The sequence below is a fragment of the Caballeronia arationis genome, assembly GCF_001544975.2.
Lineage (GTDB): Bacteria > Pseudomonadota > Gammaproteobacteria > Burkholderiales > Burkholderiaceae > Caballeronia > Caballeronia arationis.
The window spans coordinates 1-44,156 of record NZ_FCOG02000052.1 but is presented as its reverse complement, the minus strand read 5'-3'; the positions used below and the strand labels follow the sequence as shown (position 1 = coordinate 44,156).

Genomic DNA, 44,156 nt, shown 5'->3' with positions numbered 1-44,156 from the left:
TGGATTCCCGCACTCGACGGTGTCGAAGCGCTCCTCAAGGGGCACGGCGCGAAAGTCGCCGACGTCGGCTGCGGCCAAGGCGCATCCACGATTCTGCTGGTGGAGGCCTATCCCGATGCGACATTCGTCGGCTTTGACTATCATGAGCCGTCCATCCAGAGAGCGCGAGAATTGGCCCATGAAGCAGACGTCGGCGATTCGCGTCACGTTCGAAGTGGCCAGCGCACAGCAATACCCCGGCACCGACTACGACCTCGTCGCGTTCTTCGATTGCCTTCATGACATGGGTGACCCGACGGGCGCTGCTGCACACGTATTGCACTCGCTAAAACCCGATGGCTCGTGGATGATCGTCGAGCCGTTCGCGCACGACCGGCTGGAAGACAATCTGAATCCTGTCGGGCGCGTGTTTTACTCGGCGTCCACGATGATCTGCACGGGAGCATCGTTGTCGCAAGAAGGCGGGAGGGCGTTGGGTGCGCAAGCCGGCGAAGCACGGCTCAGGGAAGTAGTGACCGCGGGTGGCTTCACCCGTTTCAGGCGCGCAACGCAGACGCCGTTCAATCTGGTTTTTCAGGCGCAGGCCTGACCGGCGGCGCCAACTCTGGACGGCCATCGCTGATGGATGGACGAGGCCCGCAGACGTACTTATCACTGCGGCCGGCTCAACCAGACCCGTTCCTGCCTCTCACAAACATCATGCGGCCGTCTCAAGTCGGTCTTGAAGCAGCCGTTCGGAAATTGCACCGAACGTTCGTGGGCGCAAATGGTCGTGAATTATGCCGAACGTCTTTTTGGCGACACCGTGTGCGATAGCGAAGCCGTTGCACTTGCACGGCTTTCAATCGCCGCCCGCGTGCGTTGTGAAGTTCGCGCCGCGGCCTCCCGTAGCGATTCGACGAGACGCTCCAGATTAGCGAACTCGAGACGTTGAGTCGGGACGATCAACGCAAGCGATCCGACCGCTTCACCGGAGTCGTCGGTGAACAGCGGCGACGCGAGTGCCGAAACCCCGTGTTCCAGTTCGTCTCTTGAGAGATAGAAACCCGCGCGTCGGATTTTGAGGAGCGAAGCACGAAACTCTTCGAGCGTCGTCCCGAGGCCGCTTTGTGCAATATCCTCAGGATACTGTTCGAACAGTATCGCGAGCTTGGCCTTCGGGAAGGTGGAAAGGATCGCCTTCGGGGCGGCGCCGAGAAACAGGGGTCTCGGTCGGCCCCGGCCGTATCGGAGATCGAGAGTGGTGTCGTGAGTCTCCCGATGCGTGTCGACAAGCTCGTTTCCATACCAGCGCGACATCACTACATCGAAGCCGGAATGCTCGCTTAACTCGTGCATGATCGGCTGGCCAACAACAAGCAGTGGATCCGAAGCACGCAGGTGGTAATCCAGTCTGATGATGCGAGGACCGAGACCGTAATCTCCGCCTATGAACCGGACGAGCAAGCCCGCATCCACGAGCTCACGCACGTAGCGATAAGCCGTCGGCGCCGAACAATCGAGTTCAGCAGCAACGTCTTCGGCGGACAAGAATGGCTTTGCCTCCGAAAACAGTTCCAGTATGGATAAAAGCCGGGTGATGCTCGACATCTGGGCGCTGAGCTCCTTCTATGTGAGCGGATTATGCCACTAGCGCGCTCTCCCGCCGGTCTTCTCGGCTCACGGCAAACGGTTGGGTGCGAGGCTGCCAACCTGTTTTGCGCAGGGTACCGCCTTTGTGCTTGCCCGACGCACAGCCGATCGGGCAAGCACCACGTTAGACAAGACCCATGCGCACGGCCATCTCGGCCTGCCAATCGGTTCGTGGCCTGAATCCCGGCAGTGTGCTCGCGTGGTGCTCAACGGCCGCCATCAGGTCTGCGTCAGGCAAATCAAAGTCGACCGGTACTCGCATCGGCTGATCGACGTACCAAGGCGTGTCGATGAAGATCTCCAGCCGGTTACCCTCAGGATCGCGCGCATAAATCGAAATCGCGTTGCCATGTGTGACGGGATTGATCTCTTCCAAACCTTCCGAGACAAAGCGGGCGTAAAACTGCCTGAGCGTGTCAAGACTGTCCGCTTCGAACGAAATCTGATTGATCGGATTAAACGCCAGGTGCTCAGGCCGACCGCTCGCAAGCACGACCTGGTGATGAACCGCGGGATCACGACTCAAGAACACCAGCCGCACTTCGCCGTGCGGCGTCTGCAGCGTCCCACGATCCGTCACAGTGAACTCCAGCACCCGCGAATAAAAGTCTTCCACCCGTGCCATATCGCTCACGTAGAAGCCCATATGGCTCAGCGACAGTCCGCGTCGCGCTTTTTTCATCCCTTCCATGCTCGTCTCCAGTAGTGATAAACCCTAACTAAAAACACGTTGTGCTAACGATTAAATATAGCTTATTCTCAAATAACGATAAATGCACGACTTTTATCGAGTCTTTCGCGTCGATCTACCCTGATTTTTATCTGCCTGGAGCGTCAATGAAACTCGTCAGCTTTTCTACCCATCAAGGCCTTTCCTTCGGCGTCGTTAGCGACGACAGCATCGTTGACCTGGGCAAGCGCCTGGACGGTCGTTATGCCGACCTGAAAGCACTGATCGCCGCCGACGCGCTTGGTGAGGCCGCCCAAGCGGCCCAAAGCGCTCAGGGCGACTACCCGTTGTCGGAAGTGACCCTTCTGCCGGTAATTCCCAACCCGGAGCAGATCTTCTGTGTGGGACTCAACTACGCGGAGCATGTCAAGGAAACCAATCGCGAAACCACTGAGCAGCCCGTGATCTTCATGCGGCTCCCAGCTTCGCAAGTGGGCCATGAGCAGCCGATGCTGCGTCCGCCCGAGTCCCAGCAGTTCGACTACGAGGGCGAAATCGCGGTGATCATCGGGCGGGCTGGGCGGCGCATCGCTGAAGCCGACGCCTGGAATCACATCGCAGGGTATGCCTGTTACAACGATGGCTCTGTGCGCGACTGGCAGCGTCACACCACCCAATGGGGACCGGGCAAGAACTTTTATCGCACCGGCGCGTTCGGGCCGTGGATGGTGACGAGCGACGAAATCGAACCGAACGCCCTCATGACGCTCATCACTCGTCTGAACGGGCAGGAAGTGCAGCGCGCAACCACGCAGATGTTGATTCACGGCATCGCCAAGCAGATCGCCTACCTGTCGACCTTCACGCCGCTCGCTCCGGGCGACGTCATCGTCACCGGCACGCCCGGCGGCGTCGGTGCAAAGCGTAATCCGCCGCTGTTCATGAAGCCTGGCGACCGGGTCGAAGTGGAAGTCGACCGAATCGGCGTGCTCTCCAATCCGATTGCCGACGAAGCGTAAAGATCGTTGCCGGACGCGTCCCCCGTGCGTCCGGCGTCTTGAACGGACTCAGACATGTCACAAAAAACCATTTCGACGCACGCGTGTGACTACGACGTGGCTGTCATCGGGCTCGGGCCTACCGGTGCGACGCTGGCGAACCTGCTGGCGATTGAAGGCTTGCGGGTACTCGTGCTGGAGAGAGACAAGGACATTTTCGCGCTGCCCCGCGCGGTGCACTTTGACGGCGAATGCATGCGGGTGTTCCAGACCATCGGCATCGCCGACACGTTGCTTCCCAAGTTGTTTGTCGGTCCCGGCATGAAGTTCGTGAATGCGGCGGGCAAGCTTCTTATCGACTGGCAGCGTCCTACCTGTATCGGACCGAACGGCTGGTGCGCGAGCTACAAATTTCATCAGCCTGATCTCGAGAATGCGCTGCGCGAGCGTGTGGCACTGCAAAAGAGCATCGACGTGCGTTTGCGGCATGAAGTATTCGCGCTTGACGAGACGGGCGAAGGCGTTCAGTTGCGGTTCGAAGATACCAGCTGCGGCAAGCTCGGGCGCGCCACGGCCCGCTACGTCGTCGGCTGCGATGGCGCGCGCTCGATCGCCCGACGCTTCATGGGTACCGAACTCACGGATTTGAAATCGCATGAACGCTGGGTCGTGGTCGACGTCATGCTCGATGGTCCGCGGCCCGATCTCGGTGATTTCTCGATTCAATATTGCGATCCGGCGCGCCCGACGACTTACACGCGTGGCCCAGGAAATCGTCGCCGCTGGGAAATCATGGTGATGCCCGGCGATGATGCGACGCAGCTCGCATCCCCTGAATGGCTGTGGGACAAGCTTGCTCGCTGGATCTCGCCGGCTGATGCGCGACTCGAGCGTTCCGCTATCTACACCTTTCACTCGGTCGTGGCCAACGGCTGGCGCCGTGGACGACTGCTGCTTGCCGGAGATGCCGCGCACCAGACACCGCCCTTTATGGGCCAGGGAATGGCGGCCGGAATCCGGGACGCGTCGAACCTCGCATGGAAGCTCGGCGCAGTCATTCGCGAAGAAGCGCCCGATAGCCTGCTTGATACCTACGAATCCGAGCGTTCACCCCATGTGCGGGAGTTCATCGAAACCGCGGTGCACCTCGGTTCGATCATTCAGACCACCCGTCCAGAGGCTGCCAACAGCCGCGACTGCGAAATGAGCGACGCGATCCGCAATTTTGTCACTCCACAGCCGCGGCTCGGTCCGGGAGCCTGTCTCGATGAATCATCGGCGATGGTTGGACACATCGCACCACAGCCCCGCCTGGCAGACGGACGCCTGCTGGATGACGTGGTCGGCTATCGGTTTGCACTCCTCGTGTTACCCGAGTTGCTCGCCGGATCTGACAACATCGCCGGTCACGCTGCCCGGGCGGGCGTCCAGATCGTCCCCAGCGAAGACGCTGTCCGTGAGTGGCTAGCGTCAAGCGGCGCCGCCGCAGTGCTGGTGCGTCCTGACCGGTATGTGTATGGCGTCGCCAACGACACTGCATCGTTGCGCGGCCTGCTGGATCACGCGTTCCCTAGCGTGCTAACAGCAAGCGCGTGACCGGTAAGTCCGCAATCGCGTTGCAACGCGAAATACGTTGCCAACAACGCACGCAAATCATTGGACAAAGAAGCCAACAATCCTTGGAGGAGTCATGGAAATGTCACGCCATCCGATCGATGCTCTCGATCATCCGCAGTTACCCGGCTTATCACGGTCGCAGTGGAAGATGATTCTCATCGCGAGCCTTGGCGGCTCGCTGGAATTTTACGATTTCATCGTCTACGGCTTTTTTGCACATCACATCGCTGCCCAGTTCTTTCCGAACGTTTCGTCGCTAATCAGCATGCTGGCGGCTTTCTCTGTTCTGGCGATTGGATACGTCATCCGACCGCTCGGCGGTATTGTCCTTAGCAGCTGGGGGGACCGTTACGGCCGGCGCCCCGTCTTCCTTGGCTCAATCGTCGTGGTCACGACGGCTACCATCTGTCTGGGCCTGCTGCCGAATTTCCAGAGCTGGGGGATCACGGCTTCCATTCTGCTGATTTTGCTGCGCATGCTTCAAGGTTTCTGCGTCGGTGGTGAAATGCCCGGGGCCATCACTTACGCGGTCGAGGCGGCGCCACATCGCGCGGGACTCGCTGCAGGCATCATAATCTGTGCGGTCAATGTGGGCGTGTTGCTCGCTACATTCGTTAATCTCGGCATCCAGAGCTATCTTTCCAGCGCGGATGCGGCGACGTATGGCTGGCGGATCGCGTTTCTGTTCGGCGGGGCGTGCGGGATAGTGTCCTACTGGATGCGTCGCAATCTGGATGAATCGCCTGAGTTCAAGGAGATGCACGGCGCGGTCGTCAAGCAACCGTTTCGCGAGACGCTGCGACATCATGGCAAGGCTGTCGTGGCAGGAGCGCTCACGATCGCGGTGATGGCCGGTGTCAACGGTATCCTTTACGGTCACATGCCTGCCTATCTGGTCCAACAACTGCACTATGCCCCCCGGACGGCGGCGGTCGCTCAGAACGCTTATCTGATCGTCAGCTCTTTCGGCTTGCTCGCTGCGGGCTGGCTCGGCGACAAGATTGCGCGCCGATACCTGCTACGCACGTCTGCGGTGCTGCTGATTGTATTCAGCTACCCGTTCTACTGGGCGCTCGCGAATCACACTGTCGACCCTGTCGTGCTGTTTGTCCTCGCGGGCGTCGCCTTTTCTCTGGCGAGCGGTACGTGGGCTTCCGTCCTCGCCGACCAGTTCCCTGTTCGGATCAGATTCAGCGGGATCGCCCTCGCTTACAACATCGCCGTCGTCGTGTTCAGCGGATTTGCTCCATTGCTCGCAACCATGCTGATTCGCGAGACTGGATCCTTGGCTGCGCCAGCTTACTACGTTATTGGGGCATGCGCGGTGGCGCTGGTTGCGAGCTTCGTATTGCCGAAGGCTGCGTCTACGGTGGAGCATAGCTCGCAGGGAAGTCGACTGAATGGCGAAGCATCTTCTTAGCGATGGAACCAGCTTGTCGCTGAACAGTCACGACGCTTCAATCTCCTATACGACGACCCCCCGCGTTGACTTTTGCTGCCGGGTATATCAATACAAGCCGCCGGTACGGCGGCCTGACGCCAACCCGCACTGGAACGGCGCTCAGTGCAGCCTCGACTACAGCCTTTCCAAGCGCACCGAAGTATATGTCTTCGACACGTTTCAGCGGAAGTCGGGATCTCATGCTGTTGCCGACGTCTATCTGTATGCACCGTCAACCAGCAGCAATCAAAATGTCCTGGTTGCCGGAATTCGTCACCGCTTCTAGTGCCTACTGATGTCCCACGTGTGCAACTACAAGCGACTTCTAGGATGGATGCCAGGCTACGAACTTTTTTTCCAAGAGTTCGCGCCCCGCCCTTGAGGAACCAACGGGACGGGACCCGTGTCATGGCCCTCCCGCCCCAGTGCCTCCATCAGCACCAACGGTTCAACTGACAACGACACCAGATCATGAAAGACAACAATCGCCTCCCCCTTTTCGACCGATCGACAGCGACGAACGAGCAGGCGGCCGTTCTGGATGAAATCCTAAGTGGCCCTCGCGGCAATCTCGACGGTCCATTCCTAAGCTGGGTCTATAGCCCTGAGTTTGCACAACGCGCGCAGCGGCTAGGCGCATTTTGTCGCTTTGACACGGGGTTGCCGCTACGCCTGTCGGAACTGGCGATTCTGGTGACCGCCGCGCATTGGCGCTCGCAGGCAGAGTGGCACATTCACCATCCCATTGCGTTACAAGCCGGAGTTCCTGCCCATGTCGCCGGATCAATTCGATGCAACGAGACTCCAGTGTTTGACGATCCGGATGATCGCCTGATCTACGACTTCGCCACGCAGCTGAATGAGACCCGCCGGGTCTCGAACGAGACGTACGAGCAAGCGTTGAATCGATTCGGCCATGTAGTCATGGTCAATCTGACGGGTTTGCTCGGGTACTACACGTTGGTCGCAATGACATTGAACGTGTTTGAGACTCGCGCAGCTCTTCAGGTTGAACTGCCCTTTCCAGAGTGACCAAGCCTCAAGTCCGATAGTGCCGTGTCCGATAGTGCCGTGTCCGATAACCGGGGCGCATGCCGCGTTTCGAGGAGAGTCTAGATGAACAACGCTTCCGTGAAATCCGCTGTCGATGTGCTCGAGCAACGGCGCTGCGATGCTACCGTATCAGAAGATCTGCTCACGCTCGCCTCCTTACTGGACGAAGATCTGACCTTCGTTCACTCGTCTGGCTACATTCAAGACAAATCGAAATATCTGGCGTTCCTCAGCGACAAGATCAAGACACATAAAATCGTGCGTGCTCAGCCTCTCGCGTACAAGCTCCTGCCCGAGTTCGTAATCACGACGGGCCAGCTTGAACAATGGTTGCAGCGCCGCAGTGACGGCTCGGAGGTAAACATCCGTGCTCTCGTCACCCAGGTTTGGATCAAACGCGAGACCGGTTGGAAGTTGCTACACCTTCATTCAGGGCGCCTACCAGACTGAGCGTATTTGGTTCATGCCTCCGCTCTCGGAATTGCAGCGTACCGCGCTCTCAATAGGCTCGCCGTCTACGAAGGTCCGTTCGGCGCCGGAAAGTGGCCACTCGGCAGACGCTTTCGACCGTCCCTTGATGGCCGAACCCGCTCTGACACGCGAACTTTCGTACTCGCACACGCCCAGAAAGCTGACCTTCGTCCGCAGGGGGTGTCTTAGTCGGGTCATCGGCCCACTACAGGCCGTTCGCAATGTTCACGAAGCGTGAAAATACCGCCAATCGTCCGGCGTCTTCAACGCGACGTTAAGGTCGAACTCGAATGATCGGCAGGTTCAACCTGGTCTGAGAAACCCTCAACCGGATATGTCCGCTTATGCTCAACATAGTCCGGAGACTTCATCAGATGCCGGGCTTTCCCACTGAAAAGAATTGCGTTCGTCGACGTCACTCGCTCCCCGCGTAGCGGGGCGAGACGGAATCAGAATTCAGCGGAACTTACCTATCGCCGGTCGAGCACTGGTGCGCTTCCTAGCTGCAGCCTCTTTTGGCGCTGGAGGCGAGTTCGCCGCCTTTGCCTTAGCGGCAATGACGTTGCCCGATGTTGACTTACACGGCCCGGTAGATGGCTTGATGGCCAACCTCTTGGCTACCACTCTGTTGTCCGACGCAGTCTTCGCGGTCGCGGGTGGCTTCCGAGTTGTCGAAGCAGCCGGCGTGGCCGTCTTCTTCGCTGTCACCTTAGCGGCCGATGACTTGTTACGCCCGGCAGCAGGCTTCGTCGGTGGGGAAGCTTCGGCCATCTCGAGGCCAAACACATCGGCCACCAGCGCGTCGTCGAGCACCTTGCCGGTAGTCGGGCGTTTTCTCGATTTAGGCAGGCCAGCACCGACCTGACTGACGAGATCATTGGCATTGACCCGGCGAAGGGCGAAGAGGAATTCCGGCTGTTGGTCGAGCCGTGCGCCGATACCGTAGAGCACGGCAGCAACGTGCTTGCACATCGAAGCCCAGTCCGGGCAGCTGCAATTGAACTTGATTTCCTTCGGCGCCGGGAAAAGACCGGTGCCAGGTTTGCAGATGCGCTCCATCACGGCTGTTGAGAGCTTGCCCTGCAAGAGTTCCACGATCGAATCGATCGACCCCGCGCAATCGGCTCCGATCGCTCGCCATTGCTTTTCAGGACACGTCGTCACGGTCACAGCAACCGTATAGAGGCTCGAACCCATTACCTGCGCGCGGACTTCGCCGGCCGTAATCTGAAGGTCGATCACGGAACCGTTGCGCACATAGGTACGGCCTCGCGGCAGGCGGTTGGCATAGTCGCTGTAGCTCTCCAGATTGTCGCACCATGCCTTGCCCCAGAACGTCTTGGCGATGGCACCGCGATACGACGCGATTGGCGACAGGACCGCACCGGCCTTATTAGCCTTCGCGGCGGCCAGTTCAGCCTTTTTTCTGCGCTCGGCGACCGAGACATAGGGCTTCCATCCCCCGTAACTCATTGCGCTTCCTCTTGACGATCAATTTTCTTGCGCGGCATGAACGTCGAGCTTCACGAGATCGAGCAATTCACGATCACTCAACTCGGTGAGCAGGAGTTCCGCCCCGCCCTCCAGCACGTCATTCACTAACTGCTGCTTCGCTTCGATCAACTGGTCGATACGCTCCTCGATCGTGCCACGGCAGATGAACTTATGCACCAGAACGTTCCTCTGCTGGCCGATACGAAACGCACGATCAGTCGCCTGATTTTCCACGGCCGGGTTCCACCACCGGTCATAGTGGATCACATGCGAAGCGGCGGTGAGATTCAGACCCGCCCCGCCGGTCTTGAGCGACAGCACGAAGAAGGGCGTCAGCTCATCTTCCTGAAATTGCTTGACCAATGCGCGGCGCTTTGCTACCGGGGTGCCACCATGGAGCACCAGACCTTCGCGACCAAAGATTGAACCCAGGAATGCCGCGAGCGGCTCAGTGGTCTCGCGGAACTGGGTGAATACCAGCACCTTTTCCTGCTTGGCGGCAATGACTTCGGCCAGTTGGCGCAGGCGGGCGAACTTGCCGCTGTCTTCCGCCTTCCACGCCGCGTCGCCCAACCATTGCGACGGATGGTTGCATATCTGTTTGAAGCGCATCAGGAAACTCAACACTACACCCTTGCGACCGATGCCTTCGGCGTCTTCAAGCGCGGCGGCCAGATCCTTCACCGCACGCTGATAAAGTGCTGCCTGGCTCGGGCTCAGGTGGCACCAGGCCTTGAGTTCCGTCTTGTCCGGAAGGTCGTCGATCACCCGCCTGTCGGTCTTCAGGCGGCGCAGGATGTAGGGCCGCACGAGCGTTCGCAGCGGACCGAAGTGGTCGGCCTTCGCCAGTCGCCGGGTAAAATTGGCAAAGACTTTGTCTGAGCCCAGCAAACCGGGGTGGGTGAAATCGAAAATGGACCACAGGTCAGACAGGCGGTTTTCGACGGGGGTTCCGGTCAGCGCGATGCGCGATTGTGCCTGGAGCTGCTTGACCTGTCGCGTTTGCTTGGCGCTCGGATTCTTGATCGCCTGCGCTTCGTCGACGACGGCAACGCGCCATTGGATGGTCCCCAATACCGGTTGGCGAAGAAGCGAGCCAAAGCTGGTGATGACGAGATCGATGTCCGCAAGCCACGTGGCGTCCAGCGCACGCAAATCAGCCGCCGGCATGACCGACGGATGGGCGATCAGCAGGCGCAAACCGGGGGCAAAGCGCTCGGCCTCCGCCGCCCAGTTGGACAGCAGCGATGCGGGTGCGACCAGCAGACTGGGGCGCGCCTCGGCGCTTTCGCGCTTCAAAACAAGCAGCAGCGAGAGTACCTGCATGGTCTTGCCCAGGCCCATATCGTCCGCCAGGCACGCGCCCAGTCCGAGCCGCGTGAGAAGGTACAACCATCGCACGCCGGCCTGTTGGTAGGGCCGCAGGCTGGCCTTGAGTTCCGGTCCTGGGCTGATCTGCGCCAGCCCCTCCGGCTGACGCAACTCATGCAAGATGTCGGTCAGCCAAGGCCCTGCAACAAGCTGCGACCAGTCGCGGTCAGCGGGGTCGCCGCTATCGTCGAGCGAGACACCCGCCAGAAGGCGTAGGGCCTCATTAAATGGCAGACCGGCTTCCGCCGCCTTTTCCATGGCCTCGAATTGCTTCAGGAGGCGACTGAGCTTTTTGTTGTCCACCTCGACCCAGCGACCACGGATGAGTTGCAAGCCGTCGGCGCCTTTGAGCAGATCCCTGACCTCGGAGGCGCTAAGACGCTCGCCGTCGAGGGAGACCTCCATGCTGAAATCGAGCAACGCGTCCTTGCCCAGGAGCGAAGGCGGTCGTGCTCCGACGCTGGCTCTCACAAGGGGACGAGCAGGACGGCCCGACTGCCAGACGCTCGGCGCGCGAACGACAATGCCTGCGGTTTCGAGTTTGGGCAGGTCAGAGAGAAAGCGGTGCGCATCAAGCGGCGTCCAGCGCAGCGGATGGTATATCTCGCCTGTATCCACCATTTCGCGAAGCCAATCGCAGTGTTCGGCGGCGCGCTGCACCGGCAGCAGCAGCGATAAGAGCTGCGCCTTGCTCCTGGCTCCCGAAAATTCCGCCAAGGCTTGCGACAGTGGTTGATGCTGCGCCTTGCCATGGGCCGACAAGCGCGAGGTGTAAGTCGCAAGGAAGGCGAACGGTGCCTCCGGGTCCTTGCGGTTCTCAGCGAGATTGAAATGCACCCGGCCGACGAGGTTCCAGGCCGGGTGGCGCGACTTGAGGAAATCCTGCAGTGAGACTTTTGCGCTCGCCAGTTCTTGGTGCAAAGCGGTATTGATCGCGTCCCACAACGTGGCCAGCACATCTGGCGTCAGATACTCCCCGCCCGTCATCGGCGGCGCATCAGCAATCAGGGCATCGAAATCCCTGGTAGCAGGCGCGACCGCGATTTCGCCGCTTTCGGGCGTGGCGCACAAGGCGGTGACATAGCGCGCGGCAAAATCACGCCACCAGGCCCAGGCGGGCGGGAGAATGCGGCCGATTTCCGCCGTTCCGAGATGCAGTAGGCCATGCCCCGCGCCAAGCGCAAAATAACTGCCTAGTCGCGACCGTATTTCCTCCGCCAAGAGTGGCGCGTCGTCCTCCGGCACCGCAAGCAAGTGACCACCGGGCGTCAGGTGTGGCGCGAGCATCTGAGCAGTCAAAAGCGCCCGTCCTGTCGCAGCAAGCGCTGAAGCCGGGTGTTTTCACGGAAAGCGGCGTCGGAATTAACCAGCGCGCCCACCGGCCAAGTGCGGGCTAGGCGAAGCTCCGTTTGTGCCTGATCCGATCGAGTTGCGGGGTGGACCAAACGTCCGGTGTATGCGTGGCCGCGGCGTTGTGCATGTCTTGCCAACTGTCTTCTCATCTGCTGTAGGACAACCTGACTGTTACGTTTCTACTCACAGAAGTTCGCCCCCGCCTCTGCCGCCGGCCAACCGACCTTCAACCTTCGCGGCGGTCCCGGTGAATTTCCGAATTCTGCCAAGAAAGAAAAGATTCACGATCACAGGGTACCAAAACCTGAATCATACGAGACGGTATGCCGATGACGGCGCCGGCCCGAGCGGCGAAAATCAGCTGGCGCGTTTGTTACAAGCGACTAAATGGCAAAGTGTCTCCTTTGGCCTGATCCGACGTCAACGCTACGGAAGGGCCATTAGGTCTGTGTGGTCGTTATCTAAGAAGGGTAAACGCTTGGCTTTTTGTCGCGCAACTGATCGTCTTCGATTGCGAGAAGCGCGGTTTGGGCCAGGTCCGTCTGTGCGCAGCAGCCTTTGACGTGACGCTAATGTTCTGATTTCGTTGGAGTTTCTTAGTTAAAAGCCGCGTCAGTTCCCTGAGGAGAGGTCAACGTTCGATGAATTTCGGCAAGTCTCTCGTCCATTCCCTCCTTGAAATTGTCAAACCTCGTCCATATAATTGGCACTCACCGCACGAGAGTGCTAACAAGTTTGCCGTCCGGTGGCTCCAAGCCCGCCGGTACGGGTTTTCCCGCGTTTCTTCAGTCTCAATCAAGAGAGGAGTGTGTATGAACCTTCGTCCTTTGCACGATCGCGTCATCGTCAAACGTCTGGATCAGGAAACCAAGACTGCCTCGGGCCTCATCATCCCCGACGCGGCAGCCGAAAAGCCGGATCAAGGCGAAATCCTGGCCGTCGGCCCGGGCAAGCGCGATGACAAGGGTACGCAGAACGCCCTCGACGTCAAAGTGGGCGACCGCGTGCTGTTCGGTAAGTACGCTGGCCAGACCGTCAAGGTCGACGGGCAGGAACTGCTCGTGATGCGCGAAGAAGACATCATGGCCGTTCTGGTCAAGTAATCATCCATTAGTACGTTCGGCACGGAGCGCCGGCGATCGATCCCGGATCTCGCCGCGAAAGGTGCAAAAGCCCGCTCCCGCCGATAAAACCGAAACGAATCAAGGAGTTTGAATATGGCAGCTAAAGAAGTCGTATTTGGCGATTCCGCTCGCGCCAAGATGGTCGAAGGCGTGAACATCCTCGCGAACGCAGTCAAAGTCACGCTGGGTCCGAAGGGCCGCAACGTGGTCCTGGAACGCAGCTTCGGCGGCCCGACGGTCACGAAGGACGGTGTTTCGGTCGCGAAGGAAATCGAACTGAAGGACAAGCTCCAGAACATGGGCGCGCAAATGGTCAAGGAAGTCGCTTCCAAGACCAGCGACAACGCCGGCGACGGCACCACGACGGCTACCGTCCTGGCCCAGTCGATCGTTCGCGAAGGCATGAAGTACGTTGCATCGGGCATGAACCCGATGGACCTGAAGCGCGGAATCGACAAGGCTGTGACAGCCGCCATCGAAGAACTGCGCAAGATCAGCAAGCCCTGCACGACCAACAAGGAAATCGCACAAGTCGGCGCGATCTCGGCGAACAGCGATTCGTCGATCGGCGACCGCATCGCCGAAGCCATGGACAAGGTCGGCAAGGAAGGCGTGATCACGGTTGAAGATGGCAAGTCGCTGGAAGACGAGCTGGACGTCGTGGAAGGCATGCAGTTTGACCGCGGCTACCTGTCGCCGTACTTCATCAACAACCCGGACAAGCAAGTTGCCCTGCTCGAAAACCCGTTCGTGCTGCTGCACGACAAGAAGGTTTCTAACATCCGCGATCTGCTCCCGGTACTGGAACAAGTCGCCAAGGCTGGCCGTCCGCTGCTCATCATCGCTGAAGACGTCGAAGGCGAAGCGCTCGCAACGCTCGTCGTCAACAACATCCGCGGCATCCTGAAGACGGTTGCCGTCAAGGCTCCGGGCTTCGGCGACCGTCGCAAGGCAATGCTCGAAGACATCGCCATCCTGACGGGTGGCCAAGTGATCGCCGAAGAAACCGGCCTCACGCTCGAAAAGGCAACGCTGGCTGAACTGGGCCAGGCGAAGCGCATCGAAGTGGGCAAGGAAAACACGACGATCATCGACGGCGCTGGCGAAGCCGCATCGATCGAAGCCCGCGTGAAGCAAGTGCGCACGCAGATCGAAGAAGCAACGTCGGACTACGACCGTGAAAAGCTGCAAGAGCGCGTGGCGAAGCTGGCCGGCGGCGTGGCAGTGATCAAGGTCGGCGCTGCGACCGAAGTCGAAATGAAGGAAAAGAAGGCACGTGTCGAAGACGCACTGCACGCAACCCGCGCAGCTGTGGAAGAAGGCATCGTGGCAGGCGGCGGCGTTGCGCTGATCCGCGCTCGCAAGGCCATCGAAGGCCTGAAGGGCTTGAACGCCGACCAGGACGCAGGCATCAAGATCGTGCTGCGCGCGATGGAAGAGCCGCTGCGCCAGATCGTCACGAACGGCGGCGAAGAAGCCAGCGTCGTGGTGGCGGCGGTTGCTGCCGGCCAGGGCAACTACGGCTACAACGCGGCAACCGGCGAGTACGTCGATCTGGTCGACGCAGGTGTGGTCGATCCGACGAAGGTGACGCGCACGGCGCTGCAAAACGCGGCATCGGTGGCGGGTCTCCTGCTGACGACCGATTGCGCCGTCGCAGAACTGCCGAAGGAAGATGCTCCGATGGGCGGCGGCATGCCCGGCGGCATGGGCGGCATGGGCATGGACATGTAATATCGGCCCGCGCCGGTTTGCATGGAGGGCGCGGGTTCCGATGGAACTCGCGTCATGCCAAAAAGAAAACCCGCATCGGCGACGATGCGGGTTTTTTCATGGGCGCTCGCTTTTTACTTCGACTGCGCCCGCATCTGTTCGGCGACCGCCTTGTAGTCGTAGGTCGGATAGAACTCGGTCGTGTAACCGCCCCATGCAGTATTTTCGATTGCGCGATTCACTTCGCGCAGACGATCGGCCGGCACGCGCAGCGTGACCACCTGACCGATGCCCATCATCACGTACCACGACACCACCTGCACGCCCGGCGGCGGAAACGCCTTGAAGTAGCCTTGTTCTTTCAGCTGTTCGTTGATCTTCGGCAAGGGCTTCGACTGGTCGTGCTTCAGGAAGATCGTGAGCAGAAAGGTGCCGTCGCCGGCGGGCGTGGCGTTCGGCGGCGGCGTCGCATCGGTTTGCGCCGACGCGGGCAGCGTGGCGCACAGCATCGCGGCAAGACTCACGGCTCCAATCCACCTGCGCATCGGTTTTTCCTCGCGTAAGAATCGAAACGTCACCTGTGATGCGGCCGCAGATGCGCGAGCAGATGCAGCGCGTTCGGCTGCGCGGCGCCCTGGGCCGTGTTGTCGAACACACACCACACTTGCGCGCCCTTTTTCGCGCGCTGCTGCAGGGTGTGCGCGAGGTCGTCGAGGTAGGTGTAGTCGTAAGACGATTTGTACAGGTCCGGCGACCCGTGCAGTCGCACATAGACCAGCGACGCGTCCGCGCGATGCCTGATCTCGCATTCGTCGGGGATCGGGTCGGCGTCGACATAGGCGATGTGCTTGGACTTCAAGAGCGCGGCCGCTTCCGTCGTGAACCACGTCGGATGGCGCGCCTCGCACGCCACGGGCACCTGCGTGCGCTCGCGCAGTGCGGTGAAAAACGCTTCGGCGATGTCCGCATCGAACGCGAGGCTCGGCGGCAGTTGCACGAGCCAGCAGCCGAGCTTGTCGCCGAGCGTGCCGGACGTGTCGAGAAACTCGTCGATGAGCGCCTCGCAGCGGACCAGTCGCGCATCGTGCGTGATCGCCTTGGCGAGCTTCACGGAAAAGCGAAACGACGCCGGCACGCTCTGCGCCCAGTTTTCGTATGTCTGGGCGCGGTGCGGCTTGTAGAAGCTGGAATTGATCTCGACGCAGGTGAGCACGTGCGCGTAGCGTTCGAGATGCGTGCCCTCGGCGGGGAAGTGCGAGCCGACGGCGCTCGTCAGGCCCCAGCCGGCGCAGCCGACGCGGATCGCGCCGTGATGGATTGCCTTGTGAAGGTGGGGCAGTCGATACGGCATGCGCTCTCAACGCCTCGTCGTAGTTGGTTTAGTGACGCGCTGCACCCGGCGCGGCTGGCGGCGGCTCGTCCGCGACGGCCTCGGGCGGCGTCGCGCCGTCGGTGTCGTCCATGTCGTTCGAGCGCGCCCAGAAGAAACGGTCCGGCAAATACGCGCCCATACCCGGACGGAACGCGGCGCGGGTCGCCTGGAACAAGTATTCCTGAGCCTCGCGCGCGGCTTCGGCAGGTTCCTGGCCATTCGCGAGCAGCGCGGCGATGGCCGAACCGAGCGTATCCGTCAGGCCCATCATCCGGTTCGCGCTGCGGTCCCACGTGTCCTGCCGCACCTGACCTTCCTCGCTATACAGCGTGTTGACGTGCCGATGCGTGCCAGTCTCCGTCGCGAGGATATATTCGCAGCCCTGCGCGAGCAAATGCGAGATCGCGGCGTCGAGGCTCGGCGCTTCGGCGTCGCCGTCCGGCTGGGCGAGCTGCAGCAGCGTGGCGTGATCGGCGACTAGCATGGTCGTCTGCGGCACGAGCAAGTCGGCGAGCGATTCGCGCAGTTCGTCGGCGGAAAGAACGTGTTCATCGTCGAGTGTGAAGTCGGGTGCGAGGATCAGCGGGATGTCGTCGTAGTCGGCGACCACCTCGGCGATCGCGCTCACGACTTCTGCCCGTGTCGCCGCGCCGATCTTGAACGCGGCAATCGGCATATCCTCCAGCAACATGCGCGCCTGGGTCGCGACCGTGTCCGGATCGAGACCGGTCACCTCGTCGGTCGTGGCCGAATCGCGCACCGTATAGCCCGTCAGCACAGTGACGCCGTGGCAGCCCATGCTCGCGAGCGTCAGCAGGTCGGCTTGCAGACCGAAGCCGCCAGTCGGGTCGGAGAGGCCGAAAGTGAGAACAATCGGAGGCGTGTCGCTGGGCATGACGAAAGCGGGCATGGAAGATCGAAAAGGCGTAAAAAAGCGGCTGGAAGCAACGCAGGCAACTTGGGGCGAAGCGCCGCGCCGGGTGACGAACGAGCCCTGAGTAGCGCGCCCGAGCGTCAGACCAAAACGGTGTAATTGCTTCGATTATGCGGCCTAATCGCACCCGAGGGGCGCGAGAGGGCATTCTTTGCGCACATTTTGCCGAAGATTCGTGCGCGGGTGCGCTCGATCGCCGCCGCTCCTGATAGCGGCGTGGCGGGACGGGTCCGCGGTATGATTTCGCGCTGTCGCGACGGCATGAGGAAGCGGTCCCAAGGGCCGGGAACGCCCGGCCGGAAGGCCCGTTGCTAGGCATCGGGGCGGCAACACGGTACCATCATGTCCTTAATTTCAACCGACCATTCGACTCGGCATAAGCATGGAATACAGAAGCTGGATGTGCCTGATCTGCGGCTGGATCTACGACGAAGAAGCGGGCCTGCCCGAAGAGGGCATCGCGCCGGGCACGCGCTGGGAGGAGGTTCCGATCAACTGGACCTGTCCCGAGTGCGGAGCCCGCAAGGAAGACTTCGAGATGGTCCAGATCTGAGCCGGCATCGCGAGCCGGCACCGATGCCGCGCCGCATGACGTCAACGTCATGCGGCGCGCGTCTTTTGGGCGTGCGCTTTTGTTGCGGCCTGCGTTGCGCGTTTTTGTTGCGATGAGGGAAACGTCGGGTACCCCGCGACGCAAACGATCGAACCCCATTCGCCTGATTTAGGCTTACGCTTGAGTACCGGCCCGACGTCGGAAGAGTAGGGCCGAAGGGCCCGCGGCCCGTTTGAAGTCCGGTTTGAGCCCGAGTCGGGGCCGCCCCGGCTGGCCTGTTCGGTCCGGCTCAGCCATGATGCAGTTCAACCCGCGCGCGGCCGAGCGCCGCGAAACGGCACGTGAGCGCTTCCATGACCATTCGACCCGACCTGCCCGATTTGTCCGTTGCGTTCGAAGCCTTGCCGAATCCGCGCGGCGGGTCGGTGCGCAGTGCCGAAATGGCGCTCGCCGACGCGCTGCACGCCTTCCAGCGCCAGGGCGATTCGGCCGCGGCACTCAAGCGCGCGATCAACGCGCTGCACGCCGCCGGCTGGCTGCCGGCGCAGCGTTTCGCGGAGACTCTGGCGCTCGTCGCGCCGCTCGGCGACGACAGCGACGCCAGCCGCGCGCGCATCGCTGACACGCTGCGCGTGTTCGGCGCGGCGGTCGAACGGCGCAACTTGCGCGAACTCGCGTGCTCGACCGTTCTCTTCGACCACTATCGCGCGCTGCATGCGCTGCTCGCCGCGCACACGCGCGTGACCCCGGTTTCCTTCGACGATCTCGCGCTCGCCGGCCGCGCAATTCCTCCCGCGACGCTGCGCGCGATCGCGCCCGAGCGGCTCGCGCGGGTCCGGGCGCGCTACGAAGAGGCGCTGCTCGCCGTGCTGCGCGCGCCGTCGGACAATGGCGACGATGCGTTCGCGCGTCTCGATGCCTGTCTCTCCGATCTCGCGAGCCCCGATCCCTACGACTTCTGGCGTCTCGCCGTCGCAACCGTGCGTGCCTTGCGCGAGCGCGCGAAAAGCGCCCCGACCGACACGCCCGCCGCCGACGCCCGCCGTCTCTATGCGCGCTTCAACCTCGTACTGGCGGATCAGGCGCATGCGTCGTCGTATGCTCCGAAGTCGCTGGTGCGCGCGACGCTCGCGCTGCTCTGGCGCGACTTTGCGCTCTTCGGCGCGCGCCCCGAGGACGCAGCCCACGTCGACGTCCTGCGCGACTACGGCCTGACGGTCGCGTGGCATATCGCCGCGACGCAGGCTTCCGAGACGGTCTGGGAGCAGGGCGCGGCAGAGGCGGGCGAAGCCGCGACCCGCGATGCGGCCACGCGCGACCTCGGCGTGCTGCGCGTAAACGCGGCGGCCTACGAGGATTTCTTGCAGAGCGCGGAGGTGTCGATCGACGGACTGATCGAGCGGGGCGGAGCGGCGCGCGAAACGGGCAGCGTCGATACGGATGCGGCGCTGCATGCCGCCGATGCGGCCTATCGGTTGGGCGCGGCGGCGTGTTCGCTCGGACTCGGGCACGTCGCGCTGCTCGCGGACACGCTTGGGCTCGCGTGGCGGCGCATCGCGTATGAATTCCAGACCCACACGCTCGATGCCGCAATTCCCGAGCGCGCCGCCGAAACGCTGCGCTCGATGCTGCACCAGGCGGCGGCGGGTATCGCGCCGGCCGAGGGGCGCGGCTCGGTGCTGTCGCTGATCGCGATGATCGAGCGGCAGACGGCGGTCGCGCGCTAGCGTTCGTTGCGTGCGCCTTTGACGACGTCATAGCGGGCGAGCGTCGTCTTGCGGGCCGTTTCGTGATCGACGATGGGCAGCGGGTAATCCGCGCCGAGCGCGATTTTGGCGGCCGCGAGCGCGTCGGGGCTGGCGCGCCACGGCGCGTGAATGTCCTTGTCCGAAAGCGCCGCCACCTCCGGCACGTAATGGCGGATGAACTTGCCTTTCGGGTCGAACTTCTCCGACTGCGTAACCGGATTGAAGATGCGGAAGTACGGCTGCGCGTCGCAGCCACTCGACGCCGCCCACTGCCAGCCGCCATTGTTCGACGACAGTTCGAAGTCGTTGAGCAGCGTCTCGAAGTACGCTTCGCCGCGCCGCCAGTCGATTCCGAGATCCTTCGTCAGAAAGCTCGCCACCACCATCCGCAGACGGTTGTGCATGTAGCCCGACTGGTTGATCTGCCGCATCGCGGCATCGACGAGCGGATAGCCCGTCCGGCCTTCGCACCACGCGGCGAAGTGGGCGTCGGCGGCGTCGCCGGTTTCCCACTTGATGCGGTCGTACTCGGGCTTGAATGCGCGATGGTCGCCGGGCACGCCCACCTGCGGGAAATGGTGCAGCACGGAAAAATAGAAGTCCCGCCAGACGAGTTCCGAGAGCCACGTTTCGGCGCCGCGATTGCCGTGGCGCTGCGCGTCGTGCGCGCTGCGGGCGAGCGCGCGGATCGAGATCGTGCCGTGCCGCAAATGCACGCCGAGATAGCTCGGCCCCTTCACCGCGGGGAAATCGCGCGTGCGCTGATAGTCGGACATGCGGTCGCGGAAGTCGTCGAAGAGACTCAGCGCGCCGCTCGTGCCCGCCGGCAATGCCGGCGCATGTCTGGCGCTGAAGCCGAGCGCATCGAGCGAAGGGATTACGTGCTTCACACGCGAAGGCGGTTTCGCCAGCGCGGAAAGCGCGTCCTCCGACGCATACGGCTTGAGCGTATCCGGCGTGAGTGTCGCGAGCCAGTTGCGTTTGTACGGCGTGAACACTGTGTACGGCTTGCCGGCGCCCGTCAGCACGTCATCGTGATCGAAGATCGTCTGGTCCTTGAAGGTGAAGAACGCGGCGCCCGCGCCCGCCAGCCTCTCGGCGACCGCAACGTCCCGCGCCTTCGCCGACGGCTCGTAGTCGCGGTTGGCGAACACCGCCTGCGCACCGCATTCGCGGGCGAGCGACGGGATCTCTTCAAGCGGCGCGCCGTGGCGCACGATCAGGGAGCCGCCCGCGTCGCGCAGGGCCTGGTCCAACTCGACGGCGCTCGCGTGGATGAACGGCACGCGACGATCGTTTTTCGGCAACGGCGCGAGGATTTCGCGGTCGAAAACGAAGGCGCACAGCACCCGGCGGCACCGCGTGAGTGCGTGATAGAGTGCAGCATGGTCTGCCACGCGCAGGTCACGCCGAAACCACACCAGCCCCAGATCAAAGTCGGCCATCTCGCAGCGCCTTTGGTAAAATTCCGAATTATGTCCAAGACTTCCGATCGCATCAATTTGACGAATCAGTTCCTGATCGCCATGCCCAGCATGGCCGATCCGACGTTCTCGGGAACGGTCGTCTACCTTTGCGATCACAGCGAACGCGGTGCGCTCGGCCTTGTGATCAACCGGCCGACCGACATCGACCTGCAGTCGCTCTTCAATCGCATCGACCTCAAGCTCGAAATCGAGCCGCTCGTCCATCTGCCCGTCTACTTCGGCGGGCCGGTGCAGACCGAACGCGGCTTTGTCCTGCACGAAGCGGGCGAGGGCGAGCCGTACACCTCGTCGATGAGCGTGCCCGGCGGCCTTGCAATGACCACCTCAAAGGACGTGCTCGAAGCGGTCGCGAGCGGCAAGGGGCCCGAGCGGTTCCTCCTCACGCTCGGCCACGCCGGCTGGGGCGCGGGGCAGCTCGAAGAAGAAATCTCGAAGAACGGCTGGCTCACCGTCGAAGCCGATTCGCGCATCATCTTCGACGTGCCCGCGGAAGATCGCCTCGAAGCGGCGCTCTCGCTGCTCGGCGTGTCGCGTTCGATGCTCTCCGGCGAAGCAGGCCACGCCTGATGGCCCACGCATGAACCGGGCCGCGACTCTCCTCGCCTTCGATTACGGCGAGAAGCGTATCGGCGTGGCCGTCGGCAATACGTTGACCCGGCAGGCGCGCGCGCTCGTCGTGCTCGAAAACCGCAATCGCGAATATCGCTTCGAAACGGTCGGCAAGCTGATCGACGAGTGGAAGCCGAATGCCGTCGTGGTCGGCCTGCCGCTGCATCCGGACGGCACGCCCCACGACATGACGCAGCAGGCGAAGCGCTTCGGCAATCAGGTCAACGGGCGTTTCAACGTGCCGGTCAGCTGGGTCGACGAGCGCTATTCCTCCGTCGACGCGAAAGCGCAACTGAAGGCGGGCGGCGTGCGCACCAACGCTCGCGGCCGCTTCGACGACATCGATGCCGAAGCCGCCCGCGTCATCCTCCAACAATTTCTAGACGGACTGTCCGACGATCATGAGTTCCATTGACGCCGAAGCGCTCTATCGCGCGTTGCTCGACCAGATTCGCGCGGCTCATGGCGAATCGCTGAAGGAAGCCGACGGCGCGGTGCTCTGCGGCATCTACAGCGGCGGCGCGTGGCTTGCCGGGCGGCTCGCGAAGGATCTGGGCGCGAAGGAATTCGGCGTCGTGAACGTGTCGCTGCATCGCGACGATTACGCCAAGAAGGGCCTGCACAGCCAGGCGAGCCCGACGTCGCTGCCGTTCGAAGTCGACAACCGCCGGATCGTGCTGATCGACGACGTGCTCTCGACCGGGCGCACCGTGCGCGCAGCCGTCAACGAGCTTTACGACTATGGCCGTCCGGCTTCCGTCGATCTCGCCGTGCTCGCCGATCGCGGCGGGCGCGAATTGCCGATCGCGGCGCGCTTCGTCGGCGGCGTGGTGGAAGTTTCGGCCGACGCGGACCTCGTGCTCGCCAAACGCGACGACGGCACCTTCGCCTTCACGACCGAAGCGCGCGCGAGCCAGGCATAGGCGCACAGCATCACCATCGACTCATTTGAAATAACCCGTCAGGACTGAAATGAACACCGCCACTCAGGGTTCTGCCGAAAGCAGCACGCCGGACAACGAATCCGCGCGCGCCTCCGACACGTTCAGGTACGGCTTTCTCAAAGGCAATCCCCAGCTCACGAAGAACGGCGAGCTGAAACACTTGTTGACCATCGAAGGGCTGCCGCGCTCGATCGTCACGCATATCCTCGATACCGCTGAGCAGTTCGTGAGCGTCACCGACCGCGAAGTGAAGAAGGTGCCGCTGTTGCGCGGCAAGTCGGTGTTCAATCTCTTTTTCGAAAACTCGACGCGCACCCGCACCACGTTCGAGATCGCTGCCAAGCGGCTCTCGGCGGACGTGCTGAACCTGAACATCAACGCGTCGTCGACGAGCAAGGGCGAGTCGCTGCTCGACACGATCAACAACCTTTCCGCGATGCACGCCGACATGTTCGTCGTGCGCCATGCTTCGAGCGGCGCGCCGTATCTGATCGCCGAGCATTGCGCGCCGCACGTGCACGTGATCAACGCGGGCGACGGCCGCCATGCGCACCCGACGCAAGGGCTGCTCGACATGTACACGATCCGCCATTACAAGCGCGACTTCACGAAGCTGCGCGTGGCGATCGTCGGCGACATCCTGCATTCGCGCGTCGCGCGCTCGGACATTCACGCGCTCACCACGCTCGGCGTGCCGGAAGTGCGCGCGATCGGTCCGCGCACGCTCTTGCCGGGCAACCTCGAACAGATGGGCGTGCACGTCTATCACAACCTCGACGAAGGGCTGAAGGGCGTCGACGTGATCATCATGCTGCGTCTGCAGAACGAGCGCATGAGCGGCGCGCTTCTGCCGTCGGCGCAGGAGTATTTCAAGAGCTGGGGCCTGACGCCCGAGCGACTCGCGCTCGCCGCGCCCGATGCAATCGTGATGCATCCGGGACCGATGAACCGCGGCGTTGAAATCGATTCGCAAGTAGCCGACGGACCGCAGTCCGTGATCCTGAATCAGGTGACGTTCGGCATCGCGGTGCGCATGGCGGTGATGGGCATCGTCGCGGGCAACAGTGACTGACAAAGACAATATGAAGATCCAGATTCAGGGCGGCACGCTCATCGATCCCGTGGCCGGCACTGAGCGGCAAGCGGACGTATTCATTGCGGCGGGCCGGATCGTCGGCATTGGCCAGGCGCCCGCCGACTTCAGCGCGGCGAAGACAATCGACGCGAAGGGACTTTCGATCGCGCCCGGCTTCGTCGACCTTTCTGCGCGGCTGCGCGAGCCGGGCTTCGAGCACAAGGCGACGCTCGAATCCGAGATGGCCGCGGCCATCTCGGGCGGCGTGACGAGCCTCGTGTGCCCGCCGGACACCGATCCGGTCCTCGACGAGCCCGGTCTCGTCGAGATGCTCAAGTTCCGCGCGCAGAAGCTGCATCAGGCGCATGTGTATCCGCTCGGCGCGCTGACCGTCGGCCTGAAAGGGCAGTCGATCACCGAAATGGTCGAGTTGACGGAAGCCGGTTGCATTGGCTTCTCGCAGGCCGACAATCCCATCGTCGATACCCGCACGCTGCTGCGCGCGCTGCAATACGCGACCACTTACGGCTACACCGTGTGGCTGCGCCCGCAGGACGCGTACATGGCAAGCGGCGGCGTCGCGGCGAGCGGGGCAGTGGCCTCGCGGCTCGGGTTGTCGGGCGTGCCGGTGTCGGCGGAAACCATCGCGCTGCACACGATTTTCGAACTGATGCGTGTCACGGGCGCGCGCGTGCATCTGTCGCATCTGTCGTCGGCGGCGGGCGTCGAACTCGTGCGCGGCGCGAAGGCCGAAGGGATCGCGGTGTCGTGCGACGTCACGATCAATCACGTCCACCTGACCGATATCGACATCGGCTATTTCGACTCGCAATATCGCCTCGATCCGCCGCTGCGCTCGCAGCGCGATCGCGAAGCGATCCGCGCGGGTCTGGCCGACGGCACGATCGACGCGATCTGTTCCGACCACACGCCGCTCGACGACGACGAAAAGCTGCTGCCGTTCGCCGAAGCCACGCCAGGCTCGACGGGCCTGGAACTGCTGCTTTCGCTGACGGTGAAGTGGGCGCGCGAGGCGAAACTGCCGCTCTCGAAGGCGCTCGCACGCATCTCGTCGGCACCCGCCGACGTGCTGAAGCTGCCGGCGGGACGCATCGCAATGGGCGCCGTCGCCGATCTTTGCGTCTTCGATCCGGCGGCGGACTGGCTCGTCGATCCGCGCAAGCTGAAGAGCCAGGGACGCAACTCGCCGTTTCTCGGCTACGAGCTGCCGGCCCGGGTACGCGCGACGATCGTCGCAGGCCACATCGCCTTTGAGACCCGCTGACGATGCGGCTCGCCTGCGCGAAGCTGCGTCTCGTCGTCCACTTGCTGCACGGCATGTGGATCGTCGCGACGCGTTTTCCGCGCGCTTCCGACCACGCGCGGCGCGAGATGAACCGCGCGTGGTCGCTGAAGATGCTGCGGCTCGCGGGTATGCGACTCGTCGTCCATAACGACGAAGCGCGGCTCGACGCCGGCGTGCTGGTGGTCGGCAATCACATCTCGTGGATCGACATCTATGTGATCAACGCGTGGCGGCCGACGCCGTTCGTCTCGAAGGCGGAGATCCGCAACTGGCCGGTGGTCGGCTGGCTCGCGCAGCAGCTCGGCACGGTGTTTATCCAGCGCGAGAAGCGCAGCGACGCGAAGCGCATCATGCACGAACTCGCAAACCGCCTGATGGCGGGCGAGATGATGTGCGTGTTCCCGGAAGGCACGACGTCGAGCGGCGAAAAGCTGCTGCCGTTTCACGCGAACATGTTTCAGGCGGCGGTGTCGGCGTCGTGTCCGGTGCAGCCGGTGTGCCTGATGTACGAGGACGCGAGCGGCCGGCAATCGACGGCGCCCGCCTATATCGACGACATGACCCTCGGCGATTCGGTCGACCTGCTGCTGCGCGGCGCGCCGCTGACCGCGCATCTCTACGTCTGCGACGCGCTCGCGCCGGGCGCGAACAGGCGTCTTCTGGCAAGCGAGGCGCAGGCGGCGATCGAAGTGGCGTTGCACCGCATGCGCGGCGAGGCGCCGGCGCAGGTTGTCGCGCCGGCCTCGGTCGATACCGATGATGGCACGCTGCCGTCGCAGCGGACCGCCTGATCGTCAGCCTTTCATCGCGCAACTGACCTGCGTCACGACGCGCTCGGCCGGATCGGCGGCGAGCCGCACCGCCGACAGCTTGTTTCCCCACACGCATCCTGAATCGAGGCACAGCACGTCGTCGCGGACCATAAGGCCGAGCGCGGCCCAGTGGCCGAACACGATCGTCACGTCCTGCGTGCGGCGTCCCGGAACGTCGAACCACGGCATGTAGCCGGGCGGCGCGGCGTCGGGGCCGCCGTTGTTCGCGAATTCCATCGCGCCTTCGGCGGTACAGAAGCGGATGCGCGAGAGCGCGTTGTACGTCACGCGCAGCCGGTCCGCGCCCGTGAGCGAATCGTCCCAGCGATGCGGCTCGTTGCCGTACAGCGACGCGAGCGTCTCCTTCCACTTCGGCCCGCGCAGCGCCTGTTCCAACTCGTGTGCGAGTTCCAGCGTCTTCGTGACGTCCCACTGCGGCAACACGCCCGCGTGAACCATCAGCAAGCCATGCTCAAAGTGCGCGAGCGGCTTGTGGCGCACCCAGTCGATGAGATCGTCCGCGTCTTTCGCGGCGAGGATCTCGTCGAGCGTGTCTCCTTTCTTCGGCTTGCGCAGGCCGGCCGCGACCGCGAGCAGGTTCAGGTCGTGGTTGCCGAGGACGACGGTCGCGCGGCTGCCGAGCGCGATCACGTCGCGCAGGGTATTGAGCGACTCCGGGCCGCGGTTGATCAGGTCGCCGGCGAACCAGAGCGGGGTGTCGTCGGTGGGAGCGAGCCTGCGAAGGAGACGTTTGAACGGCGCGCGGCAGCCTTGCAGGTCGCCGAAAGCGAGGGGAGATGGGGCGGTCGGGAGAGCGTCGGTCATTGGGTAAGCGTGTGCCGGGTTCCGGGCGTGGCGGTCATTATGGGGCACGGGACGATTCGTCGCCGCCCGTGTCAAAACCCCGTCGCCCGTCCAGTTACAACTTTGAAACTGCCAATACGCAGCTGTTTCAAGTTGTTAGGTGTGTAGTTTTTGCACTGTGGGGCTTTATAATCAGTGTCTAATCAAGACGGCGCGTGCAGTTCCGGTTTTCGGTCGGATTTGCCTTGTGTGACGCCGCGCGCGCTCGAGTTGCGCAAATTTTTCCACGTCTACGACGGTTCTTTCGGCAACATCAGCGAAAAGGGCCGCAAAGAGGGCTTCTATGATTCTCGTAACGGGCGGTGCCGGCTTTATCGGCGCCAACTTTGTGCTTGACTGGCTGCAGGGCTCGGATGAAGCGGTTGTGAACGTCGACAAGCTGACGTACGCCGGCAACCTTGGCACTTTGAAGCCGCTGCAGGGCAATCCGAATCACATTTTCGCGCGCGCCGACATCTGCGACCGCGCCGCGATGGATGCGCTGCTAGCCGAACACAAGCCCCGCGCGATTCTCCACTTCGCCGCCGAGAGCCACGTCGACCGTTCGATTCACGGTCCGGCGGATTTCGTGCAGACGAATGTCGTCGGCACGTTCACGCTGCTCGAAGCGACCCGTTCTTACTGGAGCGCGCTGCCCGAAGATGAAAGGCAGGCGTTCCGCTTCCTGCACGTTTCGACTGACGAAGTCTTCGGCTCGCTGTCCGCCACCGACCCGCAATTCTCCGAGACGACCCCCTACGCGCCCAACAGTCCGTATTCGGCGACGAAGGCCGGCTCCGACCACCTGGTGCGCGCCTATCACCACACGTACGGCCTGCCGGTCCTCACGACGAACTGCTCGAACAACTACGGTCCGTACCAGTTCCCCGAGAAGCTGATTCCGCTGATGATCGCGAACGCGCTCGCGGGCAAGCCGCTGCCGGTCTATGGCGACGGCCAGAACGTGCGCGACTGGCTGTATGTCGGCGATCACTGCAGCGCGATTCGCGAAGTGCTCGCACGCGGCACGCCGGGCGCAACGTACAACGTGGGCGGCTGGAACGAGAAGAAGAATCTCGAAGTCGTGCATACGCTGTGCGATCTGCTCGATCGTCTGAAACCGAAGGCGGACGGTTCCTATCGCGATCACATCACGTATGTGAAGGATCGCCCGGGTCATGACCGCCGTTATGCGATCGATGCCCGCAAGCTCGAACGCGAACTCGGCTGGAAGCCGGCGGAGACTTTCGAAACCGGTCTCGCGAAAACGGTCCAGTGGTATCTGGACAACCAGGCGTGGGCAGACGAAGTGGCTTCCGGCGAGTACCGGAAATGGGTCGAGACGAACTACGCGCAGCGCGCGTGAGGGGCTGACGATGGCGCGCAAAGGCATCATCCTCGCGGGCGGCTCGGGCACGCGGCTCTATCCGATCACGCATGTCGTGTCGAAGCAGCTGCTGCCTGTCTACGACAAACCGATGATCTACTACCCGCTCTCCACGCTGATGGTGGCGGGCATCCGCGACGTGCTCATCATTTCCACGCCGCAGGACACGCCGCGCTTCGAGACGATGCTCGGCGACGGCAGCCAGTGGGGCATGAACATACAGTACGCGGTCCAGCCGTCGCCGGACGGGCTTGCGCAGGCGTTCATCATCGGGCGAGACTTCGTCGGGAACGATCCGTCGGCGCTGATTCTCGGCGACAACATCTTCTACGGTCACGATCTCGCGAAGCAGCTCGAGAGCGCTGATTCGCGTACCGATGGCGCGACTGTGTTCGCGTACCACGTGCACGATCCGGAGCGTTACGGTGTGGTCGAGTTCGACCGTCAGTTTCGCGCGCTGTCGATCGAGGAGAAGCCCGCGAAGCCGCGATCGAATTACGCGGTAACGGGCCTTTATTTCTACGACAACCAGGTTTCCGACATTGCCGCCGATATCAAGCCTTCCGCGCGCGGCGAACTCGAGATCACGGACGTCAACTCGCGCTATCTGCAGCAGAAGAAGCTCGACGTCGAGATCATGGGACGCGGCTATGCGTGGCTCGATACCGGCACGCACGATTCGCTGATCGAAGCGGCCACGTTCATCGCGACGCTGCAGAAGCGGCAGGGGCTCGTGGTGGCTTGTCCGGAAGAGATCGCATATCGCCAGCAGTGGATCGGCGACGAGCAGTTGCTCGCGCTCGCCAAGCCTCTCGCCAAGAACGCCTACGGTCAATATCTGCTCAATCTTCCGAAGGACCAAGTCGCATGGCCATCCAAGTAACCGCTACGGCGCTGCCCGAAGTCAAGATCATCGAGCCGAAGGTTTTCGGCGACGCGCGCGGATTTTTCTACGAGAGCTTTAATGCTCGCGAGTTTGCCGAGCAGGTGGAAGGCGGCGTCGAGTTCGTGCAGGACAACCATTCGCGTTCGGCGAAGGGCGTGCTGCGCGGGCTGCATTATCAGATTCAGCATCCGCAGGGAAAGCTCGTGCGCGTGGTCGAAGGCGAGGTGTTCGATGTCGCCGTCGATATTCGCAAGAGTTCGCCGAACTTCGGGAAGTGGGTCGGCGTGAATCTGTCGGAAGAGAACCATCGGCAGTTGTGGGTGCCGCCGGGGTTTGCGCATGGGTTCGTCGTGTTGTCGGAGTCGGCGCAGTTTCTCTATAAGACCACCGATTACTGGTATCAGGCGCATGAGCGCAGCATCGTCTGGAACGATGCGGAGATCGGGATCGAATGGCCGATCGACTTCGAGCCGTTGCTGGCTGCGAAGGATGCGGCGGGGAAGCGGTTGTCCGAAGCCGATTGCTTCGAGTGAGGACGCGATGACGAATCCCGATCAACGAACCATTCTCCTGACTGGCATCAACGGTCAGGTGGGTTTCGAACTCGCGCGCAGCCTTCAGGGGCTCGGGCGCGTCGTCGCGCTCGACCGAACCGGTCTCGATCTCGGCGACCTCGGCCAGATTCGTCGTGTCGTGCGCGACCTGAAACCTTCGCTTATCGTGAACCCGGCAGCTTATACCTCTGTAGACAAAGCCGAGAGCGATGTCGAGGCCGCGATGCGCGCCAACGGCGAGGCGCCTGGCGTGCTCGCTGAAGAGGCGAAGCGCCTAGGCGCCGCACTCGTGCACTATTCGACCGACTACGTGTTCGATGGCGCCAAGGACGGTGCTTATGTCGAGGACGACGCGGTCAATCCGCAGAACATTTATGGCAAGAGCAAGCTCGCGGGCGAGCAGGCAATTGCGGCGTCGGGTTGCGATCATCTGATTTTTCGCACGAGCTGGGTGTATGGCACTCGTGGCAAGAACTTTCTGCTGACGATGTTGAAGCTAGGTGCCGAGCGGCCCGAGTTGCGTGTGGTCGCGGACCAGATTGGCGCACCCACGTGGTCTGTCACGATCGCGGCGTTGACTGCAAATGTGCTTTCGCAATCAATCGTGACTGGCGAGGACTGGTGGGCTGCGAAATCGGGCGTGTATCACCTGACGGCTGCAGGATCGACTTCGTGGCACGGGTTCGCGCAAGCGATCTTCGATATTGCGATGGTCGCGTCCGGACCGAAGGTCTTGCCGATTCCGGCTGGTGACTATCCGGTTCCGGCGAAGCGTCCCGCAAATTCGCGCATGTCGCACGACAAGCTTGCTGAGCACTTCAGCCTCAGACCGCCTGCATGGGACGAAGCATTGCGCATTTGTCTGGGTGGGGCGCTACCGGTAGGCAAAACGGCGGGAGGCGCGTTATGAGCATCCGCCGTTCGGCGCTTCGGGGATGGGCGCACGCCTGCGCGGCTGGGCGTAAGTTCTCGATTGCGGGGCGATGTGGGTAACAACTCGCGGCGATCGGGTATTGTCGTCGTATTCTATCGGCCCGACGGCGATTGCGTGAAGCGTGCAAACCATCTCGCCGAATTCGCACCATGCGTGGTCGTCGACAACACAGAAGGCGTTCATCATGCGCAGGCGCTCGGGCTGGATCCAAGGGTTACGTATGTCGCGAACGGCGCGAATCTCGGTATCGCCACAGCGCTCAATCGAGGCATTGACGTCTTGCTCGAAAAGGGATGCTCGAGCGCGCTCCTCTTCGACCAGGATAGCGAACCTTCGGCGCATCTGCTGTCGGAGCTGCCGCGCACACTCGGCGAAGAACTGGCGTCCGGCGCGCGTGTTGCGCTCGTCGGGCCCGCTTATGAAGATGTGCGCCTCGGCGGCGTCACTCCTTTCGTACGTTTCGGCTACTGGAAGCTGCAACGCGTGCCGCCCGTCGGTACACAGCCGATCGAAGTGGATTTCCTGATCACGTCGGGATCATGTATCAACTTGGCGGCGTGGCACGATATCGGTCCGATGGAAGATCAGTTATTCATCGACTTCGTCGACCTCGAATGGTGTATCCGGGCGCGCTCGAAAGGATACGCGGTACTCGGCGCGCCGGCGTTACGGCTCCAGCACTCGTTGGGCGGCCAGCCTGTTGTTGTTTTTGGGCGCGCTTATCCGAGTCACAGCCCGCTTCGGCACTACTATATGTTTCGAAACGCCATTGCGCTGATTCGGCGCAGCTATGTTCCATGGAGCTGGAAATCCACGGAACTCGTCAAGTTTCCCGGGCGTCTCGCGATTTATGGACTTTTCATGCGGCCACGTGCGCGCCATCTGGGCATGTCCGTGCTGGGCATCTGGCACGGACTGACTGGACAGATGGGCGCGTTGCGCGAGCGCTGAAGGTCCTGTTGCGGCGCGCGCGAGTTCGATCCGTCACAAACGGCAACCGCAGTCATTCTTCTGATATTCAATGTTTAATCTTGCACTTGTCGATTTGAAACAAAGTATCGCTTCATGGCGACTTTGGACCCTTCTGGGCTGGCTTGAGGTACGGCAACGCTATGCTCGTTCGCGGCTCGGACCGTTCTGGCTGACCATTAGCATGGGCGTGATGATCGGTTCGATCGGCGTTGTCTACGGTGCGCTCTTCGGCCAAAAAATGAGCGACTACCTGCCCTTCCTGGCGATTAGTCTGGTTTTGTGGACAATGCTCGCCAGCACCGTCGCCGAGGGAAGCAATGCTTACATAGTAAGCGGCACCTACATCCGTCAGGCCTCAACGCCAAAGCTCATCTACATTCTGCAAGTCGTGTGGCGGAACATGGTGATCCTGGCACACAATTTCCTGATCGTCGTGATTCTGCTTGCGGCGTACGGGGTGAAGAGCTGGGAAACACTGCCCATCTTCATTCCCGCCCTGGTGATCTATGTACTTAACGCAATGTGGATCGCTATGGTGGCGTCGCTGCTTTCGGCGCGCTTCCGCGACTTGCCGCAGATCATCCAGGCGCTGATCCAGATCGCGTTCTACGTCACCCCCGTGCTGTACCGCCCGAATTCGCTGACGCGCTTTGCGTTCATCGTGGAATGGAATCCGCTGGCGCATCTGCTCAGTCTTGTGCGCGAGCCGCTGATCGGAGAGGTGCCGAGCCTCCTAACCTGGGGAGTGTGCATTGGCATGGCCGTGGTCGGCTGGCTGATTGCACTGACATTGACGAGCCGCTACCTGAAGCGCATCCCGTACTGGATTTAAGAAAAACATCATGGCGTTCATCGAACTCAAGGGCGCGACGCTCGACTTACCGATCTATGACGTGCAGGGGCGCTCCCTCAAAAAGAAGGTGATGCGCATGGGTCGCCGCAACACTATCGCCGAGGATAACGACGGGGTCATTGTGGTGCGCGCGATCGACAACGTCGACTTGCGACTGGAAAGTGGCGACCGCATCGGTCTGATCGGCCACAACGGCGCGGGCAAATCGACGCTGCTGCGCATCATGGCGGGCATCTATGCACCAACACACGGAACGGTGTCGTGCGACGGAAAGATCGTCCCGCTGCTGGACATCAGTCTCGGCATGGACGAGAATTCGACCGGGCTGCAGAACATTCGACTGCGCGGCCTGCTACTCGGTATGAGCGATAGTGAGATCCAGTCCAAGCAGGAAGAGATCGCGGAATTCTGCGAACTCGGCGACTACCTGGATCTTCCGTTGCGCACGTATTCGAGTGGGATGCGCGTGCGCCTGGCGTTTGCGGTGTCGACCGCCGTCGATGCGGACATCCTCCTGCTGGACGAAGTGATGGGCGTCGGCGACGCGTCCTTCATGAACAAAGCCAAGGCGCGCTTACAGGACCTGCATCACCGCTCTGAGATAGTAGTGCTGGCAATGCACGCGAACGCAGAGATTCGCCGCATGTGCAACAAGGTGCTATGGATGGAGCGCGGCCGCGTACGCGCATTCGGCCCGACCGAAGAAGTCGTGTCCGCATACGAAGCGCAGGTGTGACCGTATGCGGACTGCCGCCCTCGTGCAAATTCCGCAGCGATCGCTGCGCGCGCTGCAGCAGGCTATCGAGTTGCGCGGCGGCGTGATACCGGCGCTACGTGCGGGCTGGGCGGTGTGGCGAAGGGAAGGCCTGGCGGGACTGCGCAACCGGGCGACGCGTGATGACACCACCAATTACGGCGCCTGGATCGAACGCTATGACACGCTGGACGATGCGAAGCGGGAGGCGCTCGGTGCGGTTCTGCAACGCTTGCAGCGGCGACCGCTGATCTCGGTACTCGTGCCGGTGTTCAACACGCCGGAGCCGTATCTGCGGCAGATGATCGAGTCGGTGCGCGCGCAGATCTATCCGCATTGGGAACTGTGCATCGCCGACGATGCCTCGACCGCGCCGCATGTGAGGGCGATCTTGCACGAGTACGCCACGACCGATTCGCGCATAAGGGTCATGCGCCGCGCGTCGAATGGTCACATCTGCGCGGCGAGCAACGACGCACTTAGCTTGGCGACCGGCCAGTTCGTCGCGCTTCTGGATCACGACGACGTGCTGCCGGAGCACGCATTTTGCATGGTCGCGATGTATCTCGAGCGCTTTCCGACAGCCCGCATGCTCTACAGCGACGAGGACAAGCTCGCGCCGAACGGCACACGCGTCGAGCCTTATTTCAAGTCGGACTGGAACCCGACGCTCATGCTTGGTCAGAACATGTTCTCGCATCTGGGCGTGTTCGAGACGGGGCTCCTGAGAGATGTGGGCGGGTTCCGGCCGGGATTCGAAGGCAGTCAGGATCATGATCTCGTCTTGCGTTGCGTCGAGCGTGCCGGCGACGCGGCCGTGGTCCACGTGCCGCACATTCTGTATCACTGGCGGATGACGCCGCAGAGTACGTCGGCTCGCGTCGATGTCAAGCCGTACGCGCGCGATGCCTCGGTACGCGCGGTCGAGGAGCACCTCGCGCGCACCGGATTTGATGCGACCGTGCGGCAACTGGCCCCTGATTCGACGATGCTGCGTGTGACCTTCGCGGTCCCGCAGCCTGCGCCGATGGTATCGATCATCGTTCCGACGCGCGACCGGGCCGAATTGCTCGAACGCTGCATTGAGAGCGTGAAGACGCGTACGCGCTATCCCGCGTATGAGATCGTGATCGTGGACAATGGCTCGCGCGAGCAGCGCGCTCTCGACCTGCTCGCGCGCTACGAACAGCAGCCGGACGTTAAGGTGCTGCGTATCGATGCTCCGTTCAACTATTCGGCGCTGAACAATCAGGCGGTGTCGCAGGTACGCGGTTCGATGCTTTGCCTTCTGAATAACGACATCGAGGTGATCTCGCCGGACTGGCTTGACACGCTCGTCGGCTACGCGGCGTTGCCGCAGTCTGGTGCAGTCGGAGCGGCGTTATGGTATCCGAACGATCGCCTGCAACATGGCGGTGTATTGCTGGGCATCGGCGATCTGGCGGGGCATCTGCATCATATGTTGCCGCGCGGCGCGCGCGGCTATTTCGGCCGTGCGGTGCTGGCGCAGCAGTTGTCTGCGGTATCCGCCGCGTGTCTTGTCGTGAGAAAGACGCTGTATGGCGAAGTCGGTGGGCTCGATGCCGAGCACTTGGCAGTGGCGTTCAATGATGTCGATTTCTGCCTAAAGCTCGATGCAGCCGGATACCGCAACCTCTATGTGCCGTTCGCCGATCTCTATCATCACGAGTCGGCGTCGCGCGGCGGCGACATGACTTTATCGAACGCGGCGCGTTTCGCCAGAGAAGCGGCGTGGATGCGCGAGCGCTGGGGGTCTAGGGTTCGCGATGACCCTTTCTACAATCCGAATCTCGCCTTGAGCGGGGGCGCGGTGTTCTCGCTGGCGTTTCCGCCGCGAGTCGCGCCATGCGCCTAGTGTCTGCATCGGTGAAACGAGCAAAAGGGCTCATACTCTAAACAATGGCGGCAGGATGGCCGCGCCAAGGCTTTTTCTATGACGAGTTCAGTCAAGCGTGTTCGCTTCGGCAATCCGCGGGCAGACGCTCAATTTTCGGGCGAACGCTATCTTCCTCACGTTGAGGGGCCGATTCAGTACGAGCACTATCACCGTTATCTGTTTGCGCTGACGCACTGCGCCGGCAAGGACGTGCTCGACATCGCGTCGGGCGAGGGCTACGGTGCCGCGCTTCTTGCGCAGGAGGCGAAGAGCGTCGTCGGGGTGGACGTCGACGAGCGCGTCGTCGCGGACGCCAGGATACAGTACGTTCGTGAGAACCTTCGCTTCGAGGCAGGTAATGCCACGCGCATTCCCTTGCCCGATTCATCGGTCGATGTAGTGACGTCGTTCGAGACGCTGGAGCACTTCGCCAACCACGAGCAGTTTGTTCGCGAAGCAGAACGCGTCCTGCGTCCGGGCGGCCTACTGATCGTGTCGACACCAAACCGTCCGGTGTATTCACCGCCGGGATCGCAGCCTAACGAGTATCACGTCCGCGAGCTTGATCGGGCGGAATTCCTGCATCTGCTCGAATCGGGCTTCAGCAACGTCGCCCTGTGCGCGCAGAAAGCGAGCGCGGGATCAATCATCGTCTGCGAGCATTCCGGCGCGCAATCCCTGTCATGGTGGACGCAGAAGGGCGATGGCGTTTGCGAGTTGTCAGGCGCGATCAACGAACCGGTTTATTTCATCGCGCTCGCAACCAACGGCGCGCTTCCAGAGATCGACGGCAGCTTCCTCGACGCGAGCAAGTCGTTCCATGATTACGACCAGTCGCGCGCCGACTTTGCGAATCGGGAGGCTCAGGAAGTCGCGCGCCTGACGACCGAAACCTTGCAACGCGCGGACGAGATCGGCCGCCTGACCGCCGAAATCGTGCGGTTGACCGAAGCCGTCCTGAAGCGCGACGTCGAAATCGGCCGGCTGACGAGCGAGACGGTTCGGCTGAACGAAGTGATCGTCCAGCGCAATCTAGAGCTCGAGCGCGCGTCGGCCGAACGGCAGCAGCGGGACGGAGAGTTCGCGCAACAGCAACAGGCGCTCGTGACCCTCTCGGGCGCTTACGAGAAGATGACTTCGCCGTCAGGCAAGCGTCTGGGGACTCGAGCGAATGCCGATGCCGGAACGGCGCCCGATGACGCGCTCGAAGCCGGCACGGTCCACGCGCTGCGCACGCAAAACCGCGCGCTGAACGCGGAGATCGACGCGCTTCGCCGCTCTTTCTCCTGGCGGATCACGAAACCGGTGCGTGTCGCGACCAACCGTTTCCTTCGCCCGGCCAAGCAGCGCGCCGCCGTGCTGCTCGGCCGGGCGCCTGCGCAACCGGCCGTCGGTAAGCAGGCCGCGCGCGCGCTGACGTCGCTTCCAGCGAACTGGCGCGACGTTGAATTCGTGCCGTTCGAAAAGGCGGCCCATCCGCGCGTCACGATCGCGGTGATCGCGACGAAGGGCGCGACGACGCTCGACGCGAGCCTGCGCATGTTGAGCTCGACGCTTAGAAACGAGGCGACGGATGTGGTCGTGATCGCGGACGGCGATGCGCCTGCCGCCGCGCAGCGAGGCGTGCAACTCCGTCGTGCTGTCGATGCGACGGCGTACCTGACCAGCGTGCGAGACTGCATCGGCGAGGTGCAAGGTGAGTACCTGGTCCTCATGTCGGACCGACTTGCGGCGCATCCTGGCTGGCTCGACAAAATGCTGGAAGTATTCGACCGCTTCCCGGACGCGGGTGCGGCTACCGGATTGTTGCTCGATGCGAACGGCGACGTCGTTGCGGCCGGCTCCGGCGTCTCGTCGGACGGACGCTTGGTCGCCAACGCGGCCGGAGACACGGCCGATGATTCGCGCGTTTCCTCGGTGGCGCGAGTGTCGGCGGCATCGCCCGGCATCCTGATGGTGCGCGCCGACCACTGGCGGCGCATGTCCGCGCGGCTCCTCGAAGGCGCGCCGTATGAGTCGGGTATGGCATCGCTTGCGCTTCTGCTCGCGGGCGAAGGTGTGCATACCTATTGTCAGCCATTCGCGCGCTTTTCCTTTGTCAACGACGCGGCACGCATTCCCGCGCTTGCCCGTGACAGTTGGGACGACGCATACCAACGCTGGCAGTTGCGCGAGCGTTTCGAGACTGTCTTCGCCAACTACGCCGGCACCACGGATGTGCTGCCGCTGGCGGCGCGACCGAAGATTGTCATCGTCGACGCGTTCGTGCCAAAGCCCGACCAGGATTCCGGATCGGCCGACCTGTTCTGGTATATGCGCATCTTCCAGTCGTTCGGCTACGAGGTGTGTTTCATCGCCGCCTTCGAGCAGTCCGAGCCGCGTGAGTACGCGGACGCGCTGCGGCGCTGGGGTTTCCGCGTGCTGATCGCGCACGGCATGGTGGCGTTGCAGGAACTCACCACGCGCGAGTCGGTGACGGCCGAACTCGTGATGTTGCAGCGGATCAGCGTCGCAAGTCATCTCGTCGATACCGTTCGCCGCGTGGCGCCGCGCGCCAGGCTCGTGTTTAGCACTGTCGATCTGCATTTCCTGCGCGAAGAGCGTGCGGCCGTACTCGATCGTTCGGCGACCGCGCTGGACCATGCATTCGAGGTGCGTCGCTCGGAACTGCATGCAATTGGCATCGCCGATGCGACGACCGTGGTGAGTCACGTCGAGCTTGAACTCGTCAAGCGGTTAATGCCGGCGGCTAACGTCCACCGCATCCCGATTCCACGCCTGCCCGCGCGCGCGCCGACGAGCTTTGAGCAACGGCGAGGCGTCGTGTTCGTCGGCGGCTTCGCACATCTGCCGAACATCGACGCGGTGAAGTGGCTCGTCAACGACATCTGGCCGCTCGTGCGCTCGCGCTTACCCGACGCCGAACTCCAGGTAGTCGGTAGCAACGTGACGCCGGAAGTCGCCGCGCTCGACGCACCGCAGAACGGCGTGCGCATTGTGGGATTCGTGGAGGATCTGTCGACGATCCTGGATCACGTCCGGCTATCGGTGGCGCCGCTGCGCTTTGGCGCGGGCGTCAAGGGCAAGGTCGTTTCGAGTCTCCTTCACGGTGTGCCATGCGTGCTCAGCAAGGTGGCGAGCGAAGGCATGGGACTCGTTGCTGGCGAGCACGTTCTCGAGGGCGACACAGCGCAGCGGATGGCCGACGAAATCGTGCGGCTACACGAGGACCATGAACTTTGGCAGCATCTGGCCGATGCCGGGTTCGACGCCGCGTTGACCGAGTTTTCGGTCCGCACCGTCGCTCAGTGCTTCAAGGCGCTGCTGGAGTCGATCGGGCTCGGCGAGACTGTCGACGACAGCGGACTGCGCCATCTTCCCCATTAAGAGTCTGAATCTCGAGCTATGACCGTACTGAAACTTGTGAAGCGCCTGTTCGCGCCGAAGACACAACCCATGACTTTCGAGCGGCCCGATATCGATCCGGGCAAGCTCAGGCTGCTGATCGAGCTCGCGTCATTCGACAAGGGCGGCCTCGAAAAAGTCGTGCTGGATTCGGCCATCGCGTTCAATCGCGATCGTTTCGACGTGACCATTGTCACCGCGGGCAAGGTGGGCCACCTCGGTGCCGTGGCGCGCGAGGCGGGGCTGCGCGTGATCGGACTACCGGAACGCGACACGCTGAACGCGTACGTTCAGTTGCTCTCGCAGATCCAGCCGGACCTTGCGATGTCGCACTTCTCATATGTCGGATATCCGCTGTTCGCACAGTTCGGCATCAGGAACATTACGTTCATCCATAACGTGTACGCCTTCTTCTCCTCCGAGCAGGCGCGTGCGTTCGCCGACAACGACAGGTACGTAGATCTCTATATCTCCGTGTCGAAGAACGCGACCCGCTATGCCGCCGCGAAGCTCGGCGTGAAGCCTGAGAAGGTGATCACCGTGCCTAATGGGCTCATCATCAGCGAGCACGAGGCGCGCGAGAAAAAGCCGGGCACGCTGCGTCGAGAGGATCTGGGCATCGCCGGGACGGACTATGTGTTCGCGAACGTCGCGTCGTACAACTTGCACAAAGGCCACTATGTGATGGTCGACGCGATGAAGCACATCGTGGCGAAACGCAAGGACATCAAGATCCTGTGCGTCGGCAACCCGGTGTTTGCGCCGCACGTCGAGGCGCTCACGGATCTCATCCGCCGCAAAGGACTGGAGCAGCACATCCTGATGCCCGGCTACATCGCCGACGTCGCCGACGTACACCGCATTTCCGACGCGTTCCTGCTGCCGTCGTTCATCGAAGGCTGGAGCATCGCGATGAACGAAGCGATGTTCTATGGCAAGCCGATGGTCTTGACCGACACGGGTGCTTCGGCGGAAGTCATCGAGAACGGCGATATCGGGATTCTGGTTCCCAACGAATACGGCGATACCACCGAACTCGACTCGGTTACACTCGATCAGCTTGCCTACGCGCCGCGCGACTACGCGATCACGCCGCGCCTTGTCGAAGCAATGGAGACGATGGCGAATTACCGCCAGGAATGGGCCGCGCGCGGCAAGCAGGGACGTACAAAGATCTATACGTCCTATGATTTCAAGGATATCGTGCGCCGATACGAAGAGGTCATAGAGGAGGTCGTACGTGAGCAACGCCGTTAATTCGTCACCAGGCGGACGAGTCGTGGAACGAGTGCGCCGGGTGTGGCGCTTCCTGCGCTGGCGTTTCAAGCCGGCCGTGTGCTTCTACCTGGGCAACCATCTGTTCATGAACTACATGCCGTATCGCATCCGGCACTGGTTCCTGCGGCGCTTTTGCATGGTCCGCATGGGTGCGGATTCAAGCATCGCGATGGGCTGCTTCGTGACCGGCTATCACATCGAGATCGGCTCGAACACGGTGATCAACCGCTACACGTACCTCGACGGGCGCGTGCCGCTCAAGATCGGCAATAACGTGAACGTCTCGCACTACACGCTGATTCAGACGCTTACGCACGATCCGCAGAACCCGGACTTCGTCTGCCTGTGCAAGCCAGTAGTCATCGGCGATCATGCGTGGATCGGCGCGCGCGCCATCATCTGTCCCGGTGTTACCGTTGGCGAGGGCGCTGTGGTCGGTGCGGGCGCCGTCGTGACGCGCGATGTCGCGCCTTATACGATCGTCGGCGGCAATCCAGCGCACTATATCAAGGACAGGTCGCGCGACTTGCGTTACCGGTCGCGCTATTTCCCGTTTTTCGACACTGACATTCAATAGCTTTTTGACAAGAACGGCCCCGTGGCACGTTCCGAGACATCCATGTTCAAGTTCCTCAAGAAGAACGAAGGGCCTTCCATTTCGGTGGTGGTGCCGCTCTACAACCACGGCAGGTACATCAAGTCGACGCTCGAAAGCGTGCTCGAACAGACTTCCCCTGCCGACGAGATTATCCTCATCGACGACGGCTCTACCGACAACGGCTTCGAGATTGCGGAGCGCGTTATGGCCAAAACACCGCGCGCGCGCGCGTTCCGGCAGGAAAACGCTGGCGCGCACAACACGATCAACCGGGCCATCGGCATCAGCCGCTCGCAATATGTCGCCGTGCTCAACTCGGACGATCAGTTCGCACCGAAGAAGCTTGAGCGTTGCCGCGAGCTGATCGCACAGCGAGGCGCCGCAGAGCTGATCGCGGGCGGTGTCGGAATCATGGACGACGCGGGCGTCCCGCAGCGCGGCGGCGTCGCTGTCGACTGGCTCGCGCGCTCGAAGTCTTTCCTCGACAGGTACGGCCTGCCGCAGTTGTCGCTCGTGAACGAGAACTACGTCGCGACCACCTCGAACATGGTGTTTTCACGACGCATGTGGGACGCTGCGGGCGGCTTTCAGCCGCTGCGCTACTGCCACGACCTGGACTTCCTGATGTTCGCGTTCGAATCTGGTTCAGTGATTCTGGATCTCAACGAGGAACACATCGTGTATCGGGTGCATCAGGGCAACACGATCAAGGAAGATCTGGCGCGCGTGCGCGTCGAGATTGCGGCCGTGATCGCCGATGCTTTGTACCAGTCCGGGCCGCGCCTGCTGTCGCCCGAATTCGGCGAACGCGATTTCGAGGCATTCACCACGGTGCTCCGCAACAAGCAGATGAGCGACATGCTGTGCTTCTTCCAGACCGTTCGACCGGCATTCGCGACGCGTACCGCGTTTTATGAATATGCGACGGACGCGAAGCGCGGAACGGCTTTTCGCCAGGCAGTTGCGTCGGCTTGAACGTCGTCGGCGGCGAGGTCCGTCACGCATCCATTTCGATTACGAAACATGAGCATTCCATCTTCCGTCCCCGATCAAGCAAAGGCGCTGGCCGATCGCCTTCCCGTGCAAGCCGTGATACTCGCGGGCGGCGCGGGCACGCGCCTGTGGCCGCTGTCGCGCGAACAGTTTCCGAAGCAACTCATCGGCCTGCTGGGCGACGACTCCCTGCTGCAATCGACCGCGCGGCGTCTCGTCGGCCTGGGCTCGAGCCATCCGGTGGCCGCGCGCAGCGTCGTCGTCTGCGGCGAAGATCACCGGTTCAACGTGGCCGAGCAGTTGCGCCAAAGTAACGTTCAGGCGCAGATCATACTTGAGCCCGCGGGACGCAACACCGCGCCGGCGCTGACACTCGCCGCCTTGTCGCTGGTCGCTGAAGGCAACGACGCGATCATGGTCGTGATGCCCGCGGATCACGCGGTGACGGACGAAACCGCGTTTCGCGCGCGTGTCGCCGATGCCGTCGGGGTTGCGGCCCTTGGTCATATCGTTACGCTCGGTGTCGTGCCGACGCGGGCCGAAACTGGCTACGGGTATCTGCGCGTCGGACAGGCGCTGGACGAGCGCAACGTTCGTCAACTCGACCACTTCGTCGAGAAGCCGTCTCTCGAACTGGCGCAGAAGTACCTCGAGAGCGGCGACTATCTGTGGAATAGTGGCCTCTTCGTGTTGCGCGCGTCCGTTTGGTTGCGCGCGATCGAACAGTTTGAACCGTTGATTTACGTGGCATGTGTCGAAGCGTTCAAGGGCAATACGCACGACGTCGATTTCCTGCGTGTCGATGCGGCGTCGTTCACCGCGTGTCCGTCGCAGTCGATCGATTACGCCGTCATGGAGCGCGTCACCGAACCGGGCTCCGGGTTCGTAGCCGCCGTGGTGTCGCTCGAAGCGGGCTGGTCGGATGTCGGCGCGTGGGATGCCGTCTGGGAGGCGCTCCCCAAGGATGCAGCCGGTAACGTCACGCGTGGCCGCGTAATGCTTGAGGGCGCGTCGAACACGCTTGCTCATTCGGAAGGGCGATTGATCGCGTGCGTTGGCACGGACGACCTGGTTGTGGTCGAAACGCCCGACGCGATCCTCGTCGCGAAGCGTTCCTCTGCGCAGAACGTCAAGGCGATCGTGTCGCGTATTAGGAGCGAGAAGGGGGCCGAGGCGAATTTTCACCGGAAGGTGTATCGGCCATGGGGCTACTACGATTCGATCGATGAAGGGAAGGGCTTCCATGTGAAGCGTATCGTCGTGAACCCCGGTGCGCGCCTTTCGTTGCAGATGCATCACCATCGCTCGGAGCACTGGATTGTCGTGCGCGGCACGGCCCGCGTCACACGAAGCGAGGAAAGCTTCCTCTTGTCCGAGAACGAATCGACTTATATCGCGCTAGGACAGACTCACCGGCTCGAAAATCCGGGAAAGCTGCCTCTCGAGATGATTGAGGTGCAATCCGGGTCGTATTTGGGCGAGGACGATATTGTGAGGTTTGAGGATTCTTACGGTAGGTCGTGAGTACGGTAATCTACGCGTGCTTATCGAAATGCCTCAACGACCATTGGGTAGTGACATCAGCGACCTATTGACATTCAAGGTAAGCGTTACGGCAGTCTTCCAATTACCCACATTTTCCTTTGAATTCTGTTAAGGAAGCTCTTATGTGGACGCCTCCCGGATTGCAAACAGTTCCACGATGTTGACTGGCAGGTTTAGGCAGCACGCTTATGTCCGGCCCCTTTGTGCAGGCTGGTATCTGCCTGCTGGCCCTAATGGAATTCGCTGGCGAGGTCCTCATCTGCAAATCGAACGCAATGGTTCATCTTGCGGCTTTCGCATCATCCATAAATTGCCCAACGCAAATAGCGTGGTGATCTGAGCGGTGTTCTTCGCTAACCCCCGGTATCGCGTCTTCACGTAGCCAAACTGTCTCTTGAGAATTCGGAAGGGATGCTCGACCTTCGCCCGAATGCCGGCCTTCAGTCGTTCGATCTCGTCGTATATTGCATCGACAGGATCCTTCAAGTTTAATTTTCTTCGCTTGCTGGGCCGCATCGCAACATGCCATCGAACCGAGCCTGTTTGCTCACGCTTTTCGATGCCTTGGTATCCGGCGTCAGCATAAACGTCGGTTTCCTCGCCGTGCAACAAAGCGGGTGCCGCATTGAGGTCGTGCACGTTAGCCGCCGTGCCGATGACCGTGTGAACCAGGCCTGACTCTGCGTCCACGCCTACGTCGGGTGGCGGTAGCGCATTACTGCGCCACCGCCCCCTAAGAACCGGACGTGCGAGTCGCCCCGCATCCGGCTCAAGCCATTCACCAGCACCAGCGTTGGTACCGGGCAATCAATCGTCAGTCGTAGTTCGACGACGGGCAAAGTAAGACGCCCACGCAGGGTCAAACGGATTGGCCTGGCCACGTATTTTCACGTGACGGACAATCGGAACCGCCGCAGCCCGAAACAGCCGGGTTACCCCGTGGGCTTGTGACCGGGCAGTAAACGCCCAGGAACGGGTCCCCTCTACGCGGAAGTATTTGTTTTTCACCCAGCCCGTGCCTTTCGTGGGATGCCGACGCATCGCCCACTTCCACAAGAGGCGCCAGATGTGAGCATCTACCGACGTAAAATGAGCTTTTGAGACCACATGACGGTGATACATGGCCCAACCCCGAATCACTGGGTTGAGCTGTACGATCAGGTTCCGCTGTGTGGCGCTCCTGTGCTGCCTCACGATTTCCCTAACCTTATCCAGAAGTGCCTTCACGCTTTTGTTGGCCGGTTTGATGAGCAGCTTACCCGCGTACTTGCGGACGTTCTGCCCAAGGAAATCGAACCCATCGGCAATGTGGGTGACTCTGGTTTTCTCTTCAGAGAGTTCCAGACCCCGAACAGCGAGGAACTGCTTGACCGCAGGGAGTACGTTCTGCTCCAGAATGTCTTTAGTACTACAGCCGTAGGTACGCCGGAAGCACACCTCCGCGTCGTCGATAATGACACTGCTGGGCTCGGTACTGATG

At 62.0% G+C, this 44,156-nt stretch carries 39 protein-coding genes and 2 pseudogenes; 30 read left to right on the top strand and 11 right to left on the bottom strand.

The window, feature by feature from the left end; translation table 11 throughout:
• A pseudogene (locus tag AWB81_RS25590) lies at window positions 1-589 on the top strand (class I SAM-dependent methyltransferase); the annotation flags it as partial.
• 188 nt (window positions 590-777) lie between these two features.
• Here AWB81_RS25590 and AWB81_RS25585 read toward each other — a convergent pair.
• The gene (locus AWB81_RS25585) at window positions 778-1,590 is read right to left on the bottom strand and encodes an IclR family transcriptional regulator (RefSeq protein WP_062639342.1); all 813 of its coding nucleotides are present in this window, start codon (window positions 1,588-1,590) and stop codon (window positions 778-780) included.
• A gap of 166 nt (window positions 1,591-1,756) precedes the next feature.
• Window positions 1,757-2,323: a VOC family protein gene (locus tag AWB81_RS25580; RefSeq protein WP_062639341.1), complete on the bottom strand. Its 567-nt coding sequence runs from the start codon at window positions 2,321-2,323 to the stop codon at window positions 1,757-1,759.
• A gap of 146 nt (window positions 2,324-2,469) precedes the next feature.
• On the opposite strand from AWB81_RS25580, the gene AWB81_RS25575 reads away from it, so the two are divergent.
• From AWB81_RS25575 to AWB81_RS25555, 6 genes are all read left to right on the top strand, one after another.
• On the top strand, window positions 2,470-3,321 hold the full coding sequence (locus AWB81_RS25575) for a fumarylacetoacetate hydrolase family protein (protein WP_062639340.1): 852 nt from the start codon (window positions 2,470-2,472) through the stop codon (window positions 3,319-3,321).
• Window positions 3,322-3,375: 54 nt separating this feature from the next.
• Entirely contained in the window at window positions 3,376-4,896 is a 1,521-nt protein-coding gene (gene mhpA / locus AWB81_RS25570; RefSeq protein ID WP_062639339.1) for a bifunctional 3-(3-hydroxy-phenyl)propionate/3-hydroxycinnamic acid hydroxylase MhpA, read from the top strand.
• Window positions 4,897-4,990: 94 nt separating this feature from the next.
• Window positions 4,991-6,337 (top strand): MFS transporter, encoded by a 1,347-nt coding sequence (locus tag AWB81_RS25565; protein WP_062639338.1) that lies wholly within the window; start codon window positions 4,991-4,993, stop codon window positions 6,335-6,337.
• Window positions 6,318-6,644, top strand: coding sequence for a hypothetical protein (locus tag AWB81_RS44900; protein WP_143753619.1), 327 nt, complete (start codon window positions 6,318-6,320; stop codon window positions 6,642-6,644). The genes AWB81_RS25565 and AWB81_RS44900 overlap by 20 nt, the downstream gene beginning before the upstream one ends.
• Window positions 6,645-6,829: 185 nt before the next feature.
• A complete protein-coding gene (locus AWB81_RS25560) occupies window positions 6,830-7,390 on the top strand; it encodes a carboxymuconolactone decarboxylase family protein (protein WP_062639337.1) in 561 nt (186 codons plus the stop codon).
• A gap of 84 nt (window positions 7,391-7,474) precedes the next feature.
• A complete protein-coding gene (locus tag AWB81_RS25555) occupies window positions 7,475-7,861 on the top strand; it encodes a nuclear transport factor 2 family protein (protein WP_062639336.1) in 387 nt (128 codons plus the stop codon).
• Window positions 7,862-8,338: 477 nt separating this feature from the next.
• Here the strand turns inward: AWB81_RS25555 and AWB81_RS25550 are convergent, their stop codons facing one another.
• Entirely contained in the window at window positions 8,339-9,355 is a 1,017-nt protein-coding gene (locus AWB81_RS25550; protein ID WP_062639335.1) for an SWIM zinc finger family protein, read from the bottom strand.
• Between the two features lie 18 nt (window positions 9,356-9,373).
• Entirely contained in the window at window positions 9,374-12,034 is a 2,661-nt protein-coding gene (locus AWB81_RS25545; protein WP_062639334.1) for a DEAD/DEAH box helicase, read from the bottom strand.
• An 878-nt stretch (window positions 12,035-12,912) separates the two neighbouring features.
• Here AWB81_RS25545 and AWB81_RS25540 point away from each other — a divergent pair.
• Together AWB81_RS25540 and groL are read left to right on the top strand one after the other, a co-directional pair.
• Window positions 12,913-13,203, top strand: a complete 291-nt coding sequence (locus AWB81_RS25540; protein WP_025527889.1) for a co-chaperone GroES — start codon at window positions 12,913-12,915, stop codon at window positions 13,201-13,203.
• A 114-nt stretch (window positions 13,204-13,317) separates the two neighbouring features.
• A complete protein-coding gene (gene groL / locus AWB81_RS25535) occupies window positions 13,318-14,958 on the top strand; it encodes a chaperonin GroEL (protein WP_062639333.1) in 1,641 nt (546 codons plus the stop codon).
• Window positions 14,959-15,071: 113 nt separating this feature from the next.
• Here groL and AWB81_RS25530 read toward each other — a convergent pair whose 3' ends face one another.
• From AWB81_RS25530 to thiD, 3 genes are read right to left on the bottom strand one after another with little or no spacing between them, the layout of a single operon-like run.
• Window positions 15,072-15,482, bottom strand: coding sequence for a hypothetical protein (locus AWB81_RS25530; RefSeq protein ID WP_062639332.1), 411 nt, complete (start codon window positions 15,480-15,482; stop codon window positions 15,072-15,074).
• Between the two features lie 29 nt (window positions 15,483-15,511).
• Window positions 15,512-16,288 carry a DUF72 domain-containing protein gene (locus tag AWB81_RS25525; protein WP_062639331.1) on the bottom strand — a complete coding sequence of 259 codons (777 nt, stop codon included), beginning with the start codon at window positions 16,286-16,288 and terminating at the stop codon, window positions 15,512-15,514.
• Between the two features lie 28 nt (window positions 16,289-16,316).
• Window positions 16,317-17,204, bottom strand: coding sequence for a bifunctional hydroxymethylpyrimidine kinase/phosphomethylpyrimidine kinase (gene thiD, locus AWB81_RS25520; protein ID WP_062639343.1), 888 nt, complete (start codon window positions 17,202-17,204; stop codon window positions 16,317-16,319).
• A 421-nt stretch (window positions 17,205-17,625) separates the two neighbouring features.
• Here thiD and AWB81_RS25515 point away from each other — a divergent pair, with 421 nt between their 5' ends.
• Window positions 17,626-17,796, top strand: coding sequence for a rubredoxin (locus tag AWB81_RS25515; RefSeq protein WP_062639330.1), 171 nt, complete (start codon window positions 17,626-17,628; stop codon window positions 17,794-17,796).
• A gap of 353 nt (window positions 17,797-18,149) precedes the next feature.
• Complete coding sequence (locus AWB81_RS25510) at window positions 18,150-19,523, top strand: hypothetical protein (RefSeq protein ID WP_062639329.1); 1,374 nt, start codon at window positions 18,150-18,152, stop codon at window positions 19,521-19,523.
• Here AWB81_RS25510 and AWB81_RS25505 read toward each other — a convergent pair.
• Complete coding sequence (locus AWB81_RS25505) at window positions 19,520-20,989, bottom strand: cryptochrome/photolyase family protein (RefSeq protein ID WP_062639328.1); 1,470 nt, start codon at window positions 20,987-20,989, stop codon at window positions 19,520-19,522. The genes AWB81_RS25510 and AWB81_RS25505 overlap by 4 nt on opposite strands.
• Before the next feature lie 30 nt (window positions 20,990-21,019).
• Here AWB81_RS25505 and AWB81_RS25500 point away from each other — a divergent pair, with 30 nt between their 5' ends.
• The 6 genes from AWB81_RS25500 to AWB81_RS25475 are packed head-to-tail and all read left to right on the top strand — an operon-like array spanning window position 21,020 to window position 25,756.
• Entirely contained in the window at window positions 21,020-21,598 is a 579-nt protein-coding gene (locus AWB81_RS25500; protein ID WP_062639327.1) for a YqgE/AlgH family protein, read from the top strand.
• Window positions 21,599-21,608: 10 nt separating this feature from the next.
• Window positions 21,609-22,055, top strand: coding sequence for a Holliday junction resolvase RuvX (gene ruvX, locus AWB81_RS25495; protein WP_062639326.1), 447 nt, complete (start codon window positions 21,609-21,611; stop codon window positions 22,053-22,055).
• Window positions 22,042-22,563, top strand: coding sequence for a bifunctional pyr operon transcriptional regulator/uracil phosphoribosyltransferase PyrR (gene pyrR / locus AWB81_RS25490; protein ID WP_062639325.1), 522 nt, complete (start codon window positions 22,042-22,044; stop codon window positions 22,561-22,563). Before ruvX ends, pyrR begins: the two co-directional genes overlap by 14 nt.
• 49 nt (window positions 22,564-22,612) lie before the next feature.
• Window positions 22,613-23,656 carry an aspartate carbamoyltransferase catalytic subunit gene (locus AWB81_RS25485; protein WP_062639324.1) on the top strand — a complete coding sequence of 348 codons (1,044 nt, stop codon included), beginning with the start codon at window positions 22,613-22,615 and terminating at the stop codon, window positions 23,654-23,656.
• 10 nt (window positions 23,657-23,666) lie between these two features.
• Window positions 23,667-24,944, top strand: a complete 1,278-nt coding sequence (locus tag AWB81_RS25480; protein ID WP_062639323.1) for a dihydroorotase — start codon at window positions 23,667-23,669, stop codon at window positions 24,942-24,944.
• Window positions 24,945-24,946: 2 nt separating this feature from the next.
• Window positions 24,947-25,756, top strand: a complete 810-nt coding sequence (locus AWB81_RS25475) for a lysophospholipid acyltransferase family protein (protein WP_062639322.1) — start codon at window positions 24,947-24,949, stop codon at window positions 25,754-25,756.
• Window positions 25,757-25,759: 3 nt separating this feature from the next.
• On the opposite strand, the gene AWB81_RS25470 is transcribed toward AWB81_RS25475, so the two are convergent.
• Window positions 25,760-26,602: a symmetrical bis(5'-nucleosyl)-tetraphosphatase gene (locus AWB81_RS25470; RefSeq protein WP_062639321.1), complete on the bottom strand. Its 843-nt coding sequence runs from the start codon at window positions 26,600-26,602 to the stop codon at window positions 25,760-25,762.
• Between the two features lie 322 nt (window positions 26,603-26,924).
• On the opposite strand from AWB81_RS25470, the gene rfbB reads away from it, so the two are divergent.
• From rfbB to AWB81_RS25405, 13 genes are all read left to right on the top strand, one after another.
• Window positions 26,925-27,986: a dTDP-glucose 4,6-dehydratase gene (rfbB, locus tag AWB81_RS25465; protein ID WP_062639320.1), complete on the top strand. Its 1,062-nt coding sequence runs from the start codon at window positions 26,925-26,927 to the stop codon at window positions 27,984-27,986.
• Between the two features lie 10 nt (window positions 27,987-27,996).
• The gene (rfbA, locus tag AWB81_RS25460; RefSeq protein WP_062639319.1) at window positions 27,997-28,890 is read left to right on the top strand and encodes a glucose-1-phosphate thymidylyltransferase RfbA; all 894 of its coding nucleotides are present in this window, start codon (window positions 27,997-27,999) and stop codon (window positions 28,888-28,890) included.
• On the top strand, window positions 28,875-29,426 hold the full coding sequence (gene rfbC, locus AWB81_RS25455; protein WP_062639318.1) for a dTDP-4-dehydrorhamnose 3,5-epimerase: 552 nt from the start codon (window positions 28,875-28,877) through the stop codon (window positions 29,424-29,426). Before rfbA ends, rfbC begins: the two co-directional genes overlap by 16 nt.
• 7 nt (window positions 29,427-29,433) lie before the next feature.
• Window positions 29,434-30,357 (top strand): dTDP-4-dehydrorhamnose reductase, encoded by a 924-nt coding sequence (gene rfbD / locus AWB81_RS25450; RefSeq protein ID WP_062639317.1) that lies wholly within the window; start codon window positions 29,434-29,436, stop codon window positions 30,355-30,357.
• Between the two features lie 63 nt (window positions 30,358-30,420).
• Window positions 30,421-31,332: a glycosyltransferase family 2 protein gene (locus AWB81_RS25445; protein ID WP_062639316.1), complete on the top strand. Its 912-nt coding sequence runs from the start codon at window positions 30,421-30,423 to the stop codon at window positions 31,330-31,332.
• A gap of 70 nt (window positions 31,333-31,402) precedes the next feature.
• Window positions 31,403-32,185 carry an ABC transporter permease gene (locus tag AWB81_RS25440; protein ID WP_062639315.1) on the top strand — a complete coding sequence of 261 codons (783 nt, stop codon included), beginning with the start codon at window positions 31,403-31,405 and terminating at the stop codon, window positions 32,183-32,185.
• A 10-nt stretch (window positions 32,186-32,195) separates the two neighbouring features.
• Window positions 32,196-32,942, top strand: a complete 747-nt coding sequence (locus AWB81_RS25435) for an ABC transporter ATP-binding protein (RefSeq protein WP_062639314.1) — start codon at window positions 32,196-32,198, stop codon at window positions 32,940-32,942.
• Window positions 32,943-32,946: 4 nt separating this feature from the next.
• Complete coding sequence (locus AWB81_RS25430; RefSeq protein ID WP_062639313.1) at window positions 32,947-34,836, top strand: glycosyltransferase family 2 protein; 1,890 nt, start codon at window positions 32,947-32,949, stop codon at window positions 34,834-34,836.
• 78 nt (window positions 34,837-34,914) lie between these two features.
• Window positions 34,915-38,244, top strand: a complete 3,330-nt coding sequence (locus AWB81_RS25425) for a methyltransferase domain-containing protein (protein ID WP_062639312.1) — start codon at window positions 34,915-34,917, stop codon at window positions 38,242-38,244.
• 18 nt (window positions 38,245-38,262) lie between these two features.
• Window positions 38,263-39,519: a glycosyltransferase gene (locus AWB81_RS25420; protein ID WP_062639311.1), complete on the top strand. Its 1,257-nt coding sequence runs from the start codon at window positions 38,263-38,265 to the stop codon at window positions 39,517-39,519.
• A 106-nt stretch (window positions 39,520-39,625) separates the two neighbouring features.
• A complete protein-coding gene (locus tag AWB81_RS25415) occupies window positions 39,626-40,117 on the top strand; it encodes an acyltransferase (RefSeq protein WP_374730513.1) in 492 nt (163 codons plus the stop codon).
• Window positions 40,118-40,159: 42 nt separating this feature from the next.
• Window positions 40,160-41,113, top strand: coding sequence for a glycosyltransferase family 2 protein (locus AWB81_RS25410; RefSeq protein WP_062639309.1), 954 nt, complete (start codon window positions 40,160-40,162; stop codon window positions 41,111-41,113).
• A 48-nt stretch (window positions 41,114-41,161) separates the two neighbouring features.
• A complete protein-coding gene (locus AWB81_RS25405; RefSeq protein WP_062639308.1) occupies window positions 41,162-42,655 on the top strand; it encodes a mannose-1-phosphate guanylyltransferase/mannose-6-phosphate isomerase in 1,494 nt (497 codons plus the stop codon).
• A gap of 276 nt (window positions 42,656-42,931) precedes the next feature.
• On the opposite strand, the pseudogene AWB81_RS25400 reads toward AWB81_RS25405, so the two are convergent.
• Window positions 42,932-43,372 (bottom strand): annotated as a pseudogene (locus tag AWB81_RS25400) (transposase); the annotation flags it as partial.
• A 111-nt stretch (window positions 43,373-43,483) separates the two neighbouring features.
• The coding region (locus AWB81_RS25395) for a group II intron maturase-specific domain-containing protein (RefSeq protein WP_144444182.1) at window positions 43,484-44,156 on the bottom strand (673 nt) is incomplete at its 5' end.

Excerpts from the sequence above, each read along its gene's own strand:
- AWB81_RS25585 (WP_062639342.1), bottom strand. The coding sequence starts at position 1,590 with ATGTCGAGCATCACCCGGCTTTTATCCATACTGGAACTGTTTTCGGAG.
- AWB81_RS25580 (WP_062639341.1), bottom strand. The coding sequence starts at position 2,323 with ATGGAAGGGATGAAAAAAGCGCGACGCGGACTGTCGCTGAGCCATATG.
- AWB81_RS25575 (WP_062639340.1), top strand. The coding sequence starts at position 2,470 with ATGAAACTCGTCAGCTTTTCTACCCATCAAGGCCTTTCCTTCGGCGTC.
- mhpA (WP_062639339.1), top strand. The coding sequence starts at position 3,376 with ATGTCACAAAAAACCATTTCGACGCACGCGTGTGACTACGACGTGGCT.
- AWB81_RS25565 (WP_062639338.1), top strand. The coding sequence starts at position 4,991 with ATGGAAATGTCACGCCATCCGATCGATGCTCTCGATCATCCGCAGTTA.
- AWB81_RS44900 (WP_143753619.1), top strand. The coding sequence starts at position 6,318 with ATGGCGAAGCATCTTCTTAGCGATGGAACCAGCTTGTCGCTGAACAGT.
- AWB81_RS25560 (WP_062639337.1), top strand. The coding sequence starts at position 6,830 with ATGAAAGACAACAATCGCCTCCCCCTTTTCGACCGATCGACAGCGACG.
- AWB81_RS25555 (WP_062639336.1), top strand. The coding sequence starts at position 7,475 with ATGAACAACGCTTCCGTGAAATCCGCTGTCGATGTGCTCGAGCAACGG.
- AWB81_RS25550 (WP_062639335.1), bottom strand. The coding sequence starts at position 9,355 with ATGAGTTACGGGGGATGGAAGCCCTATGTCTCGGTCGCCGAGCGCAGA.
- AWB81_RS25545 (WP_062639334.1), bottom strand. The coding sequence starts at position 12,034 with ATGCTCGCGCCACACCTGACGCCCGGTGGTCACTTGCTTGCGGTGCCG.
- AWB81_RS25540 (WP_025527889.1), top strand. The coding sequence starts at position 12,913 with ATGAACCTTCGTCCTTTGCACGATCGCGTCATCGTCAAACGTCTGGAT.
- groL (WP_062639333.1), top strand. The coding sequence starts at position 13,318 with ATGGCAGCTAAAGAAGTCGTATTTGGCGATTCCGCTCGCGCCAAGATG.
- AWB81_RS25530 (WP_062639332.1), bottom strand. The coding sequence starts at position 15,482 with ATGCGCAGGTGGATTGGAGCCGTGAGTCTTGCCGCGATGCTGTGCGCC.
- AWB81_RS25525 (WP_062639331.1), bottom strand. The coding sequence starts at position 16,288 with ATGCCGTATCGACTGCCCCACCTTCACAAGGCAATCCATCACGGCGCG.
- thiD (WP_062639343.1), bottom strand. The coding sequence starts at position 17,204 with ATGCCCAGCGACACGCCTCCGATTGTTCTCACTTTCGGCCTCTCCGAC.
- AWB81_RS25515 (WP_062639330.1), top strand. The coding sequence starts at position 17,626 with ATGGAATACAGAAGCTGGATGTGCCTGATCTGCGGCTGGATCTACGAC.
- AWB81_RS25510 (WP_062639329.1), top strand. The coding sequence starts at position 18,150 with ATGACCATTCGACCCGACCTGCCCGATTTGTCCGTTGCGTTCGAAGCC.
- AWB81_RS25505 (WP_062639328.1), bottom strand. The coding sequence starts at position 20,989 with ATGGCCGACTTTGATCTGGGGCTGGTGTGGTTTCGGCGTGACCTGCGC.
- AWB81_RS25500 (WP_062639327.1), top strand. The coding sequence starts at position 21,020 with ATGTCCAAGACTTCCGATCGCATCAATTTGACGAATCAGTTCCTGATC.
- ruvX (WP_062639326.1), top strand. The coding sequence starts at position 21,609 with ATGAACCGGGCCGCGACTCTCCTCGCCTTCGATTACGGCGAGAAGCGT.
- pyrR (WP_062639325.1), top strand. The coding sequence starts at position 22,042 with ATGAGTTCCATTGACGCCGAAGCGCTCTATCGCGCGTTGCTCGACCAG.
- AWB81_RS25485 (WP_062639324.1), top strand. The coding sequence starts at position 22,613 with ATGAACACCGCCACTCAGGGTTCTGCCGAAAGCAGCACGCCGGACAAC.
- AWB81_RS25480 (WP_062639323.1), top strand. The coding sequence starts at position 23,667 with ATGAAGATCCAGATTCAGGGCGGCACGCTCATCGATCCCGTGGCCGGC.
- AWB81_RS25475 (WP_062639322.1), top strand. The coding sequence starts at position 24,947 with ATGCGGCTCGCCTGCGCGAAGCTGCGTCTCGTCGTCCACTTGCTGCAC.
- AWB81_RS25470 (WP_062639321.1), bottom strand. The coding sequence starts at position 26,602 with ATGACCGACGCTCTCCCGACCGCCCCATCTCCCCTCGCTTTCGGCGAC.
- rfbB (WP_062639320.1), top strand. The coding sequence starts at position 26,925 with ATGATTCTCGTAACGGGCGGTGCCGGCTTTATCGGCGCCAACTTTGTG.
- rfbA (WP_062639319.1), top strand. The coding sequence starts at position 27,997 with ATGGCGCGCAAAGGCATCATCCTCGCGGGCGGCTCGGGCACGCGGCTC.
- rfbC (WP_062639318.1), top strand. The coding sequence starts at position 28,875 with ATGGCCATCCAAGTAACCGCTACGGCGCTGCCCGAAGTCAAGATCATC.
- rfbD (WP_062639317.1), top strand. The coding sequence starts at position 29,434 with ATGACGAATCCCGATCAACGAACCATTCTCCTGACTGGCATCAACGGT.
- AWB81_RS25440 (WP_062639315.1), top strand. The coding sequence starts at position 31,403 with ATGTTTAATCTTGCACTTGTCGATTTGAAACAAAGTATCGCTTCATGG.
- AWB81_RS25435 (WP_062639314.1), top strand. The coding sequence starts at position 32,196 with ATGGCGTTCATCGAACTCAAGGGCGCGACGCTCGACTTACCGATCTAT.
- AWB81_RS25430 (WP_062639313.1), top strand. The coding sequence starts at position 32,947 with ATGCGGACTGCCGCCCTCGTGCAAATTCCGCAGCGATCGCTGCGCGCG.
- AWB81_RS25425 (WP_062639312.1), top strand. The coding sequence starts at position 34,915 with ATGACGAGTTCAGTCAAGCGTGTTCGCTTCGGCAATCCGCGGGCAGAC.
- AWB81_RS25420 (WP_062639311.1), top strand. The coding sequence starts at position 38,263 with ATGACCGTACTGAAACTTGTGAAGCGCCTGTTCGCGCCGAAGACACAA.
- AWB81_RS25415 (WP_374730513.1), top strand. The coding sequence starts at position 39,626 with ATGAACTACATGCCGTATCGCATCCGGCACTGGTTCCTGCGGCGCTTT.
- AWB81_RS25410 (WP_062639309.1), top strand. The coding sequence starts at position 40,160 with ATGTTCAAGTTCCTCAAGAAGAACGAAGGGCCTTCCATTTCGGTGGTG.
- AWB81_RS25405 (WP_062639308.1), top strand. The coding sequence starts at position 41,162 with ATGAGCATTCCATCTTCCGTCCCCGATCAAGCAAAGGCGCTGGCCGAT.